49 protein-coding genes (1 of these 49 running past the window's edge) are annotated in these 57671 nt (G+C 47.1%); all 49 read left to right on the forward strand.

Annotation, left to right across the window (positions count from 1 at the left end; genetic code table 11):
• The first annotated feature begins 1005 nt into the window (after positions 1–1005).
• The gene (locus QO008_RS05070; protein WP_126464627.1) at positions 1006–1206 is read left to right on the forward strand and encodes an AtpZ/AtpI family protein; all 201 of its coding nucleotides are present in this window, start codon (positions 1006–1008) and stop codon (positions 1204–1206) included.
• Positions 1203–1589 carry an ATP synthase subunit I gene (locus QO008_RS05075; RefSeq protein WP_126464628.1) on the forward strand — a complete coding sequence of 129 codons (387 nt, stop codon included), beginning with the start codon at positions 1203–1205 and terminating at the stop codon, positions 1587–1589. Before QO008_RS05070 ends, QO008_RS05075 begins: the two co-directional genes overlap by 4 nt.
• Entirely contained in the window at positions 1586–2323 is a 738-nt protein-coding gene (gene atpB / locus QO008_RS05080) for a F0F1 ATP synthase subunit A (protein WP_307384888.1), read from the forward strand. Before QO008_RS05075 ends, atpB begins: the two co-directional genes overlap by 4 nt.
• A 21-nt stretch (positions 2324–2344) precedes the next feature.
• Complete coding sequence (gene atpE / locus QO008_RS05085) at positions 2345–2608, forward strand: ATP synthase F0 subunit C (RefSeq protein ID WP_126464629.1); 264 nt, start codon at positions 2345–2347, stop codon at positions 2606–2608.
• 32 nt (positions 2609–2640) lie between these two features.
• The gene (gene atpF, locus QO008_RS05090; protein ID WP_126464630.1) at positions 2641–3144 is read left to right on the forward strand and encodes a F0F1 ATP synthase subunit B; all 504 of its coding nucleotides are present in this window, start codon (positions 2641–2643) and stop codon (positions 3142–3144) included.
• Positions 3134–3658 carry an ATP synthase F1 subunit delta gene (gene atpH, locus QO008_RS05095; protein WP_126464631.1) on the forward strand — a complete coding sequence of 175 codons (525 nt, stop codon included), beginning with the start codon at positions 3134–3136 and terminating at the stop codon, positions 3656–3658. Before atpF ends, atpH begins: the two co-directional genes overlap by 11 nt.
• Positions 3659–3669: 11 nt before the next feature.
• Positions 3670–5169, forward strand: a complete 1500-nt coding sequence (gene atpA / locus QO008_RS05100) for a F0F1 ATP synthase subunit alpha (protein ID WP_126464632.1) — start codon at positions 3670–3672, stop codon at positions 5167–5169.
• Between the two features lie 8 nt (positions 5170–5177).
• Entirely contained in the window at positions 5178–6032 is an 855-nt protein-coding gene (gene atpG, locus QO008_RS05105) for an ATP synthase F1 subunit gamma (protein ID WP_126464633.1), read from the forward strand.
• A 14-nt stretch (positions 6033–6046) separates the two neighbouring features.
• Positions 6047–7531, forward strand: coding sequence for a F0F1 ATP synthase subunit beta (atpD, locus tag QO008_RS05110; RefSeq protein WP_307384891.1), 1485 nt, complete (start codon positions 6047–6049; stop codon positions 7529–7531).
• Positions 7528–7929: an ATP synthase F1 subunit epsilon gene (gene atpC, locus QO008_RS05115; protein WP_307384893.1), complete on the forward strand. Its 402-nt coding sequence runs from the start codon at positions 7528–7530 to the stop codon at positions 7927–7929. The genes atpD and atpC overlap by 4 nt, the downstream gene beginning before the upstream one ends.
• Before the next feature lie 139 nt (positions 7930–8068).
• Complete coding sequence (cls, locus tag QO008_RS05120; RefSeq protein ID WP_307384895.1) at positions 8069–9655, forward strand: cardiolipin synthase; 1587 nt, start codon at positions 8069–8071, stop codon at positions 9653–9655.
• A gap of 12 nt (positions 9656–9667) precedes the next feature.
• Positions 9668–11434 (forward strand): DUF4153 domain-containing protein, encoded by a 1767-nt coding sequence (locus QO008_RS05125; RefSeq protein WP_307384897.1) that lies wholly within the window; start codon positions 9668–9670, stop codon positions 11432–11434.
• A gap of 13 nt (positions 11435–11447) precedes the next feature.
• The gene (locus QO008_RS05130) at positions 11448–12326 is read left to right on the forward strand and encodes a TMEM165/GDT1 family protein (protein WP_307384900.1); all 879 of its coding nucleotides are present in this window, start codon (positions 11448–11450) and stop codon (positions 12324–12326) included.
• Positions 12327–12387: 61 nt separating this feature from the next.
• Positions 12388–13059 carry a tRNA1(Val) (adenine(37)-N6)-methyltransferase gene (locus QO008_RS05135; protein WP_126464640.1) on the forward strand — a complete coding sequence of 224 codons (672 nt, stop codon included), beginning with the start codon at positions 12388–12390 and terminating at the stop codon, positions 13057–13059.
• Complete coding sequence (gene rsmI, locus QO008_RS05140; RefSeq protein ID WP_126464641.1) at positions 13049–13861, forward strand: 16S rRNA (cytidine(1402)-2'-O)-methyltransferase; 813 nt, start codon at positions 13049–13051, stop codon at positions 13859–13861. Before QO008_RS05135 ends, rsmI begins: the two co-directional genes overlap by 11 nt.
• Positions 13858–14817 carry a DNA double-strand break repair nuclease NurA gene (locus QO008_RS05145; RefSeq protein ID WP_307384903.1) on the forward strand — a complete coding sequence of 320 codons (960 nt, stop codon included), beginning with the start codon at positions 13858–13860 and terminating at the stop codon, positions 14815–14817. Before rsmI ends, QO008_RS05145 begins: the two co-directional genes overlap by 4 nt.
• On the forward strand, positions 14818–16653 hold the full coding sequence (locus QO008_RS05150; protein WP_307384905.1) for an ATP-binding protein: 1836 nt from the start codon (positions 14818–14820) through the stop codon (positions 16651–16653).
• Positions 16654–18420, forward strand: coding sequence for a 1,4-alpha-glucan branching protein GlgB (glgB, locus tag QO008_RS05155; RefSeq protein ID WP_307384907.1), 1767 nt, complete (start codon positions 16654–16656; stop codon positions 18418–18420).
• Positions 18421–18430: 10 nt separating this feature from the next.
• Complete coding sequence (locus QO008_RS05160) at positions 18431–19564, forward strand: glucose-1-phosphate adenylyltransferase (protein ID WP_307384909.1); 1134 nt, start codon at positions 18431–18433, stop codon at positions 19562–19564.
• 9 nt (positions 19565–19573) lie between these two features.
• On the forward strand, positions 19574–20701 hold the full coding sequence (gene glgD / locus QO008_RS05165) for a glucose-1-phosphate adenylyltransferase subunit GlgD (RefSeq protein WP_126464645.1): 1128 nt from the start codon (positions 19574–19576) through the stop codon (positions 20699–20701).
• Positions 20698–22122: a glycogen synthase gene (locus tag QO008_RS05170; protein WP_307384911.1), complete on the forward strand. Its 1425-nt coding sequence runs from the start codon at positions 20698–20700 to the stop codon at positions 22120–22122. Before glgD ends, QO008_RS05170 begins: the two co-directional genes overlap by 4 nt.
• Positions 22119–24749 carry an alpha-amylase family glycosyl hydrolase gene (locus QO008_RS05175; RefSeq protein ID WP_307384913.1) on the forward strand — a complete coding sequence of 877 codons (2631 nt, stop codon included), beginning with the start codon at positions 22119–22121 and terminating at the stop codon, positions 24747–24749. The genes QO008_RS05170 and QO008_RS05175 overlap by 4 nt, the downstream gene beginning before the upstream one ends.
• A 139-nt stretch (positions 24750–24888) precedes the next feature.
• Positions 24889–25677, forward strand: a complete 789-nt coding sequence (locus QO008_RS05180; RefSeq protein WP_307384915.1) for a copper amine oxidase N-terminal domain-containing protein — start codon at positions 24889–24891, stop codon at positions 25675–25677.
• A gap of 166 nt (positions 25678–25843) precedes the next feature.
• Positions 25844–26743 carry a hypothetical protein gene (locus QO008_RS05185; RefSeq protein ID WP_307384916.1) on the forward strand — a complete coding sequence of 300 codons (900 nt, stop codon included), beginning with the start codon at positions 25844–25846 and terminating at the stop codon, positions 26741–26743.
• A 464-nt stretch (positions 26744–27207) separates the two neighbouring features.
• Positions 27208–29142, forward strand: a complete 1935-nt coding sequence (locus tag QO008_RS05190) for an acyl-CoA dehydrogenase family protein (protein WP_307384918.1) — start codon at positions 27208–27210, stop codon at positions 29140–29142.
• Between the two features lie 19 nt (positions 29143–29161).
• Positions 29162–30391, forward strand: a complete 1230-nt coding sequence (locus QO008_RS05195; protein ID WP_126464651.1) for an FprA family A-type flavoprotein — start codon at positions 29162–29164, stop codon at positions 30389–30391.
• Between the two features lie 184 nt (positions 30392–30575).
• The gene (locus tag QO008_RS05200; RefSeq protein WP_307384920.1) at positions 30576–34832 is read left to right on the forward strand and encodes an acyl-CoA dehydratase activase-related protein; all 4257 of its coding nucleotides are present in this window, start codon (positions 30576–30578) and stop codon (positions 34830–34832) included.
• Positions 34833–34882: 50 nt separating this feature from the next.
• A complete protein-coding gene (locus QO008_RS05205; RefSeq protein ID WP_232006484.1) occupies positions 34883–35557 on the forward strand; it encodes a response regulator transcription factor in 675 nt (224 codons plus the stop codon).
• Positions 35547–36503: a sensor histidine kinase gene (locus QO008_RS05210; RefSeq protein WP_126464653.1), complete on the forward strand. Its 957-nt coding sequence runs from the start codon at positions 35547–35549 to the stop codon at positions 36501–36503. The genes QO008_RS05205 and QO008_RS05210 overlap by 11 nt, the downstream gene beginning before the upstream one ends.
• A gap of 91 nt (positions 36504–36594) precedes the next feature.
• Positions 36595–36852, forward strand: a complete 258-nt coding sequence (locus tag QO008_RS05215) for an ATP-binding cassette domain-containing protein (protein WP_307384923.1) — start codon at positions 36595–36597, stop codon at positions 36850–36852.
• A gap of 43 nt (positions 36853–36895) precedes the next feature.
• The gene (locus QO008_RS05220; protein WP_000583243.1) at positions 36896–37186 is read left to right on the forward strand and encodes a CD1845 family protein; all 291 of its coding nucleotides are present in this window, start codon (positions 36896–36898) and stop codon (positions 37184–37186) included.
• 86 nt (positions 37187–37272) lie between these two features.
• Positions 37273–38250, forward strand: a complete 978-nt coding sequence (locus tag QO008_RS05225; protein WP_002838936.1) for a replication initiator protein A — start codon at positions 37273–37275, stop codon at positions 38248–38250.
• Between the two features lie 14 nt (positions 38251–38264).
• Positions 38265–39122, forward strand: a complete 858-nt coding sequence (locus QO008_RS05230; protein ID WP_002838954.1) for an ATP-binding protein — start codon at positions 38265–38267, stop codon at positions 39120–39122.
• Positions 39123–39136: 14 nt separating this feature from the next.
• Positions 39137–39628 carry a PcfB family protein gene (locus QO008_RS05235; protein WP_002838927.1) on the forward strand — a complete coding sequence of 164 codons (492 nt, stop codon included), beginning with the start codon at positions 39137–39139 and terminating at the stop codon, positions 39626–39628.
• Between the two features lie 447 nt (positions 39629–40075).
• Positions 40076–41878, forward strand: a complete 1803-nt coding sequence (locus QO008_RS05245; protein ID WP_070736945.1) for a VirD4-like conjugal transfer protein, CD1115 family — start codon at positions 40076–40078, stop codon at positions 41876–41878.
• Between the two features lie 151 nt (positions 41879–42029).
• A complete protein-coding gene (locus QO008_RS05250) occupies positions 42030–42893 on the forward strand; it encodes an Abi family protein (protein WP_019107265.1) in 864 nt (287 codons plus the stop codon).
• A 190-nt stretch (positions 42894–43083) separates the two neighbouring features.
• On the forward strand, positions 43084–43407 hold the full coding sequence (locus tag QO008_RS05255) for a single-stranded DNA-binding protein (RefSeq protein WP_002842079.1): 324 nt from the start codon (positions 43084–43086) through the stop codon (positions 43405–43407).
• Positions 43408–43539, forward strand: coding sequence for a Maff2 family mobile element protein (locus QO008_RS05260; protein ID WP_000394212.1), 132 nt, complete (start codon positions 43408–43410; stop codon positions 43537–43539).
• A 722-nt stretch (positions 43540–44261) separates the two neighbouring features.
• Positions 44262–46121 (forward strand): group II intron reverse transcriptase/maturase, encoded by a 1860-nt coding sequence (gene ltrA / locus QO008_RS05265; RefSeq protein ID WP_307384940.1) that lies wholly within the window; start codon positions 44262–44264, stop codon positions 46119–46121.
• 105 nt (positions 46122–46226) lie between these two features.
• The gene (locus QO008_RS05270) at positions 46227–46373 is read left to right on the forward strand and encodes a Maff2 family mobile element protein (protein WP_000504426.1); all 147 of its coding nucleotides are present in this window, start codon (positions 46227–46229) and stop codon (positions 46371–46373) included.
• Between the two features lies 1 nt (position 46374).
• Positions 46375–47238 carry a VirB6/TrbL-like conjugal transfer protein, CD1112 family gene (locus QO008_RS05275; protein WP_019107264.1) on the forward strand — a complete coding sequence of 288 codons (864 nt, stop codon included), beginning with the start codon at positions 46375–46377 and terminating at the stop codon, positions 47236–47238.
• A gap of 17 nt (positions 47239–47255) precedes the next feature.
• The gene (locus tag QO008_RS05280; RefSeq protein WP_019107263.1) at positions 47256–47513 is read left to right on the forward strand and encodes a hypothetical protein; all 258 of its coding nucleotides are present in this window, start codon (positions 47256–47258) and stop codon (positions 47511–47513) included.
• Positions 47513–47851, forward strand: coding sequence for a PrgI family protein (locus QO008_RS05285; RefSeq protein ID WP_002838958.1), 339 nt, complete (start codon positions 47513–47515; stop codon positions 47849–47851). The genes QO008_RS05280 and QO008_RS05285 overlap by 1 nt, the downstream gene beginning before the upstream one ends.
• A complete protein-coding gene (locus QO008_RS05290; RefSeq protein ID WP_022620875.1) occupies positions 47848–50343 on the forward strand; it encodes a VirB4-like conjugal transfer ATPase, CD1110 family in 2496 nt (831 codons plus the stop codon). Before QO008_RS05285 ends, QO008_RS05290 begins: the two co-directional genes overlap by 4 nt.
• Positions 50315–51280: a DNA-methyltransferase gene (locus QO008_RS05295; RefSeq protein WP_019107261.1), complete on the forward strand. Its 966-nt coding sequence runs from the start codon at positions 50315–50317 to the stop codon at positions 51278–51280. Before QO008_RS05290 ends, QO008_RS05295 begins: the two co-directional genes overlap by 29 nt.
• Before the next feature lie 9 nt (positions 51281–51289).
• The gene (locus QO008_RS05300) at positions 51290–54256 is read left to right on the forward strand and encodes a C40 family peptidase (protein ID WP_019117237.1); all 2967 of its coding nucleotides are present in this window, start codon (positions 51290–51292) and stop codon (positions 54254–54256) included.
• A 20-nt stretch (positions 54257–54276) separates the two neighbouring features.
• Positions 54277–54534 (forward strand): hypothetical protein, encoded by a 258-nt coding sequence (locus QO008_RS05305; protein ID WP_004837916.1) that lies wholly within the window; start codon positions 54277–54279, stop codon positions 54532–54534.
• The gene (locus QO008_RS05310) at positions 54531–56885 is read left to right on the forward strand and encodes a leucine-rich repeat protein (protein ID WP_307384953.1); all 2355 of its coding nucleotides are present in this window, start codon (positions 54531–54533) and stop codon (positions 56883–56885) included. The genes QO008_RS05305 and QO008_RS05310 overlap by 4 nt, the downstream gene beginning before the upstream one ends.
• Before the next feature lie 15 nt (positions 56886–56900).
• On the forward strand, positions 56901–57671 hold the 5' portion of the coding sequence (locus QO008_RS05315) for a CD1107 family mobile element protein (RefSeq protein ID WP_019132978.1). The gene runs 108 nt beyond the window's last position; 771 of the gene's 879 nt are visible here — the first part of the coding sequence; it begins with the start codon at positions 56901–56903; its stop codon lies beyond the right edge, outside the window.

A 57671-nucleotide genomic window follows, 5' to 3' on the forward strand; every position in this document is an offset into this window, starting at 1 on the left:
TCTCGCTAAACCACCCTTGTCATTCTGAGCGAGGAATTTATTCCGAGTCGAAGAATCTCTTTCCCTGTGAGGGGTTAGCGTAAAAGCCGGGGCCGAACCGCGCGATGAGGTTTTTGTCGTCAATGTGACCCGCAATAGCTCACTAGAGATCCGTTCGACTCCGCTCAGGATGACAATTTTTTTCTCGCTAAACCACCCTTGTCATTCTGAGCGAGGAATTTATTCCGAGTCGAAGAATCTCTTTCTCTGTAAGGGGTTCGCAGAGAAGCCGGGGCCGTACCACACGATGAGGCTTTTATCGTCAATGTGACCCGCAATAGCTCACTAGAGATCCGTTCGACTCCGCTGTGCTCTTAATTGGTACAATGTTTTTCTCGCTAAACCACCCTTGTCATTCTGAGCGAGGAATTTATTCCGAGTCGAAGAATCTCTTTCGCTGTGAGGGGTTAGCGTAAAAGCCGGGGCCGAACCGCACGATGAGGCTTTTATCGTCAATGTGACCCGCAATAGTTCACTAGAGATCCGTTCGACTCCGCTGCGCTCCGCTCAGGATGACAATTTTTTTCTCGCTAAACCACCCTTGTCATTCTGAGCGAGGAATTTATTCCGAGTCGAAGAATCTCTTTCGCTGTACGGGGTTCGCAGAGAAGCCGGGGCCGTACCACACGATGAGGCTTTTATCGTCAATGTGACCCGTAATAGTTCACTAGAGATCCGTTCGACTCCGCTGCGCTCCGCTCAGGATGACAATCTTTTTCTCGCTAAACCACCCTTGTCATTCTGAGCGAGGAATTTATTCCGAGTCGAAGAATCTCTTTCCCTATAAGGGGTTCGCGAAGGAGCCTGTGCCGAACCGGAGGTGTTTTCTTATTCTCCGAACGGAATTTTGCCGCGGGTGATGAAAATTTTACACAGTCCTCGCCGCTTTAGGGGCAAAGGAATTGAATTGATCGCCGATTTCCGATAAAATATACAGACAGTCCAAAGAGATGGGAGGCAGTCCGCATGAAAAGATCCGCGTATGAAGCTCTGGGTCAGATTACCCAGGTGGGGCTCAATGTCTTGATCCCCATTTTGGGATGTATGCTCTTCGGGTCGTGGCTTGACAAAAAGCTCGCCGCCCGGGGCGTATTTCTGCTGATCTTTACCCTCGTCGGCGTCGCCGCGGGGATCGGCAATATCGTGCGGCTCGGCAAAAAACTATGAAGGACCGATTCAGTAATGGGTATATAGTAAAGACGGCGGGCATAATGCTTATCGTCAGCGGCATTATGTTTTTTCTTTTTGAGACGCCGGGCGCCTACATACTCGGTTGGGTCTTCGGTTGTCTCATCTCCATGGCGATGTTTAAGCAATTGTATTTCACCCTGATGCGAGCGGTGGAAAAATCGGAGCGGGGCGCGTCTCGCTATGCGGGCATCCACTACGCGCTGCGCTACGCGATCTATGCCGTCGTGCTCGTCGTGGCGGCAAAGGCGGAGTATCTCAGTTTAGCGACGACATTTTTCGGGCTATTGTCTGTCAAATACGTCATTCTCGCCGAAAACGGCATACGGTACCTCCGCGAAAGGAAAGGAGGGGGCATTTGAAACGTGGCATCCTGTTTCACGCAAACGGACAGGAGATATGGCTGCACGAATCGCTGTTTACTACATTCGTGATCGTCATTTTTTTGACGGTTTTGAGCATTTGGCTCGGCGCCAAGATCAAAAAAGCCGACTATCGAAAGAAGCCCGAGGGGATCTTACACATCACCGAGATCCTCGTCGAAGGGGTGCGCAATTTGACCGCGCAGGTTATGGGAGAACACAATCTGGGCTTTGCGCCCTATATGCTGAGTTTGGGTGCATTTCTCGTATGCGCCAATCTCTCGGGGTTGTTGGGCTTTGTCCCGCCCACCAGTGACTACAATGTGACGTTGGCACTGGCGCTGATCACCTTTGTGATGATCCACTTCTTCTCGGTAAAGACCAAGGGCCTCGGCGGGTATTTTAAGCAATTCGCAGAGCCCCTCGCGATTCTCACGCCAATCAATATCCTCGGCGAGTTGGCGAATCCGGTTTCGTTGAGCTTCCGTCTGTTCGGGAATATCCTGAGCGGTATGCTCATTATGAGCCTGGTCTATCAGGGACTTTCGAAGATCTCCCACCTGTTGATTCCCCTGGTGGCATGGCCTTTGCACGGGTACTTCGACGTATTCAGCGGCCTGCTCCAGACGTTTATCTTCCTGATGTTGAGCATGACGTATATCAGCTCGAATATGGCAGATCCCGAAGAAATGGCAGAACGACGCGCGGCGAAACATTCCGCCGAAGTGAAATAAAAAATCAGATGGAGGAAAAGTATGCAAATCAGTAATGAAGCGTTCGTATTGGGTTGTTCGGCAATCGGCGCGGGCCTTGCGGTCATCGCGGGTATCGGCCCCGGGATCGGGCAAGGGTATGCGGCAGGACAAGCGGCAAGTGCCGTAGGCCGCCAGCCGGAAGCCAAGGGCGACATCGTACAGACCATGCTCTTGGGCCAAGCGGTCGCAGAGACCACGGGTATTTACGGATTGGTTATCGCCATTATTCTGTTATTCGTACAACCGCTGATGGGTGCCCTGTAATCCGCGAGGAATAGACGAAAGGAGTTGTCCCTATGGAAATTTTTGTCGTGCCGGATATTTGGAATGTTTTGGCACAATGGGGCGCCACCCTCATCCTGTTTCTCGTCATCCGTCACTTCGTCTACCGCCCCATGAGCGAGTTTCTCGCCAAGCGGCAGGAGGCCGTCACCTCGGATCTGCAGCAGGCGGAAGATCGGCGCCTGGAAGCGGAGCAGCTGAAGGCGCAATACGAGGAAAAGATCGACGATGCCAAGCGCGAAGGCGCCGAAATCGTCGAAGAATCCCGTAAGCGCGCAAAGTTAATGGAACAGCGCGCCGCCGAGGACGCCCGCGCCGAAGCCCGAGCGCTGATGGAACGCGCCAAGGGCGATATCGACCGGGAAAAGAAGAATGCCGAAAAAGAGGTGCGCACAGAGACCGCCGATCTCGCGGTTTTGATCGCACAAAAGCTCCTGAAGGAGAATATCGAGGTTTCCGACCAGGACCGCCTCGTCGACGGCATGATCGAAGAGCTGGAGAAGAACCATGTTCGATGATGTGGTAAAAAAATATTCCGAGGCCCTATACGACGTCGCCGAGACCGAAGGCGACGACATGCTCGAGGATTTGCGGATGGTGGGCGAAGCCTACGAAAACCGCGAGCTCCGCGGCGCTTTGTCGCATCCGGATCTGGGTGCGGAGGAAAAGCACGCGATCGTCGAGAATCTATTCCGCGGGCGCGTCTCGGATTTTGTGACGAACTTCCTGTTGATCTGCGTCGACAACCGTCGCAGCGATCTGGTGCCGTATATCGTAAAGGACTACGAGGACCTGTATTACGAGCGGCGGGGGATCGAGCGGATCACGGTGGTTACGCCCATCGAGCTGGAAGAAGAGAAGCTCCGAGCCATCGCCCGCGCCTATAAGGGCGACGATGCGGTTGAAGTGAGACAGCGCATCGACGAATCTTTGATCGGCGGGGTGCAGATCGAAACCGATACGGGCATCATCGACCGTTCGATTGCAAGGCAGTTGGAAGACATGGCGCGTGTGTTGCGCCATCATCCATAGAGAGGTGAGACGTGGAACTGCGATCCAAAGAGATCAGCTCCGTCATTCGGGAGCAGATCCGAAATTATAATGTAGATTTGGTCATGGAAAACGTGGGAACCGTCATCGAAGTCGGTGACGGCATCGCGCGTGTCTATGGCCTGGAGGAGGCGAAGGCCGGGGAGCTGATCGAGTTTCCCGGCGGCGTCTACGGCATGGTCCAAAACTTGGAGATCAACAACGTAGGGGTCGTCCTCCTCGGTGAAGGAAATATCAAAGAAGGCGATCGGGTCACCGCCACCGGAAAGGTCGTGCAGGTGCCCGTGGGAGAAGGCCTATTGGGCCGCGTGGTCAACGCCTTGGGCGAGCCCATCGACGGAAAGGGCGATTACGCCTATGAAAAGACCATGCCCATCGAAAAGATCGCACCGGGGGTTATCACCCGCCACTCCGTCGACGAGCCGCTGCAGACCGGCACCAAGGCGATCGACGCCTTGTTCCCCATCGGCCGCGGACAGCGGGAGCTGATTATCGGCGACCGGCAGACGGGAAAGACCGCCATCGCGATCGATGCGATCATCAACCAAAAGAACACCGACGTCATCTGTATCTATGTCGCCATCGGGCAAAAGACCTCTACGGTGGCGCAGATCGTCGACACCTTAGAAAAACACGACGCCATGGGACATACCATCGTCGTCGCGGCGACGGCGGCGGAATTGGCGCCGATCCAATATATCGCCCCCTATGCCGGGGTCACCATGGCGGAAGAATTTATGGCGCAGGGAAAAGACGTACTTATCGTATACGACGACCTTTCCAAGCACGCGGTGGCATACCGGACCATGAGTCTTCTTCTGCGTCGTCCGCCGGGACGCGAAGCCTATCCGGGCGACGTGTTCTACCTGCACTCCCGGCTCTTGGAGCGGGCGGCGAAGATGAGCGACGAATACGGCGGCGGCTCTATTACGGCGCTGCCGATTATCGAAACCCAGGCGGGCGACATCTCCGCCTATATCCCCACCAATGTGATCTCGATCACCGACGGGCAGATCTTTTTGGAGACCGACCTGTTCTTCTCGGGGCAGCGTCCCGCGATCAACACCGGCCTTTCGGTATCCCGGGTTGGGGGCGCGGCGCAGACCGATGCGATCAAAAAGATCGCCGGCACGCTGAAGCTCGACTTGGCACAGTACCGCGACCTCGCCTCCTTCGCCCAGTTCGGGAGCGAATTGGACAAGGACACCCAGCGCACGCTGGCTTTGGGCGAGCGCACCATGCATATTTTGCGCCAAGACCAGTACCACCCCATGAAGCTCGAGCACCAGGTGCTGATCCTGTATGCGGCCACCAAGGGCTATCTGCTCGACGTGGAAGTGGAAGACATCTCGCGCTTTGAAGAGGAATATCTGCAATATGTCGACGAAGCGCATCCCGAGCTGATTCGCGAACTCGAAGAGAAAAAGGCGCTCACCCCCGAGATCGAGGAAGCCATCAAGACCAGCCTGAACGACTTTAAGAAGACGAAATAGGAGGGAATATGGCATCCGCAAGAGAAATCAAACGGCGCATTCGGGGGATCAACAGCATCTTACAGATCACCAAGGCGATGGAACTGGTTTCCACGGCGAAGCTCCGCAAGGCGCGCATCCGTTTGGAGGCGACGAGGCCGTATTTCGAGACCGTACTCGACGACATTCAAGAAATTTTGGGCCTGGTGGGAGACGCCCATCCGCTGGTGAAAAAGCGCGAAGAGAAGACGATTCTCTATATCGTCCTCACCTCCGATCGGGGTCTCGCCGGGGGCTACAATGCCAATGTGCAGCGCCTCGCCGAAGAGACTGCAAAGAAGCGCTCTGCGAAGGCGAAGCTCTTTGTCGTCGGCTCCAAGGCGAAGGAGTACTTCGCCCGCAGAAATTACGACATCCTCGAGTCTTATACGGGCATCAGCGACGCGCCGTCTTTTGAGCACGCAAAGAACCTGGCGACCACCGCCCTGGACCTCTACCGAGACGGCACGGTGGATGCGATCGATCTGGTCTACACCCGATTCGAGTCCACCCTCAAGTACACCCCCAAGGTAGAGCGCCTGCTCCCCTCCGAAGAATTGAAGGCGAAGGCAGACAAAAAGGCGTCGACCCTGGTGGAATTCGAGCCGTCTCCCGAGGCGGTGCTGGACTACCTGATCCCCATGTACGTGGAATCCTGCATTTACGGTGCCTTGATCGAGGCGGCGGCATCGGAACAGGGCGCGCGGCGCCTTTCCATGGAAAATGCCACGGACAATGCGAACGAAATGATCGAGGAATTGGAAACCAACTTTAACCGCGCTCGGCAGGCGGCGATTACCAACGAAATCACCGAAATCGTCTCCTCCGCCGACGCCGTACAATAGGAAGAGGGATCTGTATGCAAGAGAATATAGGAAGTATCGCACAGGTCATCGGACCCGTTGTGGACATTCGATTCGACCCGGACCGCCTTCCCGACCTGTTGGACGCCATCGAGATCGAAAACGGGGACGAAACCCTGACGGTCGAGGTATCCCAACACATCGGAGACGACATCGTGCGGACCATCGCCCTGGGTTCCACCGACGGCCTGCGCCGCGGCATGGACGCGGTGCACACCGGCGCGCCGATCTCGGTTCCGGTGGGCAAGGAAACCCTGGGCCGAATGTTTAACGTTTTGGGCAATGCCATCGACGAGAAAGAAGACCCCGAGGCGAAGCAATATTCGCCCATCCACAAGCCCGTGCCCTCCTTCGAGGACCAGGACACGAGCAATGCGGTCTACGAGACGGGCATCAAGGTCGTCGATTTGCTCTGCCCCTATTCCAAGGGCGGAAAGATCGGCCTGTTCGGCGGCGCCGGGGTCGGAAAGACCGTACTCATTCAGGAATTGATCCACAATATCGCCCAGGAACACGGCGGGATCTCCGTCTTTACCGGCGTGGGCGAGCGAACCCGCGAGGGGAACGACCTCTACTACGAAATGATCGAATCCGGCGTTATCGACAAGACCGCCCTGGTCTTCGGTCAGATGAACGAACCGCCGGGATCCCGTATGCGTGTGGCGCTCACGGGCCTGACTATGGCGGAGTATTTCCGCGACGAAGAAGAGCAGGACGTGCTCCTCTTTATCGACAATATCTACCGCTTTACCCAGGCGGGGAGTGAAGTGTCGGCGCTGTTGGGCCGCATGCCCTCGGCGGTGGGCTACCAACCCACCTTGGCGACGGAGATGGGGGCGCTGCAGGAGCGGATCACCTCCACCAAAAAGGGCTCCATCACCTCGGTACAGGCGGTCTATGTCCCGGCGGACGACTTAACCGACCCGGCGCCGGCGACCACCTTTAACCACTTGGACGCCACCACCGTGCTTTCCCGGGACATCGCGGGCATGGGTCTGTATCCCGCCGTCGACCCCCTGGACAGCACCAGCCGGATTTTGGACCCCAATGTGGTGGGCGAAGAGCACTATGCGGTGGCCCGCGGCGTGCAGGAAGTCCTCCAGGAATACAAAAACCTCCAGGACATCATCGCCGTACTGGGGCTCGAGGAGCTCTCCGAAGAGCAGCGCACCACCGTGGCGCGCGCCCGTAAGATTCAGCGCTTCCTCTCCCAGCCCTTCAGCGTGGCGAGCCAGTTTACCGGCCAGGAAGGAAAGTACGTCCCCATTGCCGAGACCGTGCGCGGCTTTAAGGAGATCCTCGAAGGCAAACACGACGATCTGCCCGAAAGCGCCTTCTTCTACGTAGGTACCATCGACGAAGCCGTAGAAAAGGCGAAGGCATCTGGCGATGCGGTCGAACAGGAGGCCGCGGCGAAAGAAGCGGAAGACCCCGAAGCACAAGAAGCCGAAGCGGTCGAAAAGGCGGGAGATACAGCATGATTACCCTGCGCCTGGTGACGCCGCAGGGCGACGGCTTTACCGAAGAAGTCGAGAAGATCATCCTCCGGGGCATCGAAGGAGATCTGATGCTGATGCAGGGCACCGCGCCCCTCGTCACGCCCCTCGCCTACGGCGCCATCCGCATCTTTCAAGACGGCGCGGCGCGCACCGGCGCCATTCACGGCGGCTATGTGTCCATGAAATCGGACGTCGCCACCGTCGCCACCGACGCCTTCGAGTGGATCGAAGACATCGACGTGGAGCGCGCCCGGGCGGCAAAGGACCGCGCCGAGACCTATCTGAGAGACAACGCCGACGAGACCAAGGCGGAAATCGACAAGGCAAAACTCGCCCTTTTGCGCGCCACCAACCGCCTGGATGTCGTAGACAAAAGATAATCGCCCACGAAAGTGGGCTTATTTTTATGTCTTTGTGCGGCAAAGTCAATGAAATGTAAAAATTAGAAGAGAAATGAGGCCCGCGTCTACGCCGTGCCGTCGCCTTTGTTATAATAAGACAAAGAAAGGAGGCCCGGCCATGTCACAAAAGACCGGAACCCGCATCCAAAAAAAGACGAGAACGCGCATCAAAAATTCGCTTTTCGGCACGTTGACTACCGTACTCGTCTACGGCATTTTGTTTTTGATTCAGTTCTTCGTCATCTACTATGCGGGCGCATTCTTAAACGAGCACCGGGACGTACTGCAGTACGCCTTCTTTATCCTGGACTTTACCGTCGCCCTGCATATCTTAAACGACGGCCGAAACGACCCGGTCTATAAGATGGCCTTTCTCTTTACCATCGTCGTTCTGCCCGTGTTCGGCGCCTTTCTCTATGTGCTGAGCAAGCGCGACATCCTCCGGCGGTGGTTTTCCCGGCGATTCGAGACCTCCAAAGAAGACTTTACCGGCCTCTTTCACCAGGAACCCGAAATTCTCGAGGAGATCCGCGAGCGGGACCCGCTTTTTTACAACACCGCCCGGTTTTTGTGGAACGAGGAGAGCTTTCCCGCCTATCGAAACGGCGATGCGCACTATTTTCCCCTGGGGGAGGACTATTTCGAACAGATGTTGAAAGAGCTCGAGAGTGCGAAGAAGTACATATTTATGGAGTACTTTATCGTAGAGCAGGGATATATGCTCGATCGCATTTTGGACATCGTAAAGCGCAAGATCGACGAGGGCGTGGAGGTGCGCTTTATCTTCGACGGCACTTCGGTCTTGACCAAGGTGCCCCTGAACTTTCGAAAGGAAATGGAGAAGCTGGGCATTCGCACCAAGGTGTTTAAGCCCATCATCCCCGTCCTGAGCCTGTACCAGAACCACCGCGACCACCGAAAGATTCTCGTCATCGACAATCGCGTCGCCTTTACCGGCGGCATCAATATCGCCGACGAGTATATCAATGCCGTGGAGGTATACGGCCATTGGAAGGACACGGGCATCGCCGTCTACGGCGCCATGGTGCGCTCCTTTACCAATATGTTTCTCGCCATGTGGGGGGTCTCGGAGGACGAGCCGGAAAACTACCGGCCCTATCTCCTGCCGCCTGATTCCGCCTATGCGGGCAAGCACAGCGGCTATGTGGTGCCCTTCGGCGACGATCCCTACGGCAAAAACCGCGTGGGGAAAGAAGTCTACAACGATATGATCAACCAGGCGGTCAAGTATCTGCACATCACCACGCCCTATCTGATCCTCGACGAGGAAACCCAGAGCGACCTGATCCATCTCGCCCAGAGCGGGGTGGAGGTAAAGATCATTACGCCCCATATTCCCGACAAGCGGTTGGTCTTTTTGGTGACCCGCTCGCACTATAAGGTGCTCCTCGACAGCGGGGTCGAGATCTACGAGTACACCCCGGGTTTTATTCACGCCAAAAACTTTTCGTCCGACGACACCAAATGCGTGGTGGGGACCATCAACTGCGACTACCGCTCGCTGTTTTTGCACTTCGAATGCGGCGCGTACTTCTACGACCGCGAGATGACGGCAAAGGTGGAGGCGGATTTTCAGGAGACGCTCAAGATGTCGATGCCCTTTACCCGGGAAATGTGCGAGGATTTTTCTCTGTGGCGCCGCGCCGCGGGGCGGGTGCTCCGGATTTTTGCACCCATGATGTAGGAGGAATGGTCTATGAAAATGTCCGTACGACTTCGGCCGAGACTTGAGAAATTGATACGCGGCCTCCGCCGCTTTCCGGCGAGTGCCTTTTTCGCCCTGTCGGCGGCGATCTTTCTTTGGTTGTGGATTTGGGACGTGCCCCTTTCCCTTCCGAAAGAGGCGGCATTTTACGGCATCGTCTGTATCCACGGCTTCTTTATCGCCCTCGCCGTCGCCCTCTACGAAGAAGGCGAGGCGAAGCGCGTGGGCACAAAGCACAGAAAGATCTTGGAGCGCGCGGTGGGGGCGGTGTTCTTCGTCCTGAGCTACTATGTGCTCGCCGAGACCGCGACCGAGGGCATAGAGCCCTTCTTCGCCCCGGAAAGCCTGCTGTTGATCGCGGCCTACGGCCTTACGGTCTTTTTCGCCGGGCGATTCAATCGGGAGCAGGGCTTTGTGGGCTATGCCCTCGATATGCTCTGGCAGATCGTCGTCGCCTATATCTTTGCGACTGTGCTTCTGTGCGGCCTGGGACTCATCTTTTTTGCCGCGCGCATCCTATTCGACATCTTTCGTGCCGACGGATGGCTCCTTTCGATCCCCATCCTCTGCTATATTCCCTTTATGGCGGCGGTGTTTTTGTCGAATGTGTCGCCTGCCGACGGCGAATACAATTCCGACGACGACAGCTTTTCGATCTTCGAGAGCGTGATGAACCACATCATGGTGCCGATCCTTATGCTCTATACCGCCGTCATGTATATCTACTTTGCGAAGATCCTGATTTATTTCGAACTGCCGGAAACCAGCGTGGTGAATTTGGTGCTCTGGCCCTCGGTGCTGGGCGTCTTCGTGCTGTTTTTCGTCGACCACAACCGGGATCTGCAGCTCACCTATCTGTTCCGCCGCTACTACCCGGCGGCGACGCTTCCGTTGCTCGGGCTGATGTACTACGCGTGGTTTTTGCGAGTGAGCCAGTACGGCATCACCGAAAACCGCTATATGGTCCTCGCCGTGGGAATTTGGGTGTTTTTCGCCATGGTCCACTTTATTTTGGAGAAGCGGGAGATGCACGTCATCCTGCCCCAGACCCTGGTGCTGATCCTCTTGGTGGCGGCACTGGGCGGGCCGATGAGCGCGCGGGGCGTGGCGTTTCGCTCGCAAAAGGGCCGTCTCGAGTCGATCCTCGTGCGCCACGGCATGTTGGAAGGCGACAAGCTCACCCCGTCGAAGACCGTGACCCAAGAGGAACAGCGGGAGGTCACCGAGATCGTAAGCTATCTCCACGACCGCCACGACACCGGGAAGATCCCCTATCTGCGGGGCCTGGATCCCGAGAACAATATGGAAAAGTTCTTCGGCTTTCATGCGCTTTGGGTGGGAGAGACGGCGATCGAAGAGAGTCTCAATGTCACCTTTGCGGCGCCTTTGGGGACGGCGATCCCCGTGGCGGGCTACGATACCTCCTATCGGGCGGAATCGTACAGCACCGAAGGGGCGGAGCCCTACAATGCCGCGGGGGATTTCGGCACGGTGCGCAGCAAAGATCGGATACAGGTCTTTTTCGGCAAGGACCACTCGATCCCCCTCGCCACCATCGATTTGGAATCGGTGCGCGAAAAGCTCGTGGCGCTCTCGAAAAAGAGCGCGGAGATTTCGATCGAAGACCTGGCGATCGAAGGGGAGACAAACGGGTATGTGTATAAAATCTACTTTACGAATCTGTACTTTAACGACGCGGCCGGCGACATTCAGATCACCGACGGCGCCACATTCGTAGTATTGGTCAAGACAAATTAGGAGGAGTAGGACTTTGTGGGAATTTATTGAGGCCTTTGTCATGGTCTTTATTGGCGAGATGGGCGACAAATCCCAGTTCCTCGCCCTCGCCTTCGCCACGACCTATCCCATGCGGACGGTGCTGGGCGGGGTGAGTTTGGGGATCGCCCTCAACCACGGCCTCGCCATTTTGGCGGCGGTATTGATTTCGGGCTTTTTTGCCGACGTCGGTTTTTTACAGATTATCGCGGGATTTCTGTTCCTGTTCTTCGGGTTGAGTTCGCTTTCGGTGGACTATGAAGACGAGGAGGACGATGTGGTCGATCGGGGAAATCGCGGGCCGCTGTTGACCATCGCCGCCGCCTTTTTTATCGGTGAACTGGGCGATAAGACCCAGCTGATGGCGATGACCCTCGCCATGGAAAGCACGCGGCCGCTGTTGATTTTTGCCGCCACGGTCTCCTCGATGATCCTGGTCTCTGCCATCGGGATCGTCGTCGGCAAATACGTGGGCAAGCGGATCCCCCGGGTGACGCTGAGCTATGCGGCGGGCGCGCTCTTTCTCTTTTTCGGGGTGAGCAAGCTCTACGGCGCGCTGGATGCGAAGTACCGCGCGCCCTGGATCCTGATCCTCTTCGCCCTGGTGCTCTCCGCGGCGGTGGTGTATGTGCTCGTCAAGAACCAGGAGAAGAAGAAAAAGCGCGATTCCCGCTACCTGCTCGCGGCGTACAAGAAGGTCAAATACGCAGAGACCGAAGAAGAAAAGGCGCAGGTCGCCGCCGAAATCGAGCGGATCGGCGCCGAGTATTTCGGCGAGAACATCCCCTTTGTGGGCGATGTGTTAAAGCATGTGGAGCGTCTGCACGGAGTGGACCCCGAAATATACGACGAAATTCGCAAATTGTGGGACTAGAGGCACCGGGCGTGCCTCTTTTTATTGGCGCGTATTGGGGTATCTATAGAAAGGTACGACGATGAGAAGAGATTATATACCGAAAAACGGCATGGTGATCTACCAACAAAAAGGCCTGTTCGCCTTCAGCATGGATTCCGTGCTCCTGGGCGCCTACGCCAAGCCGCGGGGCCGCACCCTGGACTTGGGATGCGGCAGCGGGTACTTGGCACTGATGGCCGCGGCGGATGCCGATGCGGTGGTGGCGCTGGATCGCGAGCCCGAGGCCGCGGAACTGGTGCGCAAAAGCGCCGCCGCAAACGGCATCGAAAACATAGAGGCGGTGACGGCAGATCTTCGAGACGCCGCCGTCGGCCGCTTTGACGTGGTGCTCACCAATCCGCCGTTTTTTAAGGACGGCATTCGAAACAAAGCGGCAAAGATCACCGCCGCCAAGCATTTGGACGACGATATGCGGTGGTTTTTCCACGCGGGGCGCCTGACGGTGCCGGGCGGTACGGTCTACGGTATCGTAGACATCGCCCGCTTTCAAGATGTGATAGAAGACATGAACGAGGGAGGGTTGCAACTCGCGCACATTCGACCGGTCTATTGGCGCGGGGGAGAAGAAGCCCGCCGATTGCTCTTTGCGGCAAAAAAAGGCGGGGGACGACATCTCCGCATGGATCGCCCCCTCTATATTTACGAGGGGACGGAGTATACTCGGGAGGTAGCAGCGTATTATGGAAGGTAAAGTATTTTTGTGTCCCACGCCCATCGGCAATCTGGAAGATATCACGCTCAGGACTTTACGGGTCCTAAAAGAAGCGGATGTGATCCTGGCGGAGGACACCCGACATTCCCTCCTCCTCTTAAAACACTACGAAATCGAGACGCCCTTGGAGAGCTATCATAAGTTTAACGAAAACGAAAAGATCGCGAGCATCCTCGAGCGGCTGGAGACGGGGACGAATTTTGCCCTGATCACCGACGCCGGCATGCCCGGGGTATCGGACCCCGGGGCGGTGCTCTTAAGCGCCCTCTTAAAAGAAGGCAAATCCTATGAGGTGCTCCCGGGCGCCTGCGCCCACGTCACCGCGGCGGCGATCGCAAACATCAAAGACGGACGCTACTTATTTTGGGGATTTCTGCCCCACAAGCGGAGCGCGCGTCTCAAGACACTGGAGGCGCTCAAAGAGGAAGCGGTGCCGGTGCTCTTTTACGAGGCGCCCCACCGCATTACGAAATTCGCCGAGGACGTCCTCGCCGCGCTGGGCAATCGCAATCTGATCCTGATCCGCGAGATCTCAAAATTCTACGAGGAGCGGATCGAGACCACGGCGGCGGATTTTCTGCGCGAAATCGACAGCTACACGGTAAAGGGCGAATTCAGCGTGTTGCTCATGCCCCAAGCAAAGGACGACGACGTCGACATTCTCTCGGCGCTTCAGGAAAAGGTGGAGGAGGGGATCAGTCCCTCCAAGGCGGCGAAGCTCGTGGCAAAGGAGTGGAACCTGCCCAAAAACTTGGTATATAAGGAGAGTTTGAAACTTTGAGGCAAGAAGACATCGTTCACTTTCAACGACAGATCGAGGCGCTAAACGACGCGCTGCACCGCAAATACGATGGGCTCCTCTCGATGACCCGGGCGGATCTCGGCAAGCGTATAACGCCCGAGATCGGTACCTTTACGCCCCTTACGCGGCTTTCGGACGGCGAGCTCCGCGCCGTGGGAAGCCTCTACGGCGTGGACGGTTCCACCGCGGGTAAGGGCGGCGCCCACCCCCACTATGTGCTGCTCTTTCAGGGGCTCGCCCTCTCGACCCGAGGGGCGGAAGAGCGGGTGCGCAAGCTCTATACCCCCGTCCTCACCGACGACGATGCCGTAACGGCGGAAAAGCTCGCCGATCGCTATCTCGCCGAATCGGAGCTCGAGGCGGCGATCCGCATCGTAGAAGAAGACGAGGACAGAAAAGACCCCGCCGTTTTGATAATGGACGGGGGGCTGTTGCGCTACAAGATCCACGCCCGGGACAAGTGGGAGGAGCTGCGGGCGCTCTGCCTGCGGGAGGGCGTCTTGCTGGTGGGGGCGATCAAAGACGTCAAGACCCGCGAGATCGCCAGTCGCACCGGAAAAGAGGGCTTTTACGACCGCGAGTTTTTGGCGGGCAAGCTGGACTACGGCGAGCTGTTGCTCCTCGCCGAGCGCGACGAAGAGGACGCCGAGAGCAAGGAATCGGCGGGCCTCAGAAGCGGCTTTTATCGCCCCTCCAAGCGCTGGGAGGTGGTGGGCCTTGACGTGCTCGAGGAGCAGGCGGATCGGCTGGTTTCTTTGGCGCGGCTCCTCTTTACCCTCACGCCCCAGCGGGGCCGCGGCGTGCCCTACTGGATCGACGTGGTGGACAAGCGCGCCAAGATTTCGCCCCGCGACATGGAGATGCTCCTCGAAGAGGGGATGGACCGGGATCTGATGGAGCGGTTTTTTGTATCGGAAAGAGAACGGAGAGTATAGATGCAGATCAAAGTCTTAGGCCTTACCAATCCCCGGGAAGTCACCGTGGGATCGAGAGACCACAATTTTCGCGTCAGTGAATATATCGTCATCGAAGACCCGGTGATCGGCGACGTTTTGGGCGAGGTGGTGGAATCGACCACCTACAACCGCTTTATTCCCCTGGACATCGGCGGCGATTTCGTCGACGACGACGTCCTCGCCTCCCTCAACGCCCTGGGCTTCGACGTGCAAAACGAGACCATCTACATAGGAAAAGTCCGTTTTGTGAGCGAGACCGTGGTGCCGCCCCTTACCGGATCCGACGGCAGGCGGCCTACCTTCGCCGAGGTGGAAGACATCCTCGTTCCCACCCCGCCGACAGAGGGGCTCACCTTGGGCGCCATTCGCAACACCGAATACCTCTACGATGAGATGGAAGCTACGCTAAAGGACCTCTTTCGCCTCTACGAAGCGGGGGGCGCCGCGGCCCAGCAGGACGTGCCCTATATCTTGGACATCCGCGCCATGCACCAATACCCCCATATCGGGATCTTCGGCGGGAGCGGCAGCGGCAAATCCTTCGGCATGCGGGTCCTGATGGAAGAATTGATGGAAAAGCGGATCCCCGCCCTGGTCTTAGACCCCCACTACGAGATGGATTTTTCGAACGCCGCTTCCGGGGGCAAGGACTATGCCGACCGCCACAACCGCTTTCAGATCGGCGGCGACATCGGCGTCAAATTCGAAGACATCAGCGCGGGCGATTTGAAAAACCTCTTGAGCGCCGTATCGGATCTTTCGGAGGCGATGGAGAGCGCGGTGGATCTCTTGTTTCGAAAGAACAACAGCATCGACACCTTTCGCGGCCTGATCGACGATCTGATCCGCGGCCACGAGGAGGGGGGCGAGGCTCGAATCCGCCAGATCGCCGACTACGCCGAGGGGCCCCAGGCGCTCGAGTGGAAACGCATCCTCGAAAACTTTGTCAAATACGGCCGTTCCACCAATATGTCTTCTCTAAGGGGAATTTTTTGGCGGCTTAAGAATCTGCAGTTCGCCGGGCTCTTCAACCGCGATTCCCGCGCCATCGAAGAGACGCTCTTTGCCGGCAAGGTGGCGGTGATCCAGGGATCGGCGCGGCTGATTCAAATGTATTCCACCTATCTGATCCGCCACCTCTACGGCCTGCGAAGAAACTACAAAGACGCGGGCTTTTTGCACCCGGGGGAAGGGGAATTCTTCCCGCCTTTCTTCGTCGTCACCGACGAGAGCCATACCTTCGCCCCCAAGGGGATCCCCGCGCCGTCGAAATCGGTGATCAGGGAGATCGCCCAGGAGGGCAGAAAGTACGGCGTGTTTTTGATCCTCGCCACCCAGCGGCCCACGCTCTTGGACGACACCGTAACCGCCCAGCTCAACTGTAAGATGATCTTTCGCACCGTGCGCGCCCAGGACATTCAGACCATCCGCGACGAGACCGACATCAGCGCCGAAGAGGCGGCGCGGCTGCCGTATCTCACCACCGGCGACGTCTTTATCTCCTCGTCCCATTTGGGACGCACGACCTTCGCGAGAATCCGCATGGCGAACACCGAAAGCCCCCATACCGAAAATCCCTTCGACGAATTGCGCGGTGCGCGCGACAAGGCGCAGACCGCGCTCATGGACGGCATTCGCCCGTATCTTCCTATCAATGTGTCCTCGGATCTGCTCTATGTGCAAAAAGAACTGGATACCGTCGGCATCCACTACACCGCGGAGGAACTGAAGACGGCGCTGGATGCGCTGTCGGAGCGAGGACTGCTTGTTTGCAAAAAGAATATGCTCAATATTTTAATTTACGAGGAGGTATAAATGCGCATCTCCTACGATCCCGTAGACCAAAACGCCGCCTATCTCTTTAAGCGCGGCGAGAACGTGCGGAGCTACGAGCTCTTCGGCCCCCACCGAAAGGGGAAGGACATGACGTTCACCCTGTTTGCGCCCCGGGCGCATCGGGTGGAACTCGCGAGCGCCTACGACGATTGGCAGGGCATCGAAATGCGTCGCGACGAGACCACGGGTCTGTTTACCGTCACGGTGGATATGCCCCTCTATACGCCGTACAAGTACAAGATCTACGGCGAGGACGGCTTGCACTGGAAGGCGGACCCCTTCGCCTTTTCCTCCGAGTCCATTCCCGGCACCGCCTCGATCGCGCTGCCGCTGGAGGACATCCCCGCGGGCGAGATCCTCGCTTCGCCCTTACAGGCGATCTACGAGGTACACCTGGGCAGCTGGATGCGCGACGGCGACCGCTTCTTAAACTACCGAGAGCTCGCCCACAAGCTGATCGACTACGTAAAGGATCTGCACTTTAGCCATGTGGAGCTCTTGCCCATTATGGAGCATCCCTACGACGGCAGCTGGGGCTATCAGATTACGGGATTTTTCTCGGTCACCGGGCGCTACGGCACCGCCGAGGACTTCGCCTATTTCGTCGACTACGCCCACAAGAACGGCATCGGCGTGATTTTGGACTGGACCCCCGCCCACTTCTGCAAGGACGAGCAGGGGCTCAGATATCTCGACGGCACCCCCACCTACGAATCCGACGAGGCGTACTACGCCGAAAACCGCATTTGGGACACCATGGCCTTCGACTATACCAAGGGCCATGTGCAGAGCTTTCTGTTCTCCTCGGCCAATTTCTTCTGCCGCTACGGCATCGACGGCATCCGCGTGGACGCCGTGAGCTATATGCTCTATAAGGGCTTCGGCGAGCGGGACACCGACACCAAAAATCCCGACAATCACCGAAGCGACACCATTTACTTCCTCAAAGAACTCTTGGCGCGGCTGCACGCCGAGCACCCGGGTCTGTTGATGATCGCCGAGGAATCCGAGGACTACCGGGGCCTCACCAAGCCCCTTTCCGAGGGCGGACTGGGCTTCGACCGCAAGTGGAATATGGGCTGGATGCACGACATCCTCGACTATATGGAGATGGACCCGATCTACCGTCAATATCACCATGACGCGCTCACCTTTCCCATCATGTATAGCTTTAACGAAAAGTACATCCTGCCCTTTTCCCACGACGAGGTGGTGCACGGCAAAAAGAGCCTGCTCGACAAGATGTACGGCGGCTACGAGGAAAAGTTTCAGCAGCTGCGGCTCCTGTATCTCTATATGATGGCGCACCCCGGCGAGAAGCTGCTATTTATGGGCCAGGAGTTCGGCCAATTTCGCGAATGGGTCGACAACGAACCCGTAGACTGGTTCCTCCTCGACTACGACAGCCACCGGAGCCTGCGGGACTATTTTAAGGCGCTGATGGCGGTGTATCGAACGAACGAGGCCCTGTCGAATCCCTGGGAAGGCTTCGACGGCTTTCGCTGGGACTTGGTCAATGCCGCCGATATTTCGACCATCGCGTTTAGCCGCATCGGGGAAAATCAGGAGATTATGGCGGTGATGAATTTCACCCCCGTGGGGCGCAATGTGCGCATTGCCGCCAAGGGCGATTGGCGCATTCTCTTCTCGACCCATATGAAAGAAGGCGCAATTTCCAATAAAGATGGGTATATAGACATACAAACCGACGGATACGAGGGAATCTATCTGCTTAAAGAAGTCTAAAGGAGGCACTATGGGAAACCGAACCGAAGTTCTGGCCATGCTCCTCGCCGGCGGCCAGGGCTCCAGACTCAAGAATCTCACCAAACATACCGCCAAGCCCGCCGTACCCTATGGCGGCAAATACCGCATTATCGACTTCGCCCTGTCCAATGCGGCGAACTCGGGCGTATCGAATATCGCCATCCTGACCCAGTACAAGCCCCTGCAGCTCAACGAGCACTTGGGGATCGGCGAGCCCTGGGACTACAACCGCTCTCCGGTGGGCATGAAGATCCTCTCGCCCTTCGCATCGGAAGAAGGGGGGCGCTGGTTTACCGGCACCGCCAATGCCATCTACGAGAATCTGGACTATATCGACTCGATGGATCCCACCTATGTGGTGATCCTCTCGGGCGACCATATCTACAAGATGAACTACATGAAGATGGTGCGCGCCCATAAGGAAAACAAGGCGGACTGCACCATATCGGTCATCGAAGTGCCTTGGGAAGATGCGAGCCGCTTCGGCATCGTAAACTTGGGCGAGGACGGCCGGATCGTGGAATTCGACGAAAAGCCCGCCCATCCCAAGAACAATATGGCCTCTATGGGGATCTATGTATTCACCTGGAATGTACTCAGAAAATACCTGATCGAAGACGAGCGGGACGAGGCGAGCGACCACGACTTCGGCAAAAACATCCTCCCCAAGATGCTCGCCGACGGCAAGGATATGCACGCCTTTCTGTTTAAGGGCTATTGGAAAGACGTGGGGACCGTGCGGAGCTATTGGGAGAGCAATCTCGACCTGCTGAACCCCTACAACGACCTCGACATGTTCGAAAACGACTGGCGCATCTACACCAACAACCTGAACCTGCCGCCTCACCGCATCGGAAAAAACGCCCATATCTCCGAGGCGCTGATCAACGAAGCCTGTCGCATTTACGGTACCGTGATAAAGAGCGTTCTCTTTTCCAATGTGACCATCGAAGAGGGCGCGGAGGTCGTCAACTCCGTCGTGCAGTCCAATGTCGTCATCAAAAGCGGCGCGCGGGTGGAAAATGCCATCGTCATGGAAAACCTGACCATCGAAAGCGGCACGCGCATCGGCGATGGCGAGCACGTCAGCCTGATCTCCGAAGACGGCATTACAGAGGAATAGGAGGTAATTATGCTAACGACCCTCGGGGTGATCGCCCCCACCTACGACGATTCGGCCTTCGGCAGCCTGACCCAGTCGCGAAATATTTCGATGCTGCCTTACGGCTGTCGCTATCGCTTTTTGGACTTTCCGCTCTCCAATATGACCGACCACGGCATACGCACCGTCGCCATCTACCCCGGCAAGAAGATCCGCTCCCATATGGACCACCTCGCCATGGGGGCGCCGTGGAATCTGAACCGGCGCTTTAACGGCCTGTTTCTCTTTCCGCCCACGGTGTCGGAAGATGCCATCAATAAATACGGCGAGATGGCGGAGTTTAAGTCGACGGCGGACTTCTTCGAAAGGAGCCGCGAGGAAAATGTGCTCTACTACCGATCAGGCATTTTGAACAAAGTCGACCTCAGCGGCCTGCAGGCGACCTTTCGATCGTCGGGGGCCGATGCGGCGGTGGTCTACCGCCCCGTACACGACGCCGATATGGAATACATCGGCATGCAGCGGCTCTTTTTCGACGAAGAGGAGCATTTGGAAAACCTCGGCTACCACTACGGGAGCGACGTCGACGTCAATCTCTACATGAATCTGATCCTCTTAAAGAAAGACGCCTTTCGCAAACTCGTGCGCCTCTCTATGGAGCGGGGCGACGTGTCCACCATGGAAGATGCGCTCTTTAAGTACCGACAAAAATTCGAGATTATCGGCTACAAATACGACGGCTTCTTCGACGTCATCAACAATATTAAAAATTACTACGACGCCAATATGCGCCTCTTAGACCCCGAACACTACGAAGAGGTGTTCTACCGGGGCGGAAAGATCTACACCAAGACCAAGGACGAGCCCTCCAGCTTCTACACGCAGAACGGGTCGGTAAAAAACAGTCTCCTCGCCAACGGCTCTGTGATCTACGGATCGGTGGAAAACTCGCTGATCTTTCGGGGCGTTACCATCGAAGCGGGCGCCACGGTCAAAAACTCCATTATTATGCAGAAATGTTGCATCAGAAAAGATGCCGTCGTCGTCAATTCCATCCTCGACAAATTCGTCACGGTGGGAGAGGGCGAGCATCTGATCGGCTCCGCACAGCAGCCCTATGTACTCCAGAAAAACCAAAGGATTGAGGCGGACGAATGAAATTTTTCTATTGCGCCTCGGAAGTCCACCCCTTTGTAAAAACGGGTGGACTTGCCGATGTTATGGCGGCCTTGCCCAAGGCGATCAAAAAATCGTACGACAAGATTTACGTGGTGCTTCCCCTCTACGGGCATATCGAAGAGCGGTTTCGCCGCGAGATGGAATATATCGGCTACGATTATGTAAAAATGCACGCCGACCGGATCTATATGGGCGTCTTTCACCTGCGGGAGGCGGGCGTCGATTACTATTTTATCGACAACGAGAGCTTCTTTCGGCGCACGGCGCTCTATGGCTACGAGGACGACGGCTATCGCTTCGCCTTTTTCTCGAAGGCGTGCGCCTCGCTGATCCGCTATCTCGAAATCGAACCCGACATCGTGCACGCCAACGACTGGCATACGGGGTTGGTGCCCCTCTACATCAAGGACTTTGCGGCGGGGGATGCGCGCTACCGTAAGATCCGCACCATCTTCACCATCCACAATATCAACTACCAGGGCTATTTCGGCGCGGATGTATTCCGCTACACCGACCTCCACAGCCGCTACTTTACCGAGGAGGGGGTGCGCTTTTACGACGGCATAAATATGATGAAGGCGGGGATTCAATTCGCCGACGGCGTCACCACCGTCTCCGAGACCTACGCCCGAGAACTGCGGGATCCCTTCTACGGCAAGGAGTTGGCGGGGTTGATCGAGTACCAAAAGGAAAAGGTCTACGGCATTCAAAACGGCATCGACACCGACGAATACGATCCTGAGCACGACCCGCTCCTCGCGGCGAACTACGGGCCCGACAGCTTGGACAAAAAGATCGAAAACAAGCGCGACGTACAAAAAAGATACGGCCTGCCCGAGCGCGACGTGCCGCTCTTTACGGTGATCAGCCGCCTGGACCCCCTGAAGGGGATGGATCTGATACTCGAGATTTTGGACAAATTTTTGGACGAGGACGTACAATTTCTGGTTTTGGGCACAGGGGAGGAACGCATTCAATGGAGTTTCAGAAGTATATGCGAAAGACGGGAGAACGCCTCGGCGAATATATTCTTCGACAACGACGAAAGTCACAGGATCTACGCCGCCGGAGACTTTTTTCTGGTGCCGTCCGTAACCGAGCCCTCCGGTCTTTCCCAAATGGTCGCCATGACCTACGGCAACATACCCATCGTTCGTGCCACCGGGGGACTGAAAGATACGGTCGTTCCCTTTGACGAGGCGGGACGCGGCGGCGGCTACGTATTTTACGACATCGACGCCCACGCCCTGCTCGCCGCCATGCAAAAGGCGAAGGACGAGTACTACGCCCCCATAGACCGCATACATCGACAAAGCGCCATGCGACAGGGCTTCGGCTGGCAGCGCGCCGCCAACGCCTATCGCGAATTGTATAAGGAGATCAGGAGGAAAACCCGTTGAAACACTGTCTCATGGGAAGGGGAACCTTCCGCAAAAACGCCCCCGGTCTCTCGGCGGAAAAAAAGATCGCCGTGCTCGAGGCCATGGAAGGCGACTTTCGCGCCTATTACCACCGTCCCGGCGAATTTCCCTATCTCGGCGGCATTCGAGCCGTAGATGGCGAGGGCTTTTCCGCCTTCGGCTACGCATACCGCGGCGAGGATTATGTCTACGAGAGCAAAAGCACCGTCGAAAACCTGCGGATCGCCCTTTCGGAGGTCTTTGCCGAAGAAGAACCCGAGATTGTCGTCGCCTTCGACTATCCCGCCCGCGCTCTGGTGGCGGAGATTCTGCGCATTCTGTACGACGAGTACGGTTACGAAAAGGACGACGCCGAGGCGTGGATTCGCAACAAGGTCTTTCTGCTCTACGAGGCGCCCGACGAGGACATCGACGATGCGCGCCTTGTGGAAATCCTTTCGGGCACCGACGCGGATTTTAGAGAATGCGTCGACTTCGGCCCTCTGCAGAAAGAATGGGAAGAAGCGATGGATGCCGTCGCGGCGGCGTATCGTAAAGAGATCGCCGAAAACCGAAAGAGCGCCTACAATAAAGACCTCAACTTCCCCAATCCCCGGGGCGTATTTATCGGCACCGACGGCAATCTCGCCGGCGAAATGTGGGAGGACATTCGAAAGATCTTCGAGGCCCTCACCGAACGGCCCCAATGGGACATTCCCGACATCGTCTTTTGCCTGGAAGACCGCGCCGATCCCGAGATCAATCTCGACCTAAGGACCCGGCATAAGATCAAGGTCATTCCCGTCGACTTTCTGCCCGATCTCTTCGTTACCGACGATCCCTTTCTCGAGGACTTTTACGGGCGCATGGCGATCGAAACCACAGTCGAGGTCGACCCCGTGGCCTTCGCCCGTTCCTGTCGCGACGAGACCGAGGGCGAAGGGGGGATCGGCTACGAATTCCACGTCTATGCCCCCGCCTTCGACGAGGTGTTTCTCTACCTCTATCCCGACGCGCTATCCCTTTCGCGGGAGAAAATCCCCATGAAAAAAGAGGGCGAGATCTTTAAGGTACAGATTCCCATGGAGCGCCTGCCCGTCTACTACAATTTCGGCGCCGCCGAATTCGAGATCGTCGACCCCTATGCCAAGGCGCTTTCGCTGAACGGACGGCGCGGCTACGCCTTTGATGAGATCGAGCGCTTTTACCGAGACGACTATATCGCGCGTCCCGCCCACCCCGTCATCTGCGAACTCCACGTCAAGGACTTTACCCTCGACGGCATTGAAGACGCGCTGGCGGGCACCTTCCTCGGCGCGGCACAGGCGGGGGTGCAAATCGCCGATACCCCCGTCGGCTTCGACCACCTAAAGGCGCTGGGGGTCGATTATATTCACCTTATGCCCGTTATGAACTACATCAGCGTATGGGAACAGAAGGCGTCGAAATACGACGCCGACAACTACAACTGGGGCTACGATCCCGACCATTATTTCGCCCTGGAAAACAGCTACGCCACCGACCCCGCCGATCCCGTCTCGGCGATCGAAGGGCTGTCCCACTTGATCGAGTCGGCCCACGGGGCGGACATCGGCATCGTCCTCGACGTGGTCTACAACCACCTCTATCTGGGCGAAAAATCCGATATGGCGCGGCTCAACCCCGCCTGTATCCGCTACCGAAAAGACGGCAACCTCTCGGACGGGAGCGGCACCGGCACCGAGATCGCGAGCGAAGACGTAGCCACCGGGCAGCTGATTCGCGACTCCGTACGCTATATGCAAAAGCTCGGCGTAGACGGCTTCCGCTTCGACCTCGCCGCCCTCACCGATTCCGACACCCTATCGAAGATCGAAGAGGAGGCCCGCGAGACCAATCCCGCCACCCTTTTGTACGGCGAGCCCTGGACCGCCGCCGAGACCGCCCTCGATCCCGCCCTGCGGTTAAATACAGACTCGCGCGAAATGCATTTCTTCGACGACGCCTACCGCAACGGCCTTCGGGGCGACAGCTATTCTAAGGAGATCGGCTGGATCGGCGGAGACGTCGACGCGCAGCCCTATCTGGAACAAGTGCTGATGGGCGAGGGCAAGCACCGGCACAATCTCGCCTACTTCTCTTGCCACGACGACCTCGTACTCGGCGACTTTTTGGATGCCGCCATGCAAGATGCCTCCGAGGAAGAGAAAGAGCGCACCATGAAACTCGCCTTTGCGGTGCTTATGATCACGCCGGGGCCGGTGCTCTTTCACGCCGCCGACGAATTTTTGCGCCGCCGCTACAAGGACAATCCCTACAACGGCCCGCTGGACAATGTGGTGCTCCATTGGCACGAACTCGTCAAAAAATCCCATCTTTCGGACTACGTCGCCGATCTGATCGCCCTTCGAAAAGAACTCGACCTTTCGAAACACAGCTTCCTGCACCGCGAGGCGGGTTTTGTCGTCCTCGAAAACGGCGACAAGCGCATCTTTATCAACGTCACCGACGCGCCCAAAGACATCACCCACTGGCTCTATCCCAAAACCCGCTGGCGCTTTATGGAACAAGGCGCGGCGGACAAGCGCTTCTACCTGGGGCAGATCTTGGGGCCCAGAAACTTCGTCGTCATCGAGGCGGAAGAATAAAAAAACACTCGCATTCGCAATAAAAGCTCGAAAAATCGCGGGGGGTGTTACAATATTCACAGGAGCCGGAAAGTGTATTCCCGCGGGAATGGCTTTCCGGTTTCGTATACTTACTAATTATTCATAGAAGAGGTGTAAAATGAAAAAATCGATTGTACTCGCCGTACTCTGTTGCTTTCTGTCTACCGGCGTATTCGCCCAATCGGCGCCGAATATGCACATATTCTTAGAGGGAAAGAGCATTCAGGCCGAAGAGGGCGCGCACCCGATCGTAAAGGACGATCGCATCTGCCTACCCCTGCGCTATATTGCGGAATCCCTGGGCTATACGGTGGATTGGAACGCCGAGAAGAGAGTCGTCACCGTAAAAGACGGCGAAAAGACGCTCGCCATGACCATCGGCAAAAAGGCATATGTCGCGGGAAAAGAAAACAAAAAAATGGATGTCGCCCCCTTTATCGAAGGCGACCGCACCTATTTGCCCATGCGCTTTGTGGGCGAAGCATTGGGGAAGGACGTCCAATGGGACGCCGCACACCGCATTGCCCAATTCGGCACCTTGCCCCACAAAAAAGCCGACCGGGGAGAGAAGATTTCTGTAAGCGACGGCTATAAATTCGTCATCCCCGAAGCCCTTGAAGATACCTTCGTCTGCGAAAATACCACCTCGGGCGTCTTGCTCTACGACAAAAAGAACTTCGACGCAAACGGCGAATACGACGGCTTTATCGGCAACTTCGTCTTGACCGAAGCGGTGGATACGGAAACCGTAAGTTATATTTTAGGAGAGATTTACGGCAAGTACCTAGTGTTCTATACCGTCGGTGATGTCAACTATAATCACGAAGACGTGGAGTTGACCCGTTCGTATAAAGATGCAACTGAAAAAGTCGTAGAGGTATTAAAGACCGTAGAAGTCGAGAAATAAGAACTACGGCCAAAAAACCGAAGTGTATAGTAAAAATTGGGATGCTTCCTATTCTGTTGTTTCGAGCAAGCTGAGCACTATCTTTATATAGAGACACATCGGAATAACAATCCTGTTCTGATATAACTATGGGGAGATAGATAGACATTATTTTAGGAGGAGTTGTATGAAGACAAACCGTTTTGCTTTGATGATCGCGATTTTTGCCCTGCTGCTCCCCGCACATTTTGCCGAGGCCAAGGGCACAACCGCTGGGGAGGGTACGGACGGCGCACGGCGGCAACACTTGCTTCGAAATACAGAGGTAAAGGATGACGGCCAGTCCCTGACCTACGGAGATTTCGGGCAGATTCTCTATAATTTGGTATACGAGGAAGAAAACACCGAGATCCAAAAGATGGCGAAAGATCGAAAAGAAGGCGAGGGGTTGAGCTGGCTCAAGGCGCTTTCTTTGGCGAAAGACGATATCTCTGCCGAAGATCCGGTCTCGAGAATCGAGGGAATCTATGTCCTATACGGCCTATTTAATCGCCTGAGCGATACGCCCGATATAAAGCAGGATCCGAATTTCGACTTTAAGGATTACGAAAAGATCGGGATCCCCTATAAGATCCCCTTGGCCTGGGTGCAAAGAGAAGGCTTATTTATCGGCAATGGAAAGGGAGAGATTCAGCCGGATGCGCCCCTTACGGCGAACGATCTCTCGCACGTTCTCCGTCGCGGCGAAGCGCTGTATAAGGGGAAAAATATCGTGAGACCCGTCTACTTCAACGCCTATGAGATCGAGAAGATCGAAGTGGAGAGCGCGCGGAAGCTCGGCGTAAAGATGGTATATACCGGCGCCGACTATATTGATGCGATGCGCGAAATTGTAAACGGCTATCGGGGAAGCGCCACCTACGCGCCGAGCGACGGCTGGGAAGATCGCATTACGGTCTATACCGCAGCGGGCGGGCACTTTTCTTATGAAGTTGCGGGCGATGTCCTCGTGCATCGGGGAATGGTCACAAAGGATAGGGCAAACGAGAAGTCCTACGCGGCACTGCGAGAGTATTTGATGCCGTAGGGAAGAATATAAACAACCCGTCGAGGGAACTCGGCGGGTTGTTTATATTCTATAATAATTATCTATCTCGGGAAAATGCCATCTATTTGACGAATGATTGGGAAAAGATGAGAAAAGGGCGATGTATTCTTACCATTTCGGGTATATTTTGTATCGCAGGCCTCGGAGAAGGACTTCGCGACGGGAATAGAACAGAAACTGATTCTATCGCGTAAATGCAGATGTGTTTTTGCTTAAAATCGTTCTTCCGGGGTAAACTCGTAATACAGAAATTACAGGGAGTTTTTGTCGCGCCGAAAATTTTAAGGAAAACCTTATAGATCGCGACGCGATGGTCTTTACACCCCCAAATGCTTGTGCTATAGTAAACTATACTGAAGTGGTGCGGTTAATGGCCGCTGTAATTTCGTCCGCGAGCCGCCGCAGGGAATTGTAGTCGTGAAATGGATTGCAAGGAGGAAAACATGTTATTCAAAACCACCGAGGCGCATGAGGCGCTACGTAAAAAAGTGCGCGAATTCGCCGAAACCGTAGTTGCCCCCGTCGCCTTTGAGCTCGACAAAGAAAACAAGTATCCGGAAGACATCGTCGCACAGATGGGCGAGCTGGGCATTATGGGTCTGCCGACCGCCGAAGAATACGGCGGCGCCGGCGACGATGTAATTTCTTATGCCATCGCCGTAGAAGAGCTTTCTCGCGTCGACGGCGGGGTCGGGGTCATTCTCTCCGCCCACACGTCTTTGGGCACCTACCCCATCGACCACTACGGAACCGAAGAACAAAAACAAAAACACCTGATCCCCCTCGCCAAGGGCGAACACGTGGGCGCATTCGGCCTGACGGAGACCAACGCGGGCAGTGACGCCGGGGGAACCGAGACCACGGCGGTGCTCCAGGGCGACCACTATATCTTAAACGGTCAGAAGATTTTTATCACCAATGCACCGGCAGCTGATACTTATATCGTATTTGCGGTGACCACCCCGGACATCGGCACCCACGGTATCAGTGCGTTCATCGTAGAAAAGGGCATGGAAGGCTTTACCTTCTCCGACCACTATGACAAATTGGGGATCCGTTCTTCCACCACGGCGGAACTCCACTTTAACAATGTAAAGGTCCCCAAGGAAAATCTCCTCGGCAAAGAGGGCAAGGGCTTTAATATCGCCATGAGCACCCTCGACGGCGGTCGAATCGGCATCGCGGCACAGGCACTGGGGATCGCCCAAGGCGCTTACGAAAAGGCGCTGGAATACGCCAAGGAACGCGAACAGTTCGGCCAACCCATTGCGGCACAACAGGCGATTTCCTTTAAGCTCGCCGAAATGTATACCAAGATCGACGCGGCGCGCCTTTTGGTATACCGCGCGGCCGAAATGAAGACCAATGGCGAACGCTACGGTCTGCAGGCGGCAGAGGCCAAGATGTACGCCTCCGAAATCGCCCTCGAAGTCGTAAACGACGCCCTCCAAATCTACGGCGGCAGCGGCTATATGAAGGGTATGGAAGTGGAACGCGCTTATCGCGACGCCAAGATCACCACGATCTACGAAGGCACCAACGAAATTCAACGCGTGGTCATCGCCGCCTATATCATCGGAAAGATCGCCAAGAGCGGCGGTGGCGGACGTTCTTCGAAGAAGTCGGGCAAGGGCCCCATCACGGGCGACCGCAAAAAGGAAATCTTCGACAGCGAAGACCAACGCGAAAATGTAAAGAGACTGATCGACGCGCTGAAGAAAGACGGCTACGACTTCAGCGTTGGCATCGACCTCGACACGCCGATTATCGATGCGGAACGCGTGGTCTCTATGGGCAAGGGCTTCGACGGCAATGTCGAACTCGCCAAGGACCTCGCCCGGGCATTCGGCGCCGCCATCGGCGCGTCCCGTCCCGTCGCCGAGACCGACAAGATTCTACCCTTAAACCGCTACGTCGGTATGTCCGGTCAAAAATTCGCCGGCAACCTCTATGTGGCAGCGGGCATCTCCGGTGCGGGCCAACACTTGAAGGGCATTAAAGATGCGGCCACCATCGTCGCCATCAACAATGCCTCCAACGCGAGCATCTTCAAGAACTGCGACTACGGCATCGTCGGCGACATCGAAGAGATTGCGCCCCTGATCATCGAAGAGCTGGGCACCGAAGGCAAGGATCCCGCGCCCGAAATGGTCAAGATGAAGCGACAAAAACCCAGAAAGACCGCCCCGAGAGAAGACATCTACACTTGCAAGGGCTGCGGCTACGAATACAATCCCGAAGAAGGGGACGAAGAAAACGAAATCGAACCCGGTACGCCCTTCGACAAGCTGCCCGAAGAGTATATCTGCCCCAAATGCGGGGAAGGCAAGGAAAGCTTTATCAAGGTAGAGTTCCCCGAAGACCGCGTCTTTGAATAAACAATCTAGGAGGATGACAATGTATACCGTAAGAAATATAACCGAAGACCTGTACTGGGTGGGGGCCAACGACCATAGGCTCCACCTGTTCGAAAATATTCACCCCATTCCCCGGGGCGTAAGCTACAACTCCTATCTGTTGATGGACGAAAAAACCGTCCTCTTCGACACCGTCGACTGGGCGGTATGCCGCGAGTTTTTGAATAATATCGAACACGTTCTCGACGGCAAAGATCTGGACTATATCATCATCAACCACTTGGAGCCCGACCACGCCGCGTCTTTGGACGAAGTGCTGATGCGCTACCCCAACGCCAAGGTCATCTCCAACGAACGAGCGTTTATGATGATGCGCCAGTTCGGCTTTGCCATCGACGGCAAGGAGATCGAAGTGGCAGAAGGCGATGCCATGAGTTTCGGCAAGCACGAAATCACCTGGGTCGCCGCACCCATGGTGCACTGGCCCGAGGCGATGGTGAGCTTTGATACGACCAACGGCGTGCTCTTTTCCGCCGACGCCTTCGGTACCTTCGGCGCCCTCGACGGCAAGCTCTTCGCCGACGAAGTCAACTTCGACCGCGACTGGCTCGACGACGCCCGCAGATACCTCACCAATATCGTTGGCAAGTACGGCTCTTTCGTACAAGATTTGCTCAAAAAAGCGAGCACCATCGACATCAAGATGATCTGCCCGCTGCACGGTCCGGTCTGGAGAGAAGACCTCGGCTACTTTATCGACAAATACGACAAATGGTCCCGCTACGAGCCCGAAGAAGAAGGGGTACTCATCGTCTACGCCTCCATGTACGGCAATACCGAGTACGCCGCCCAAACTTTGGCGACCAAGCTCTGCAAGCGCGGCATGACCAATGTCCAAATGTACGACGTATCCGACACCCACGTCAGCTATCTGGTATCCGAAGCCTTTAAGTACAGCCATATCGTATTGGCATCGGTTACCTACAACTTGGAAATGTATCCCGTGATGCACAACTTCCTGAACGAAATCCGCATGCTCAATCTGCAAAACCGGACCGTCGGCATCATCGAAAACGGCAGCTGGGCGCCCCAAGCCGCCGGCGAAATGGAAGAATTCCTCGACGAAAAGATGAAGCTGATGGACGTCCTCTCGGGCGAGGTTTCTATCGCATCCTCCTTGAACGACTCCACGGACAAAGAACTCGAAGGCCTGGCCGATGCCATTATGGATTCCTTCGAAAAGATCCGCGAAGACAAAAAGAACGCGTAACACCCCCTGTATTTGCCGAAAAGCGACCGAGAGGTCGCTTTTTTCTTGCGGCCGCCCAAGGGGCGACATCTCGGCAGAAGAAACCGGGGGCATTAATAAGAAGAAAGATGTAAATTTATGCGGATAATGTTATAATCACTTACAAGCGAAACAGCAAAATAGTCAGGATGAAAGAAGGTTTTCGATGCTACTCCATATGGGATTGGACGTCGGATCGACGACGGTGAAACTCGTCGTCTTAAACGGCGACCGCGAGATTCTGTATTCGACTTATCAAAGGCATTATTCCGATATGAAAAAGACCGTCACCGAGGTGCTTACCGCGGTGTACGATCGCTATAAATACGACCGCATGACCGTAAGCGTCACCGGCAGCGGCGGCATCGCCGTCGCCGAAATGTTGGAGATCCCCTTTGTGCAGGAAGTCGTGGCGGGCACCAGAGCCATCTCCACCTTTCTGCCCGAAAGCGACGTCGCCATCGAACTCGGCGGCGAGGATTCCAAGATCACCTATCTGAGCGGCAGTTTGGAACAGCGCATGAACAGCATCTGCGCCGGCGGAACCGGCGCCTTTATCGACCAAATGGCATCGCTGTTGAAGACCGACGCCGCCGGCATGAACGAGCTGGCGAAGGCGCACAAAAAGATCTACCCCATCGCCTCCCGCTGCGGGGTCTTTGCCAAGACCGACGTGCAGGCGCTCGTCAACCAGGGCGCGACCCGCGCGGACATCGCGGCATCGGTCTTTCAGTCGGTGGTCAATCAGACCATTTCCAACCTCGCCTGCGGCCGGCCCATTCGCGGCAAGGTCGCCTTTTTGGGCGGGCCCCTTCACTTCCTCGACCAGCTGAAGGCACGCTTTGTCGAGACGCTGGGGCTTGCCGACGATGAGATCTTCGCCCCCGAAGACGGGCAGCTCTTCGTCGCCTTGGGGGCGGCGCTTTCGAGCGTCGACAACGACCCCGTCTCGATGATGCGCCTCTATGCCCGGCTGGGGAAGGCCGAAGAAGTGCATGTCGACGAGGACGCGCTCCTTTCGCCGCTCTTTGCCGACGAGGCGGAACTCGAAGCCTTCCAAAAGCGTCACGCCGGAAACGATCTGCCCCGGCGGGATCTCGAGCGCTATAAAGGGCCCATCTATTTGGGGATCGACGCCGGTTCCACCACCACCAAAGTGGTGGCGCTCTCGAAAGACGACGAGGTGCTCTACGAAGCCTACGGTTCCAACAACGGATCGCCCCTCGAAATGGTGCGGGGCTATCTCCTCGAACTCTACGACCGCATACCCGCGGACAGCTATATCGCCTCCTCCGGCGTGACCGGCTACGGGGAGGACTTTATCAAGGCGGCCTTTCACGTCGACTGCGGGGAAGTGGAGACCATCGCCCACTTCCGCGCCGCGCGCTTCTTTCAACCCGAGGTCGACTTTATCCTGGACATCGGCGGCCAGGATATGAAGGCGATGAAGGTATCGGGTGATGTGATCGAGTCGATCCTCTTAAACGAGGCGTGCTCCTCCGGCTGCGGATCCTTCCTCGAGACCTTTGCCAAGGGCGTCGAATACTCCGTCGAGGACTTTGCCGATGTGGCGCTAAAGAGCCGCGCCCCAGTGGATCTCGGCAGCCGCTGTACGGTTTTTATGAACTCCAAGGTGAAACAGGCGCAGAAAGAGGGCGCGAGCGTCGCCGACATCTCCGCCGGGCTCGCCTATTCCGTCATTCGAAACGCCATCCAAAAGGTCATCAAGGTGCGCGATCCCCGGCGCTTGGGCAAAAATATCGTCGTACAGGGCGGCACCTTTTATAGCGATGCGGTTCTGCGCGCCTTCGAAAAGATCACCGAACGCGAAGTGGTGCGCCCCGGCATGAGCGGCACCATGGGCGCGGTGGGCATGGCCCTTATCGCCAAAGAAAGGGGCGGCGAAAAAAGCCGCCTGCTCTCGCGCGAAAAGCTCGAAGCCTTCCGCTACGAAACCAAACACGCCCGCTGCGGCCAGTGCACCAACAACTGCGCCCTTTCGGTGCATCTCTTTGCCGACGGAACCCGCTATATCACCGGCAACCGTTGCGAACGCGGGGCGGGCATCGTACGCGACGATTCCGACGCGCTCCCCAATCTCTATGCCTATAAGCTGGCGCGCGTCTTCGACTACGACAGCCTCGAAGAATCGGCGGCATACCGGGGCACCGTGGGCATTCCCCGGGTGCTCAATATGTACGAAAACTATCCCTTCTGGCATACCTTCTTTACCCGCCTGGGCTTTCGGGTGGAACTCTCCGCCACCTCCTCGCGCACCCTGTACGAAAAGGGGCTCGAGTCCATCACCTCCGAAACCGCCTGCTACCCGGCGAAAATCACCCACGGGCACGTAGAGGATTTGGTGGAGCGGGGGATCCGGCGGATCTTTTATCCCTCGATCTTTTACGAAGAAAAGAAGCTCGAAAACGCCGATAACACCCTCAACTGCCCGGTGGTCGCCGGCTATAGCGAGGTCATCGGCAACAATGTCGAGAGCCTTGCGAAGGAAGACGTAGAATACCTGAATCCCTTCCTCTCCTTCGACAACCGCTCCAAGCTGGTGCGCCGCTTGGCGGAGGTCTTTGTCGGCATTCCCGAAGGCGAGATCCGATCCGCCGTAAGCGCCGCCTATGCCGAACAGGCGCGCTACCGGGACGACGTGCGCAACGAAGGCAAAAAGGCCCTGCGTTTTCTCGAAGAGACCGACACGGTGGGGATCGTACTCGCCGGCAGGCCCTACCATATCGACCCCGAGATCAATCACGGTATGCCCGAGATGATCACCGGTCTGGGCCTCGCCGTACTCAGCGAAGACGCCGTGGTAGAAGAAGAGGTCCTCGACGACAAGTTGCGGGTCCTCGACCAGTGGAACTACCATTCCCGCCTGTACCGGGCGGCGAAGATCGTCGGCGAGAGCGAACACCTGGAACTGGTGCAGCTGAACTCCTTCGGTTGCGGCATCGACGCCGTCACCACCGACCAGGTGCACGAGATCCTGGACGCCTACGGCAAGATCTACACCGTCTTAAAGATCGACGAGGTAAACAACCTGGGCGCCGCGCGCATTCGCCTGCGCTCGTTGATCCAAGCGGTAGAAAATCGCACCGTCGAAAAGGAAATGGAATCGATCTACGACGATCCCGTCCTCTTTACCGAGGAAATGCGGGAAACCCACACCATCCTCATTCCCCAAATGGCGCCGCTCCACTTCAAGATCTTGGAGCCCATGCTGCGGGGCGAGGGCTTCAATGTGGAGGTACTGCCCAATCTTTCCGCCCATGTGGTGGACGAGGGGCTCAAATACGTCAACAACGACGCCTGCTACCCGTCGATCTTCGTCGTGGGGCAGTTTATGGAGGCGGTTAAGAGTGGCCGCTACGACACCGACCGCCTAACGCTTTTAATGTCGCAGACCGGGGGCGCCTGCCGGGCGAGCAACTACGTTGGCTTTATTCGAAGGGCTCTCGCCGACGCGGGATACGGGCACATTCCCGTTCTGGGCGCGTCGTTTCAGGGCATCGAGCGCCACCCGGGCTTTACCTTCGGCAAGCGACAGCTGGCGCGCATCGGCAAAAAGGCGGTGCAGTGCCTGCTCTACGGCGACCTCTTGATGCGGCTCTCCAACGCCACCCGCCCTTACGAAAAGATCAAGGGAAGCGAGCGGATTCTCACCGACCGCTGGCTGGGGCTCCTCGCTTCGGATCTCACCTATTCCCGCCGGGAATTTACCGAGAACGTACGGCATATGATCGCGGAATTCGAGGCGCTCGAGGTCTCCGATGCGGTAAAACCCAAAGTCGGCATCGTCGGCGAAATCCTCGTCAAGTACCTGCCTGAGGCGAACAACCACGTGCAGAAGCAGATCGAGGCGGAAGGCGCCGAGGTGGTGGTGCCGGATCTCACCGACTTTATGCTCTACTCCTTTAAGAACGCGCGCATCAAAAGGGCGCGCTACGGCACCTCGGCCATGTCGGCATTTTTGACCGATCTCGCCGTGGGCTATGTGGACAGCTACCGCAACATCGTGCGCGAATTGCTGCGGCCCACCCGCTACGAGGAACCGGTGGATGTCGACACCTTAATGGCCTATGCCGAGGAATTTGTCGACCTGGGCAACCAATACGGCGAAGGCTGGCTCCTCACCGCCGAAATGGTGGAACTCATCCGTTCCGGCGCGGGCAATATCGTCTGCGTGCAACCCTTCGGCTGCCTGCCCAACCACATCACCGGCAAGGGCGTCATCAAGTCGATTCGGGAGGCATATCCCATGGCGAATATCATCCCCATCGACTTCGACGCCTCGGCATCGGCGGTCAACCAGACCAACCGGATTAAGCTGATGCTCTCGCAGGCGGACGAAAACAAATTCGCCAACGATGCCCTCGCCAAAGACGCCCGCCGGGCGCAGGGCGCGGGAAAGTAAAACTGTATACGATGCGTCGATTGATGATACAATACCTTCGAGGTGATATCGTGAATCGGCGCATTTTTTTTGTGGAAGACGACAAGATCATCGCGAGACAGATCGCGAAATATCTTAGGGGATGGGGCTACGACGTAGAAGTTCCCGCCGACTTTACGCGCGTGTACGAGGCGTTTTGTGCCTACAAGCCCCATATCGTGTTGATGGACGTGGGCCTGCCGTACTACAACGGCTACCATTGGTGCAAAACCATTCGCGAAGTGTCGGATGTGCCCATCGTCTTTCTTTCCGCCCAAGGAGAAAATATGAATATGCTGATGGCGATGGAGATGGGCGCCGACGACTATATCGTAAAGCCCTACGACCCGGCGCTGTTGCAGGCGAAGATCGCCGCGCTCTTGCGCCGCGCCTACGACTACGGCGAGCCGGAGCGGGCGCTCGTCTATGAGGGGATCGCCCTGGACGCCGATCGCATGGAGATCCACGCCGAAGAGGGGGTGCGGGCGCTGACGAAAAACGAATACCGCATCCTGGAATTTCTCGTAAAAAACGCCGGCAAGATCGTAAGCCGCGACGAGATTATCGAGGCGATTTGGGATCGGGACGATTTCGTCGACGACAATACGCTGACGGTGAACATTATGCGGCTTCGCAAAAAACTGCGGGAACTCGATCGTCCCGAGATCATCCGCACCAAAAAGGGCGTGGGCTACTATGTTCCGTAACTTTCTCTATGAAGAAAAGCGGGGTCTTTTCGCCTTTTTGGCGACCGCACTCGTCGTACTCGCGGCGACGAGGCTCTATATGCCCCGCGCCGAGTTTCTATATACCGCGGTGATCCTCGCCGCGGGCTTTTGCCTGTTCGGCATCTTGCGCTACCTCGATTACAGCGGACGCCGGGAGGCGCTGGCAGAGATCCTGGGCGCTCCGCCCGAAAAGACGGCGGCGAAAGACGTAGAGAAAAAAATCCGCGCCCTCGAAGCCGAGCGCGAGGCCGTGCAAGAAGCCGACGAGGCGCGCGCCCGCCACACCCGGGAATATATGACCGTGTGGAGCCACCAGCTCAAGAGCCCGCTTTTTGCCCTGCGCCTCTTGATTCCCGACGAAGACGCCGAACCCGAGGAGATGCTCGCCGAGGTCTTTCGCATGGAAAATTACGTCGATTCGCTCTTGGGCTATTACCGGCTGGAATCCGATAGCACCGACTATGTATTCCGCACAGAGTCCGTGGCCGAACTCGTCGCAGAGAGCGTCCGCAAATACCGCGCCGCCGCGGCCGCCGCGGGGAGCGAAATCGTGCTGAACGCGGGGGATCTGCGCATTGTCACCGACCGCAAGTGGTTCTGCTTTATGTTCGAGCAGGTGCTTTCCAACGCCATCAAATACGCGGCGCGCGGCGCCATTCGCATCGGCTGCGACGGGGGCGTGCTCACCGTAGCCGACGAGGGGATCGGCATCGCCCCCGAAGACCTGCCGCGACTTTTCGAGCGGGGCTTTACCGGAAAAAACGGGCGCATACAGGATCGCTCCACGGGCCTGGGGCTCTACCTGGTGCACCGCGTCGCCAAAGAGCTGAACATCCTCGTCTCCGTGCGCTCCGAAGCGGGGGCGGGCACTGCCGTCGACTTCGACCTCTCGGCGGTGACGGAGGGCGAAGCGGGATCCATATGACGAAATTGTCACCTACGGTCTCCAAAATGTCACGCAAATCGAGGGATCCCGCCCGCGTCCTCTTGTAGACTGGTAGCAGGAGGTAAGAAAAATGCTGCTACAAGTACAACATCTGAAAAAAGTATATAAAACCCGATTCTCCCTACAATCCACCGAAGCGCTAAAGGACGTAAACTTTTCGGTGGAAGCGGGGGAATTTATCGCCATTATGGGCGAGAGCGGAAGCGGGGACAGTGATATAATGATGACAGATACAATAAATCCATTAAAATCAAAGTTTAAAGGCTTCCACAAAACTTTTAAACAAGACGATTTAGGATTAAGTCTGTCATCTTTTTTATTAAATTAACAAAAAAGAAAAGAAAACATAAGTAATAAGGATTGAAGAGAATATGATAATATTTAGAGTTTTTTTCAAAATCATATTGTTTCCTATTAGGATAGCGTTAAGTATCATAATTCTATTTTTAACGTTTGTATTAGGACTCAGCACAATATTTTTCAAACTGATTTCATTTATCGCTATTATGGGATTTTTAGGATCTGTTTATCATGGAGAAAAAGCACTTGCTATAGATGCGTTTATACTAGCATATCTTTTTAGTCCTTATGGTTTACCAGTGCTAGGATATTTTATTATAGAAGTGATAGAAGGGGTGAATGAAAGAATAAAAGTAATTTAAATATAAAAATAAATAGATTAAAACGATGAAAAAGAGATAGCAAAATCAAAGCTATCTCTTTTTATATGAAAAGAAAGGGGGTTATGATGAAAGAAATAGTTAAATTTGAATACTATTATGGCAATGAATCAGAACAATATTCATTTTTTAGGATTCCCAAAACTTTATTCACCGACTTAAATTTTAAAAAACTATCCGTAGAAGCAAAAATTCTTTATGGAATTCTACTCGATAGAATGAGCTTGTCAATTAAGAATAAATGGTTAGATGAAGAAAACAAGGTATACATTATCTATACCATAGAAGAAATTATGGAAGTATTAAATTGGGGGAGAAATAAATCGGTCAAAGTAATGAAAGAAATTGAAGAGATAGGATTATTAGAAAAAAAGAGGTTAGGACTTGGAAAGCCAAATTTACTCTATGTAAAGAACTTTATTTACACAGAAAATAATAAAACTACAGAAGTTTCAAAAGCAAACCTCAAGAAGTTTAAAAAACAAACTTCAGGAAGTTTAGAAAACAAACCTCAAGAAGTTTCAAAAGAGGACTCTAATAATACTAATATTAATAATACTGAAACTAATAATACTGATTTTAATAATACCACCCCCATATCCCCCTTAGAAAAGCTAGGAGAAAAATCAAAAAAAACTTTGGAGGAGGAAGAATTAAAAGAAACTATAAAAAAGAATATATCTTATGAAATCTTTGAAAAAGTAAGAATAGAAGAAAAGAAGCAAGTAGATGTAATGATAAATGTACTTGTAAAAGCCTTAACTAGCTTTACAAACATTAAAATAGGAGGGAGGCATATATCCAATGAAAATTTTAAAGAAAAATTTCTAAGTCTTAACTATAAACACATAGACTATGTTTTGAAATACCTAAGAGAAAATGCTCCAAAGGATATTAGAAACATTAATGCTTATCTACTGACTCTCTTATACAATGCAGATGAAAATATTAGAAACATAGAAGTCATAAAGAGAGAAGATCAGAAAAGAGAAAACTATGACTATAGTAACGATGAGGATATATGGAGAGAAATTTTAAATACTTGATAGGAGAGGAGCATATGGAATTAATAAAAGAAATCCTAGAACAGAAAATAAAAAATGCAGAAACAAATAGTCCATCAAAAGATGAAGAAAATAGGAGTTATATAGATCAAGAAACAGGATTAAAATATTGTGCAAAATGTAAAACACCAATTGAAAAAGAAATAGACTTCTTTGGAGAAATAAAAAAAGTTGGTATTTTATGTCAATGTAAAAAAGAAAGACAAAAATTAGAGGAAGAAAAAAGAAAAGAAAATAAAAGGCTTTTAAAAATTGAACACTTAAAAAAAGAGTGTTTTTCTGATCCTATCTTATTAAATTGGAATTTTAAAAATATGGACAAAGATAGTGAGCATGAAAAAGTAGCAAAAAATTATGTGGAAAAATTTGATGAAATATATGAAAATAATATAGGATTAATTCTCATAGGGAATGTGGGATGTGGAAAAACATATCTTGCAAGTGCTATAGCAAATGCTTTACTAGAAAAAGAAATATCAGTCAAAATGACAAATTTTTCAGTAATTTTAAATGATATGACTAACTTTGAGATTGATAAGAGTAAGTATATAGATAACCTAAATCATAAGAAACTATTAATTATTGATGATTTTGGAATGGAAAGAGATACAGATTTTGCAGCTGAGCATATCTTTAACATAATAGATAGTAGATATAGAAGTGGGAAACCTCTAATTATAACAACAAACTTAAATATATCAGCTTTAACTAATCCTGAAACTATAAAAGATAAAAGAATTTACTCAAGGATACTTGAAATATGCAGTCCCATTATATTTACAGGAGAAAATAGAAGAATAGAAAAAATGAAGGAGAAATCAAAATTAGCCTATGAAATATTAAAAAAAGAATGAAAGTAGGTGAGTGAATGCAAAATGATGATATAAATAGCAGAACAATAGCCATAGTAAAAAAAGCGGGGATAGTTACAGCCAAGCAAGTTATAAATTTGATGAAGAAAATATTAGAAATAAATAAACATAAAGCGCAGACAGAACAGTCAAGACCCTTAGAAAAATTTAAAAAAGTAAAAGTAAAAGATCTTGTAAAAAAAGGTAAAGTAGAAACCTTAGAATTAAATGACATAGACTTAAAAGCATTGAAAAAAGAATTAAAAAGATATGGGGTGAAATTTTCCATAAAGAAAGATTTAGAAAATGGAAACAACATTATCTTTTTTCAAGCAAAAGATATAAAAGTGATGGAACAAGCTTTTAAAAAGACAGTCCAGAAATTTACTAAAGATAAGTCAAGAAAAAGAAAATCTGTAATAGAAAGGCTTAATAACTTCAAGGATAAAGTCAAAGATACTATTGACAGAGATAAGGTTAAACATAAGCATCAGGAACAAAGTTTATAATAAAAGCACTTAGATATATAATATATATGATGAGAAGGCATGAATAGCTTTATTGTTGAATACTATGAAAAAGAAGATGGAATCATCCAGTAGAAGAATTTCTCTTATCTATAGATAAAAAATGAGAACAGAAGCATTAGGGAAAAAACTAAAAAATACCTTTGAAAGTAAAATATAAGTATAATGGTGGTTTAAAATGACAAATAAAAGAATATGTCCCATATGTAACTCAAAGATGAAGCAACAGTTTATAGGTCTATTACATTGCAAGTGTGGTATAAGCTATCATAGAGATTTAGGATATTTTAAAAGAAATGAGAATATGATTTTTGTCTTGGAAAGAAAAAAGATAGGTAAAAAAATAAAACAAGTTCCAGTAATAATATATAAAAAAGATAAATAAGATACTAATGGGTAGAGAAATCTACTCTTTTTTATGGAGAGGAAGTGATTAATTCGAAAATACTAAATGAAATAATAAAAGATATAAAAAATGTTTTTAAGATAAGAGATAAGAAGAAATTTGTATTAGAAAATCTTCCTTACCTCTTATTTTTTTATATAGGAAATATCTTTGCAAGCCATGTCAACTCTTATGTAGGAGGAGATATAATAGATAGAATTCTAGTAGCTTTTAGTCAAATAGATACTTTAAAATATATTCCATCATTAAAAATAAAAAATCTGATACCCGGTCTAATTCTATCAGTAGTTATTAAGTTAATCCTTATACAGAAAAAGAAAAAAGCAAAAAAGTTTAGAGAGGGCAGAGAATATGGATCGGCAAGATGGGGAAATGAAAAAGATATTGAGCCATACATTGACAAGAAGTTTGAAAACAATGTGCTATTAACTCAAACTGAAAGACTTACCATGAACAATAGACCTAAAAATCCAAAATATGCGAGAAATAAAAATGTATTGGTAATTGGAGGTTCTGGTAGTGGTAAAACAAGGTTTTTTGTAAAGCCAAATCTCATGCAAATGCACTCTTCATATGTAGTAACCGATCCAAAAGGAACATTAGTCTTGGAATGTGGGAAAATGTTGGAAAGAAATGGATATGAGATAAAAATACTAAACACAATAAACTTTAAAAAATCCATGAGATATAATCCCTTTGCATACTTGAAAAGTGAAAAAGATATTTTGAAATTAGTACAAACAATAATTGCAAATACTAAGGGAGAAGGAGAAAAATCAACTGAGGATTTTTGGGTGAAAGCTGAAAAACTCTATTACACAGCACTTATAGGATATATCTGGTATGAAGCTCCTAAAGAAGAACAGAACTTTACAACTTTACTTGCTATGATAGATGCAAGTGAGGTAAGAGAAGAAGATGAAAATTTTAAAAATGCAGTAGACTATATGTTTGAAGCATTAGAAAAAGAAAAGCCAAATCATTTTGCAGTAAAACAATATAAGAAATACAAACTAGCAGCAGGAAAAACTGCCAAATCAATCCTTATATCCTGTGGAGCAAGGCTTGCTCCATTTGATATTCAGGAACTTAGGGACTTAATGAAAGAAGATGAACTGGAGCTTGATACACTTGGAGAAAAGAAAACAGCTTTATTCGTAATAATATCGGATACAGATGATACATTTAACTTTGTAGTATCAATAATGTACTCACAATTATTTAATCTATTATGTGATAAAGCAGATGATGAATATGGCGGAAGACTTCCTGTTCATGTGAGATGCCTACTTGATGAATTCGCAAATATCGGCTTAATTCCTAAATTTGAAAAGCTGATAGCAACTATTAGAAGTAGAGAAATATCAGCTTGTATAATATTACAAGCACAATCACAACTAAAAAGTATCTATAAAGATAATGCAGATACCATAGTTGGCAATTGTGATTCGACGTTATTTTTAGGAGGCAAAGAAAGAACAACATTAAAAGAATTATCTGAAAGCCTAGGCAAAGAAACCATAGACCTATATAACACATCAGAAACAAGATCAAATCAAAAGAGTTTTGGTTTAAACTATCAAAAAACTGGAAAAGAATTAATGAGTCAAGATGAAATAACTGTAATGGATGGTGGGAAATGTATCTACCAATTAAGAGGAGTTAGACCATTTCTTTCAGATAAATTTGACATAACCAAACATAAGAATTATAAGTTCCTTGAAGATTATGATAAGAGAAATATATTTGACATAGAGAAATACCTGCAGAGAAAAGATGAGGTTAAGTTAAAAGAGAGTATGGTAGTTGAAATATTAGATGAATAAATTTAAAATTAGAAGTAAGATAGATATTTAGGAAAGATTAAAAGAAATTACTTGACAAAAAATATTTTATAGCATATAATAATGTCAACAGTACCCGACACGCCTCTTAACAATGCGGACCAAGTCGGGTCATTTGATTTTAGGAGAAAAAATGAAAAAAATTCATCAAGAACCGATTAGTATAGAAAATCAAGTAAAAAACTTAATAGACTTAGGACTTTTAGTAGAAGATAAAACTTATGCTAAGAAAATTCTTGGAAGAATATCCTATTACAGGCTGATTAAAGCTTATAGTATCACATTAAAAAAAGATGGAAGATATATATCAGGAATAAGTTTTGAAGATATTGTAAGTTTATATAAATTTGATAGAGAACTTAGACAGCTTATATTTGAAACAATAGAGCATATTGAAGTTTCTTTAAGAGCAGTTATCACAAACTATTTTTCTTTAAGATATGGGAACTTTTCATATAAAGATATGAATAATTTTGAGAAACAAAAGGAACAAGAAAGGGTACTAGAAGAATTAGCAAGGGAAGTTAAAAGAAATAGACGCTCACCATTTATAAAAAACTTTAAAGACAATTATGAAGGTGGAGAAATTCCACTCTATGCAGTGATAGAAGTAGCAAGTTTTGGAACTTTATCTAAAATGTATAAGAATATGAAAAATGAAGATAAAAGTAAAATTGCAAAAGTCTTTCATACAGACTACCATTACTTTGAATCTTGGATAGAAAATTTTGCCTATATAAGAAATATATGTGCCCATTATGGCAGGCTATATGGAGCAAAGCTTACAAAATCACCAAAGCTATATAAAGAATATTTAAAAAATAATATTTCAAACAATACAATATTTGCTACATTAGTTAATCTTAAAATAGTTTCTGAAGAAGAAAATTACAAAAATTTTTATCATGATCTAATAGCACTAATAGCAAGATATGAAAATATTGAATTAAGACATGTTGGCTTTATAGAAAACTGGAAAGAATTACTAAAACCATAAAATTAAATAGAGAAATTTACACCGAAAAAAACATTTCGGTGTTTTTTTATGCCCAAAGGAGGAAGAATGAAATATATACGAGATGAGCCGAAAAAATAAGATACAGAGAAAAATGAAATATTAATTAATTAGAAGTAGAAGCGATAGAGAAAACTATCGCTTTTTTTATGGAATAAAGGAGATAGAACAAATGGAAAGAGAAATGCTAAATATTAATGGAAATCTAGTAGGAGAAATAAAAACAACTGCAATAGATACAAAGGAAGGAGAAAAAGAAGTAGCTAACTTCACAATAGTTAGAAAGAACAAAGAAGAAGGAAAGGTTAAGAAAGAATATATCTACTGTAATCTCTACGGAGAAAAGGCAAAAAGTGTGAAGGAATTTAAAAGTGGAGAATACATCCATATTTTTGGATATTTTAAGGAAACAAAAAAAGAAGACAAGACATTTAAAAATTTTATCGTAAAGCACATAAATAAAATTAAAAAAGAAGAAAAAGAGGAGGAAATATAAATGGAATTTTTTACACAAGCAGTAAATGTATTAAAAATATTAGTTACAGCAATTGGTGCAGGGCTTGGAGCATGGGGTGTTATCAACCTGATGGAAGGTTATGGGAATGACAACCGTGCGACACGTTCATAAGTGAAAAGCTTATGCACTAAGTCGAAGGACTGAAAGTTCAAAACTTAGGAGAACTGGCAATCTGATAGGTAGAATGACGGGGTAACGCCCTGAAATGCCTACACTGATACTCCGATTGGCAATGAATATTAGACTATTTCATTGTCAAAAGCTCGGTGAAGTCGGCAGAGAGTAGCCGTAAGACTGATATTAACATCAGACACGAAAGCTGTTCAGAGGTGGACGGTGCTACCTATATGTCGGGTGTCGAATACGCATGGTGAGAATGTGTATACCAAAGCACTGACGTACTTCCGAATGTAAGGGTCTAAACGTTTGAATTTGCCTAACGGCAATTCCCATCAAAGATGGGGTGTTTGTGGATGAGTAAGAATGGTTGTTATGAAAATCCATATATCGTTACAGGCGATATGGTGAAAACTAAACACAGGCTTAGAGGAAGAACCTAAACGTATTCAAAGATAAGATTGTCGGAACGTGGTAAGCCAAGAGCATGGAAGCAGTCTAATGCTAATGAAGTGTTGAATGGGAAAATGACTGAAAAAAACAGCATATAACCGTTCTTTATCTTGGTGAAAGCGGTGGCACAGTACCTATGAAGCGAAAATAATAAGTTCGTGGAGGGATAGCCACCAGTCACAGGAAAGTACAAGAACTGAAATTAAGACAAACACAGCTTCGAGTATGACAAAGAAAATCAAATCCGAAAGGAGATGGTGACTGTGTCCACTTCGAAACAAACACTGAAACAAAGCAAAATCCGTTATACGGAATACTATGACTTGCAAAAAGTCCTTGATGATTTATATGAAGATAGCGGTAATAATAAAGTATTTTCAAATTTAATGGAGTTGATAACTTCAAGAGAAAATATTAAACTTGCCTATCGTAGTATAAAAGGGAACAAAGGAAGTCATACGGCTGGGGTAGATGGCAGAACAATAAAACATCTATCAAGGCTAAATGAAGAAGAATACATTTCTCTCATACAAAAACAGTTTCATTGGTATAAGCCACGCCCTGTAAAGAGAGTGGAAATGCAAAAGCCTAATGGGAAAATTAGACCTTTAGGAATACCAACTATTGTAGATAGAATTGTACAACAATGTATCTTGCAAATATTAGAGCCGATATGTGAAGCCAAGTTTCATGACAGTTCCTATGGGTTTCGACCTAACAGGAGTACGGAACACGCTATTGCAGAATGTGCAAGACTAATGCAGATACAGCACTTACACTATGTAGTCGATATTGATATACAAGGATTTTTCGATAACGTATATCATGCAAAGCTCATAAGGCAGCTTTGGAATTTAGGAATCCAAGACAAAAAGTTACTTTGTATCATTAAGGAAATGCTTAAAGCAGACATAGTTATGCCCGATAAAAAGGTAATTACACCAACAAAGGGAACACCACAAGGCGGAATATTATCACCGCTACTATCTAATGTAGTCTTGAACGAATTAGATTGGTGGGTTTCATCTCAATGGCTGACAATGCCTACGCATTATCCATATAAACAGAGAACGAACAGTCAAGGAACAGAGATAAAAAGCCATACTTACAGAGCTTTAAGAACAAGCAACCTAAAAGAAATATACATTGTAAGGTATGCTGATGATTTTAAGATATTTTGCCGTAATTACTACGATGCAAAAAGAACCTATCAGGCAGTTACAAAATGGTTGCAAGACCGATTAAAACTAAATGTGAGTGAAGAAAAATCTAAAATAACAAATCTAAAACAAAGGTATTCGGAGTTCTTAGGATTTAAGCTTAAGGTTAAACCAAAAGGCAAAAAGTTTGTTGTACAGTCGCATATAAGTGATAAGGCACTGAAAAATGCAAAAGAAGATATTTCTAAATGTGTTGCGGATATAAAAAGACCTGCAAACGAAAAGGAACAGTACAAAGCAATAGCCAAGTATAATGCCACTGTTTCAGGCTTGCATAATTACTACCAAATAGCAACAAATGTAAGTTTGGACTTTGCTAAAATAGCCTTTCACATTAAAAAGCAGATGAACAACAGACTTGATATTAAAACCAGTGGAACGCTAAACAAAGGATTTATCAAAGAAAAATATGGAAAAAGTAAACAGCTTCGCTTCCTTAATGGACATCCGCTAATTCCAGTTGGATATATTAGGACAAAGGACGCAAAACACAAGAAAAAGGTTGTAAATAAATACACTGTAAAGGGCAGAGCTTTTATTCATAAAAATCTGCAAATTGATGTAGATACACTTGTTTGGTTGATGAGACATCCTGTGCTTGATAAAAGCATAGAGTTTGCAGACAACAGAATCTCGCTCTTTGCAGCTCAATATGGCAGATGTGGAGTAACAGGTGTAAAACTTATACCAAACGACATACATTGCCATCACAAGATACCGCTTGAACAAGGCGGTACAGACAGTTACAGCAACTTAATTCTTGTTACAGAAGCAGTTCATATACTCATCCATGCAACAAAAGTAGATACAATCCAAAAATATATAAAAGAGCTTGGGTTAACAGTCAAGCAGATTGAGAAATGTAATAAGCTTAGAAAAATGGCAGAATTGCCACTAATTTAGAGAAAAAAATAATTTGTTACGAAGTGTGTAAGTCTTAGTTAAAACGTGAAAATCTTTCTTGTGATGGAACGCCGTGTGCGGTGAAAGTCGCATGCACGGTGTGAAGTGGGGGAAAATCCGGAGATAACATCAAAGGATTACCTATCACTATCTGGTGCTAAATCTCAAGGCATTAAGCAGCTTATGGCTGGAGGGGGAATTGTACTCATAGGTTTAAAACTAATACCGCTATTAGCAAACGTGTTAAAATAAAATGTTTAATATAGTAGATAAGATCAAAGAGTTTTTTTCGGAGATACTTATTGATATGATCAAGGAAAATTTAAGCGGAATGCTCCTTGATATAAATGACAAAGTATCAACGATAGCAAATGAGGTAGGAAAGACTCCGAGTGGATGGAACTCGGAGGTTTTCCACTTCATAAAGTCTATTTCAGAAAATGTTATACTTCCCATAGCAGGTCTTATCATAACGGCTGTACTATGTATTGAATTAATTCAAATGGTAATGAACAAAAATAATATGCATGACACAGATACCTTTGGTTTTTTTAAATATATGATAAAAATGTGGATAGCAGTATGGCTTGTATCTCATGCTTTTGACTTTTCTATGGCAGTATTTGATGTGGCACAGAATTTAATAGGAAAGGCAGCAGGTGTGGCAAATGCTAGTGCAAAAGTTTCTCCGGGTGATATAGCTAATATGGTAGATAGCCTAAAAGGAGAGTCAATAGGAAAATTAATGACTATAGTACTAGAGACATCAATTGTAAAGATGATAATTCAAGGGATATCAATACTCATTACAGTTATTCTATACGGCAGGATGATAGAAATATATATTTATACTTCAGTTTGCGCCATACCTTTTGCCACAATGGGTAATAAAGAATGGGGAAGTATTGGAACAAACTATATAAGAGGGCTCTTCGCACTTGGCTTGCAAGGTTTATTCTTACTTATATGCGTAGGAATTTATGCCGTACTTGTTAAGACTTTAAATATATCAGACATACACAAAAGTATTTTTGAATTACTAGGATACACATTAATACTTGGGATAACTATGATGAAATCAGGAAGTATTGCAAAATCAATTTTAAATGCTCATTAATAAAAAAGGAGAAGATGATGAAAATTAGAAGAAAAAAGGACAAAAAAATTAATTTAAAAACACTTGGAACAATAGGACTCCCAATACTTTTAATAGGGGGATATATTACAAGAGAAATACAAAATAGAATGATTATAAGAAAAACATCGGAAGTTTTAGATAATAGAGAAGAAACGAATGAAAAAGTATTAGAAATAGCAGTGAATATGGGAAAATCATTAGAAGATCTGAACAGAGAAGATATATATGGCTTTTACTTAGAGGGTTTAGAATAATGGCTTATGTAAATGTCCCAAAGGACTTAACAAAAGTAAAAACAAAGGTAGCTCTAAATCTAACAAAAAGACAATTAATTGGCTTTACAATTGCAGGTCTAATAGGCTTTCCAGTATATTTAATGGTAAAAAAAGTGCTGCCTAATGACCTATCTATGTTAATCATGATAGGTGTGTCTTTTCCTATAATATTTGCAACTCTTTATGAAAAGGACGGGATCTATTTTGAAAAATATTTAAAGTATATTATAGATAAGAAAAGACAGACAAGTATAAGGATATACAAGACAGAATGTATTTATGATATAAAGAAACAAAGAAAGGAAAGGAGTAAATGAATCAAATACAGAAAAAACAACAGAAAAAATTAAATCAAGAAAAAAGAAATTTAAAAAAACAAAAAGAAGATTTAAAAAGCATTAGTATAAGTCAAAAAAAGATGAAAAAAGCAAATATTTCTAAAGAAAAAGGAAAGCCCAAAAAGAAGCTTTCCTTTTTTGGTGGGAAGAAGAAAAAGAGTGTTCAGGAAACAATCCCTTATTTAAGAATGTTGAGAAATGGGATTTGCCAAGTTGAGAAGAACAAATTTAATAAAATGATACGTTTTTTAGATATTAACTACCAGCTTTCAACAGAAGAAGATAAGGAAAGTATATTTAATGAATTTTCAAGTTTTTTAAACTATTTTGATCCAAGTGTTGATATAGAACTTTCATATATTAATCGCATAGGAAAAAATGAAGAAGTAGAAAAAAACATCAATGTTCCGGATAGAAACGATTCATATAATGAAATACGAAAAGAGTACAGGGAAATGCTAAAAAATCAGAGTCAAAAAGGAAATAATGGACTTACTAAATATATGTATATCACCTTTAGCTTACAAGCACAAGATTTAAAAGAGGCAACTACAAGACTTGAAAGAATGGAAATGGATATATTAAATAACTTTAAGCAGATGGGAGTAAAAGCTTATGTATTAAGTGGATATGAAAGGTTAAAGGTTATTCACGATATCTTAAATCCAAATAAGAATTTTGTTTTTTCATTTGAAGACCTAAAATATAGTGGACTATCTACTAAGGATTATATAGTACCAGCATCATTTAACTTTTCATCTAACAATCAATTTAAAATTGGAGAATACTTTGGAGAAGTAAACTTTCTACAAATTCTAGCACCTGAATTATCAGATAGATTATTATCAGAATTTTTAGGAGTTGAAGAAAATATGATTGTAACATTTCATATAAATTCCATTGATCAAACAGAAGCTATAAAGATGATTAAAAGAAAAATAACAGACTTGGATAAAATGAAAATTGAAGAAAATAAGAAGGCTATAAGATCAGGATATGACATTGATATTCTTCCAAGCGATTTAATTACCTACGGTAATGATGCTAAGAAACTATTAGTAGAACTTCAAAATCATAATGAGAGAATGTTTGTCATAACTATTTTGTTTACAAATATGGAAAAAAGTAGAAAGAAATTGAGTAATATAATCTTTCAACTAAATTCAATAGCAGGTAGGCATAATTGTGTATTGAAAAATCTTAACTATAGACAGGAACAAGGACTAATTTCTTCCCTGCCACTTGGAAAAAATGAAATAGAAATAAAAAGAGGACTTACAACCAGCTCTACAGCAGTCTTTATTCCTTTTACAACAGAAGAGTTGTGCTTAGAAGGAGAGAGCTTATATTACGGATTAAATGCTTTAAGTCGTAATATCATTATGACAGATAGAAAGCTTTTAAAGAATCCAAACGGTTTAATACTTGGAACACCGGGTAGCGGTAAATCTTTTTCAGCTAAAAGAGAAATTACCAATGCTTTTTTAATCACACAAGATGACATCATTATCTGTGATCCGGAAGGGGAGTATGGAAATTTAACTAAGGCACTAGGTGGAGAAGTTATAAAAATATCGCCAACAAGTAAGGATTATATAAACCCGTTGGATATAAATGTAGACTATGCCGATGAAGACAATCCCTTATCTTTAAAGTCTGACTTTATTCTTTCACTGTTTGAACTTGTAGTAGGAAAGGAAGGGTTAAGTGCAGAAGAAACTTCAGTAATTGATAGATGTCTTCCAATATTATATAAGGATTACTTCGACAATCCAATTTCTGAAAATATGCCAATTTTAGAAGATTTATATAATTTACTTTTAAAACAAGAAGAAAATGTAGGGAAAAAATTAGCGGTAGAAATGGAAATTTATGTCAAAGGCAGCCTCAATGTATTTAACCATAGGACTAATGTAGATACAGGAAATAGAATTCTTTGTTATGACATTAAGGAATTAGGAAAGCAACTTAGAAAAATAGGTATGTTAATTGTTCAAGATCAAGTGTGGAATAGAGTAACTATTAATAGAAATAAGAAGGAAACCAGATATTACTGTGACGAATTCCATTTGCTTTTAAGAGAAGAACAAACAGCCTCATATTCCATAGAAATTTGGAAGAGATTTAGAAAATGGGGCGGGATTCCAACAGGATTAACACAAAATGTAAAGGACCTTTTAGCCAGTCCCGAAATAGAAAATATATTTGATAATACAGATTTTATCTTAATGCTTAATCAAGCTAGTGGTGATAGGGAAATTTTAGCTAACAAGTTAAATATATCTCTTTATCAGTTATCCTACGTAACAAATTCCAATGAGGGAGAGGGATTACTATTCTATGGAAACACAATAGTACCTTTTGTAGATAGATTTCCTAAAGATACAAAATTGTATAAGTTAATGACAACTAAACCAGAAGAATTAAAGGAAGGGATAGAAATTGATAGACAGAGAGAAGTTAAAAACTAACTATATTATTAATTTAGATGCAATTTCTGCTCTAAAGGAATTTCCAGATAAAATATTTGATTGCTGTATTACATCTCCTCCATATTATGGACTTAGAGATTATAAAGCAGAAGGACAAATTGGAAGAGAAGAAAGTCCGGAGGAATATTTAAATAAATTAATTAAAGTCTTTAGAGAAGTAAAAAGAGTATTAAAAAAAGAAGGAACACTTTGGGTAGTTATTGGAGATTCTTATGCAGGTACAAGAAGCAAAAAAAAATATAAAGATCCTAAAAACATAGAAGGAAGAAGTGGTCAAAAAGAGTCTATTACAGAAAAACTCAGTGGCTACAAGGCAAAAGACTTAATGGGGATACCTTGGCAACTAGCTTTAAAATTAAGAGAGGATGGTTGGTATTTAAGAAGCGATATTATTTGGCATAAGGAAAATGCCATGCCTGAGTCTTGTAGGGATAGACCATCAAGGTCTTATGAACATATCTTCCTACTATCAAAAGCAAGAAAGTATTTCTATAACTTTGACGCTATGAAAGAACCAATAAAAGAAATAAGCAAGAAAAGATATATGAGGGCAAGAGGAAAAGATAATAAGTATTTACAAGAAGGCACAGGAGCTAAAAGACAGAGCATAAATGAAGCAAGAGAGTATGGAGAATATATAGGAGATAATGTCCCTAAGTTTAGAAACAATAGAGATATTTGGACTATTAACACCAGTGCGTTTAAAGGAAAACACTATGCGGTATTTCCACCAAAACTGGTAGAACTTTGTATAAAAGCAGGATGTCCTAAAAAAGGCTTAATTCTTGATCCCTTTATGGGTTCAGGAACTGTTGGAATGGTAGCTATTAGGATGGACAGAGAATATATTGGAATTGACATAAACAAAGACTACTGTCAAATAGCTAAAGAAAGGATAGAGAAAAATATGAAATAGGAGGTATATATGAAAAAGAAAGGGAAAGTAAACCCAAGAGATGTACCAAAGACCAAACTTATATCAGAAAAGAAAGAAGAAAGCAATGAAAAATTCAGTAGTACAGAGAGAAAATCAGATTTTTCAAAAAAAGAAATTAATAAAGTAAAAAGCAGGAATAACATAGACAATAATGATGAAAACTCTAAGTATTATTCATCTCATTTGCAAGAAAATAGTCAGGATTTACTCAACGAAAAAGATAAGTCAAATAGAGGAAGAAGACAAAGAAAAAACCATGAGGAAAAATTTGCAGAAGCCTCCTATCATAATGAATATCAGCCAGAATATTCGCAACAGCAGCATAGAAAAATGGAAGAAAATGAGGAAAGTAGATATGGTGAATATTACGGGCAAGAAACAGAATACAGGCTAAGTAACTTTAAAGAAGATTTTAATGATAGACCAAATTCAACTAGCTCTAATTTAAAAAGTAGCACTTCTCCCCAAAAAAATTACAAGGGGAATAGTAATTTAAAATGGAAGAAAAACGTTGAGAGTGAAAGTTTTAATGGAGTGCAAGAGAAAAAAATAAGGAGATTTAGAAAAGAAGAAGATAAGGATTTTAATATAGAGGTAAGTTCAACATATGATCCCTTATCGCAGGACTCAGATAATGATGGTGTCATAGATCGCTATGACATGAACTTTAGTGATAGCAATGTATCATATAGGGACACAAGAGATGACTATAAGTATTTACCATCTTCTGATGTGCAAAGAAAAAATTGGGATGGTTATTCTATTCTTGGTGAGAAAGGGAAAGAAAGCTTTCAAAAAAACACCTTTAAAAAACTTTATCAATCTCAAAGTCAGTTTAAGGATAAAGGGGAAAAAGTAGAATTAAAATCTTTAAATGGGAAGTTTAGAAGAAAATATCTATCATATAAGGCAAATGAAGAAGATAAAAAAATAATTCAAGACCTGAATACTAATAAAAAACAAAATAGCAAATATTTCAAAGGCAAAGTTAGAAATTTAGAAGAAAAAGATATGCTAATGGGTAAGGTTTCTAGTGGGAAATTTAGACAGGATAGCCTATCTGAAGGATTCAAAAGTGAATCTGAAAAAAATAAAGATAAATATAATATAAATAAAAAGAATCAAGAAAAAATAGGCACGAAAAAAGAAATCTTCAAACAGGAAAAAAACGTAATAAAAAATGAGAATCTTGAAGTAGATGAACTTGATTTAAATCATAGTGGAATTTCTAATAAAAACAAGGGAAAGAAAAGACAAATAAAAGACGCTTTTGATAATACTATAAAGAAAAGCAACTTTGATCCAAAGAAAGAATACACCAGGACAAAAAAAGAAGTACAGGATTCTAAAAATGTATCTGAAGAAAATAAGGTAGATACAAAAAATAAAACTAAATTCCATTCTAAAAAAGATAACAAAAGTGAAAAAGATAAGTTTTATAAAAAGGAAGATAAAATATCAAAACTATATGAGAAAAAGAATAAAAAAGAAAAAGAGTTAATTAAGTATAAGAAAAAGTCAAAAAAAGCGGGTTTAGAAAAACCTATTACTTTTGCGAGTGCTATGACGGCAAACTATCTATATAGTGGGAAAGATGATAATGCAGGTGTTAACGCTGCTTATAAGCTTAGTAGAACTACCGAAGTTGTAGGTAGAGAAATTAGCCATTTTAGAAGAAAAAAACCTTTAAAAACTCAAAGAAAAATAAAATCTTTAGAAGGAAAAATTTATAAGAAAGAAAGTAAACTTCTATTTCAAAGAAATTTTGAAGAATTGAAGAAGACTAAAGCTTATCAAAACTCTAATAAACTGAATCGATTTTTTATGAAAAAGAAGTTTCAGAGAGATTTTAGGAAGAAACACGGGGAAGGTTTAGTAAATAGAGTAAAGAAATCTTTCGCTAATATTGGAAAGAAAACATTGGAAGCTTTAAAAAACAAAGGATATAAGCAAATTTTAATTGCCCTTTGTATTTTAGGACTTTTTTTTATGCTATTTCAAGGAATTAGCAATGTTGGCAGTCTTACTTCAGGATTAACAAGTAATGTTATAGCTACAAGCTATCTATCAAAAGAAGAAGTTTTAATGGATATTAACAATGAATTTACAAGTTATGAATATGCCTTACAAGATGAAATAGATAGTATTAAAGAAAATTATCCAAATTATGATGAATATCATATAAAAGGAGATTCTGTTGGTCATGACCTACACGAGCTTTTTAGCTATTTAACAGCAAGATATGGAGAGATTAAGTCAGCTGAAGAGATACAAAAGGAATTAAAAAAGCTATTTAATCAAATGTATGAGAAAAAATATACTTCAAAGTCTATTACAAAATATGACAGTGAAGGAAATCCATACACCTATAGAATTCTAACATTAACTATAAAAAAGAAAAGTATTGATGAAATAGCAAGAGAAGAATTTGCAAACTATGAAACAAATATGGCTCATTATTTAGCATTACTTGATAGTCAGGGAAATATGAGTGGATATTTTGGATCAAGCTATGGGAACTTGGGAGAGATTATAGACAATCCAAACTTTGGAAATCCCGGTCTTGCTTTTGATTCTGAAACTGCCAAAGCCTTATTTAATGAAGCAGAAAAACATATAGGTAAAAGATATGTGTTTGGAGCAAGTGGACCATCTAACTTTGACTGTTCAGGTTTTGTATGTTGGTCATTTACAAAGTCTGGTGTAAAGAGAATGCCAAGAACTACAGCTTGGCTTATTTATAAAAACTATTGTAATCCAATATCTCCAAGCGAGGCAAAACCTGGGGATATTATTTTCTTTAAAGGCACATATAATTCCGGTACGCCAATTTCTCACGTAGGGATATATGCCGGAAATGGAATGATGCTCCATGCAGGAGATCCTATCCAATATACCAGTATAAACTCAAGATATTGGAAAAATCACTTTTATTCCTTTGGTAGACCAAAATAAGGGGGAAGGAGTAAAAATCTATGAATAAAAAATTAATCAGAAACATAGAAAAACAGAAGAATTTAAGAAAGAAAAAAGAAGAAATTGAAATAGAACTTCAGTTATTAGTAGAGGAACAAGAAGAAATAGAAAATTTAGAGGTCATCAAGGAATTTCGAAGTCAAAAAATATCTCTTGATGAATTTTTATTTATTGTTAGAAAAAATAAGGAAGAAGAAAATAGAGAAAGACAAGAACTTAAAAGAAAAGATACAAATGAAAGTGAGGAAAATTTATGAAAAAAATAACAAGTGGAATTTTAGCTGTGATAATGCTACTTGTAAGTCTAGTGAATATAGTGGCTGTAAGTCCTGTATATGCAAGTACAGATTATAAGGTAGAGTGGACGGAAGATGATTTTATGTATTCCTCTGAGGGAAATATAATTGCCTTTAGTGATAAGGGCTTAGAAAAGAAAGAAAAGACAAATGTTCTAGTATTTCCTGAAGGAACAAAATCTATAAATGGAAATTATTCTTTAAGTCATTTAAACGATGAACTTAGATATAAAAGAGAATTTGGACGTGGCAAACATTGGGATAAAGTAATTATTCCTGATTCTGTTAAGCATTTAGGCTATGCTGCCTTTTACGATGCAAGTATAGACGAGGTAAAACTATCAAATAGGCTAACTTATCTTGGTGGTTTAGCATTTTTTAATTGTGGACTTAGAGAAGTGACTTTACCTGATACTTTGGTAAATATTGAACATAATGCTTTTGAAAGAAATAACCTTCAAGAAATAACTATACCGAAGTCTGTAAAGACAATTGAACAATACGCTTTTTCAAGAAATAAATTGCACACTATAAAAGTTTTAGGCAATCCAAACATTAACAGTAAAGGAGTATTCCATAATCAAGATGTTGAATATAGACCAAAACAAAATCCATTTTACGAAAATCATTTTGGTTTCAACGGAAATCAAGGATTCAAATCTATTCCTAATGGATTAAGGTTTGAAAATGGAGAGTTTGTCTTTGATAAGAACGTAGATAGTGTAGAACTTGAATTTGATTATAACAATGATATGTATCAAGGAAAGATGACTATATACAATCCAAATAAATATTCCATTGATACTCAAACTGATTTGACAGGACAAGATATTGATGAAAAGGACAATAAGATTGATGATTTAACTAAAAACATTAAGGACTTAGAAAATCAGATCAAAGACTTAAATGATAAGAAACAAGAAGATCAATCAAAGATAGATGAGTTAAAGGAAAAGTTAGAATCTTGCAAAGATAATGGAGAGAAACTAAAACAAGAAAAGTCTAAGTTAGAAGAAGAGATTAGAGATAAAGACAATAAGATTACTCAATTGAATAAAGAAATTGAGAATCTTAAAAACTCCAATAATCATGAACTAATAGCAGAAATTACTCAGCTTAAAGATGAATTAAAAAGATTACAAGATGAAAATGCAAAACTAAAAGAAGATTATTCATCTACAAAATGGGAGTTAGAAGCTGAGAAAGAAAAGACCGATAAAAACGAAAATAAAATCAAAGAAATGCAAGAAAAGCTCGAGTCTTTAGAAGGAGAACTAGCAAAGAAGACTAAAGAAATTGAGGATAAAGATAATAAAATTAAGGACTTAGAAAAAGCTCTTGATGAAAAAGATACTAAGATAAAAGACCTCGAGTCTAAAAAGAAAGAAACAGAAAATTCTAAGTCAGAATGTTGTAAGAAAATTGAAGAGCTTCAAAAGGCTATTGATAGTTTAAAAGAATCTTCTGAAAATACAAAAAAAGAATTAGAAGAGAAGATTAAAGGGTTAGAAGAAAAACAAAAAGCTTCTGAAGAAGAAATTAAAAAGCTAAAAGAAGAGTTAGATAAGAAAATTGAAGAAGCAAAGAAGTTAATCGAGGAAGCAAATAAAAAAGCAAAAGAAGAACTTGAGAAACAAGCTAAAGATGAAAAAGACAAAAATTTAAACCAAGACTTATCCAAGAAATTAGATGAAATTCTAAAACTCCAAAAAGAAAATAAAGAGAAGAAAGAAGACAAGAAATCTCAAGATAAAAAGTTGGACGAACTTTTGAAAGCTGATGACAAGAATATCCTAAATCAATTTGATCTTAACAAAATGAAAGAGCAAGAAAACCAACAAGGCAAAAAACAAGTTAAAGATGAAAAAGAATTTGCAGTTTTCCAAGTAGACAAAAACTTTTATAACATTATAAAAGATGGAAAGAAAACTACTGTGTATATGGATGTAAAAGCATATATTAAGGATAATCGCATTATGCTACCTGTTAGATATGCAGCTTATACTCTTGGGTTTAATGTAGAATATGATGATAGTAAGAGAGAGGCTATCTTTTCAAATAAAGAAAATACAGCCTTACCTAAAAAAACTCTAAGATTAAATATAGATACTGGTGTTATGAAAGATAGTCAAGGAAACATTTATCATTCTGACACTAAACCTGTAATTATAAATGGAAGAATTCACGCATCTATTTCCAATATAGCTAAAGCTTTTAATGCAAGCTGTGGGGATATAAGAGATGAAAAAGATCAAAGTATAGAATGGGATAATAGCAGAAAGGCAGTTTATGTCTTCAAGAATATAAAGTAAGAAAAGGAGAGAATTATGAAGAAAAAAAGATTAGGGGTAGCCTTAGTGCTACTCCTTTTACTATTCAGTATGCCAAGCATATCCATAGCTAAGAGCAATGAAAATGAAATAAAAAATCAGTCAAATGATATTTATTTGCCAGAAAAAAGTAAAGAATTAGAAAGCTTATTTGATGAAGATGTATATGAACCATCTAATGAGAGTCAAAAAATTCCTTATCAGGAAGTGCCGAAAATACAAGAAAATAACATAAAAAATGAGCAAGTAGATAAAAAAGAAAAGCCATCTAAACTTGTTAAAGGTGGCAATACTAAAGCAATTAATCCATTAGCTACAAAAGAAAATAAGGCAAGAGGAACAGTTATAGAAAATGTAGATAAAAATGGACAGGATATTACACCGAAAGTAGAAGATCAAACATCAAGAGATGAAAAAAAGGAAAATCCAATAGATGTTAGACAATTTTTAACCTTTCAAACAAAGAGTGGAAAAACTATGCACCTCATTGTAGATCATTCGGAAAATCAAGAAAATGTACAATTACTAACAGAAGTTGGAGAACAAGATCTACTAAATATGATTGAAGGAGAAAGTGAAGTAAAGCCAAAAGAAGAAGTAGTGAAAAAAGAAGAACCGGTGGAGGAAAAACCGAAGAAAGAGGAGAAAGAAGAAAAGAAATCAGGGATAGGACTTTATTTATTTATGGGTTTAATTATTGTTGGTGTAATGGGTGCAGGATATTACTTCAAAATCTATAAAAAAAATGAAGAAGCAAGTTTTGAAGAT

It is taken from the genome of Aedoeadaptatus ivorii, assembly GCF_030815095.1.
In the GTDB taxonomy this organism is placed as follows: domain Bacteria; phylum Bacillota; class Clostridia; order Tissierellales; family Peptoniphilaceae; genus Aedoeadaptatus; species Aedoeadaptatus ivorii.

What these genes read in the sequence shown, in the direction of transcription:
- glgD (WP_126464645.1), top strand. Translation starts at nt 19,574, where the DNA reads ATGCTAACGACCCTCGGGGTGATCGCCCCCACCTACGACGATTCGGCC.
- QO008_RS05135 (WP_126464640.1), top strand. Translation starts at nt 12,388, where the DNA reads ATGAGAAGAGATTATATACCGAAAAACGGCATGGTGATCTACCAACAA.
- QO008_RS05200 (WP_307384920.1), top strand. Translation starts at nt 30,576, where the DNA reads ATGCTACTCCATATGGGATTGGACGTCGGATCGACGACGGTGAAACTC.
- QO008_RS05185 (WP_307384916.1), top strand. Translation starts at nt 25,844, where the DNA reads ATGAAGACAAACCGTTTTGCTTTGATGATCGCGATTTTTGCCCTGCTG.
- QO008_RS05305 (WP_004837916.1), top strand. Translation starts at nt 54,277, where the DNA reads ATGAATAAAAAATTAATCAGAAACATAGAAAAACAGAAGAATTTAAGA.
- glgB (WP_307384907.1), top strand. Translation starts at nt 16,654, where the DNA reads ATGCGCATCTCCTACGATCCCGTAGACCAAAACGCCGCCTATCTCTTT.
- QO008_RS05310 (WP_307384953.1), top strand. Translation starts at nt 54,531, where the DNA reads ATGAAAAAAATAACAAGTGGAATTTTAGCTGTGATAATGCTACTTGTA.
- QO008_RS05230 (WP_002838954.1), top strand. Translation starts at nt 38,265, where the DNA reads ATGGAATTAATAAAAGAAATCCTAGAACAGAAAATAAAAAATGCAGAA.
- QO008_RS05075 (WP_126464628.1), top strand. Translation starts at nt 1,203, where the DNA reads ATGAAGGACCGATTCAGTAATGGGTATATAGTAAAGACGGCGGGCATA.
- QO008_RS05235 (WP_002838927.1), top strand. Translation starts at nt 39,137, where the DNA reads ATGCAAAATGATGATATAAATAGCAGAACAATAGCCATAGTAAAAAAA.
- QO008_RS05275 (WP_019107264.1), top strand. Translation starts at nt 46,375, where the DNA reads ATGTTTAATATAGTAGATAAGATCAAAGAGTTTTTTTCGGAGATACTT.
- QO008_RS05280 (WP_019107263.1), top strand. Translation starts at nt 47,256, where the DNA reads ATGAAAATTAGAAGAAAAAAGGACAAAAAAATTAATTTAAAAACACTT.
- atpC (WP_307384893.1), top strand. Translation starts at nt 7,528, where the DNA reads ATGATTACCCTGCGCCTGGTGACGCCGCAGGGCGACGGCTTTACCGAA.
- QO008_RS05210 (WP_126464653.1), top strand. Translation starts at nt 35,547, where the DNA reads ATGTTCCGTAACTTTCTCTATGAAGAAAAGCGGGGTCTTTTCGCCTTT.
- atpG (WP_126464633.1), top strand. Translation starts at nt 5,178, where the DNA reads ATGGCATCCGCAAGAGAAATCAAACGGCGCATTCGGGGGATCAACAGC.
- QO008_RS05300 (WP_019117237.1), top strand. Translation starts at nt 51,290, where the DNA reads ATGAAAAAGAAAGGGAAAGTAAACCCAAGAGATGTACCAAAGACCAAA.
- QO008_RS05195 (WP_126464651.1), top strand. Translation starts at nt 29,162, where the DNA reads ATGTATACCGTAAGAAATATAACCGAAGACCTGTACTGGGTGGGGGCC.
- QO008_RS05160 (WP_307384909.1), top strand. Translation starts at nt 18,431, where the DNA reads ATGGGAAACCGAACCGAAGTTCTGGCCATGCTCCTCGCCGGCGGCCAG.
- QO008_RS05170 (WP_307384911.1), top strand. Translation starts at nt 20,698, where the DNA reads ATGAAATTTTTCTATTGCGCCTCGGAAGTCCACCCCTTTGTAAAAACG.
- atpF (WP_126464630.1), top strand. Translation starts at nt 2,641, where the DNA reads ATGGAAATTTTTGTCGTGCCGGATATTTGGAATGTTTTGGCACAATGG.
- QO008_RS05255 (WP_002842079.1), top strand. Translation starts at nt 43,084, where the DNA reads ATGGAAAGAGAAATGCTAAATATTAATGGAAATCTAGTAGGAGAAATA.
- QO008_RS05220 (WP_000583243.1), top strand. Translation starts at nt 36,896, where the DNA reads ATGATAATATTTAGAGTTTTTTTCAAAATCATATTGTTTCCTATTAGG.
- QO008_RS05125 (WP_307384897.1), top strand. Translation starts at nt 9,668, where the DNA reads ATGAAAATGTCCGTACGACTTCGGCCGAGACTTGAGAAATTGATACGC.
- atpE (WP_126464629.1), top strand. Translation starts at nt 2,345, where the DNA reads ATGCAAATCAGTAATGAAGCGTTCGTATTGGGTTGTTCGGCAATCGGC.
- QO008_RS05190 (WP_307384918.1), top strand. Translation starts at nt 27,208, where the DNA reads ATGTTATTCAAAACCACCGAGGCGCATGAGGCGCTACGTAAAAAAGTG.
- atpD (WP_307384891.1), top strand. Translation starts at nt 6,047, where the DNA reads ATGCAAGAGAATATAGGAAGTATCGCACAGGTCATCGGACCCGTTGTG.
- QO008_RS05150 (WP_307384905.1), top strand. Translation starts at nt 14,818, where the DNA reads ATGCAGATCAAAGTCTTAGGCCTTACCAATCCCCGGGAAGTCACCGTG.
- QO008_RS05285 (WP_002838958.1), top strand. Translation starts at nt 47,513, where the DNA reads ATGGCTTATGTAAATGTCCCAAAGGACTTAACAAAAGTAAAAACAAAG.
- QO008_RS05250 (WP_019107265.1), top strand. Translation starts at nt 42,030, where the DNA reads ATGAAAAAAATTCATCAAGAACCGATTAGTATAGAAAATCAAGTAAAA.
- QO008_RS05215 (WP_307384923.1), top strand. Translation starts at nt 36,595, where the DNA reads ATGCTGCTACAAGTACAACATCTGAAAAAAGTATATAAAACCCGATTC.
- QO008_RS05290 (WP_022620875.1), top strand. Translation starts at nt 47,848, where the DNA reads ATGAATCAAATACAGAAAAAACAACAGAAAAAATTAAATCAAGAAAAA.
- QO008_RS05225 (WP_002838936.1), top strand. Translation starts at nt 37,273, where the DNA reads ATGAAAGAAATAGTTAAATTTGAATACTATTATGGCAATGAATCAGAA.
- cls (WP_307384895.1), top strand. Translation starts at nt 8,069, where the DNA reads ATGTCACAAAAGACCGGAACCCGCATCCAAAAAAAGACGAGAACGCGC.
- QO008_RS05180 (WP_307384915.1), top strand. Translation starts at nt 24,889, where the DNA reads ATGAAAAAATCGATTGTACTCGCCGTACTCTGTTGCTTTCTGTCTACC.
- QO008_RS05070 (WP_126464627.1), top strand. Translation starts at nt 1,006, where the DNA reads ATGAAAAGATCCGCGTATGAAGCTCTGGGTCAGATTACCCAGGTGGGG.
- atpH (WP_126464631.1), top strand. Translation starts at nt 3,134, where the DNA reads ATGTTCGATGATGTGGTAAAAAAATATTCCGAGGCCCTATACGACGTC.
- QO008_RS05260 (WP_000394212.1), top strand. Translation starts at nt 43,408, where the DNA reads ATGGAATTTTTTACACAAGCAGTAAATGTATTAAAAATATTAGTTACA.
- rsmI (WP_126464641.1), top strand. Translation starts at nt 13,049, where the DNA reads ATGGAAGGTAAAGTATTTTTGTGTCCCACGCCCATCGGCAATCTGGAA.